Raw genomic sequence first — 54887 nt, 5'->3', positions numbered from 1 at the left:
TGATCTGGATTATGTCGTTGAAGGGCATCGTCACGCCACTATCCGCCGTACGCTCAACCTGAGCTTTGGGTTTGGTGGCGCAAACGCGGCGTTGATTCTGGAGAAACATTCATGATGACGCTGCGTTACAGCCAACAGGATGCGCGGCTATGGGCTGCATTTTCAGGGGATTACAACCCCGTGCATTTTGATAAAGCCTGGGTGAAATCGCAGGGTGGAAGCCGGCTCAGCGTGCACGGTATGCGCGCCCTGCTGGATGTCAAACGGTTCATCAGTCCGGAAGTTCGCCGCTCATCCTTTCTGAAGTGTACCGTGCGGTTGCGCAGGCCGCTGTGGCGGGATACCACTTATCTTCTGATGTGCGATCCCAACAAGCCTGTTTCAGCCTCCGTGTACGATCTTACCGCTCAAACGGTCTGCCTTTCATGTGCTATCGCGCCGGTTAACCTTTTTGCTGTGGCAGAAGCAGAAAGTCAGCGAGAACTCGGCGCATCAACCATTGCCGCGCTACATCAGACGTTTTTGCCCCTGCTTCCCCACGCACAGCAGTGGCATTTTCTTGATGCCCTGCTGTTTCGCCATCTTCTTCAGGATACCGCGCTGTTACATCAGAAAGACATCGCACCGCTGATACCGTCTGGCCATACGCTGGAGGCGTTGTTTACCCGCTATCCCGTTGTCCAGACCCATCAGGAGGTTGTTTTTGACAGCCATCTGCTCGCGCCCTGGCAGACGGTGCCTTTACCGGAACCGCTTGAGATAGAGACATTACCCGCCACGGTGGTTGGCGATCTTAGATATGGCGCAGTGGTGCGAATTGCTGCGCAAACCCGCTATCAACAACACTACATCAGCAGTGCCGTGACGCTGAAAGTTGGCCCGCTGACAAAAGGAAATGCAAATGAACTCGTATGAAATCATCTACAGCAAAATCAGCGAAATGATTGCTGATGCAAAAGATCTGCCGCTGGAGGCGCTGACACCAGACAGGACGCTGCCGCAGCTGGAACTTGACAGCCTCGACTATGTTGAACTGATGGTACTGGCGAAACGCGAGTTTAACGTGACGCTTACGGCCGAAATGTTTATGAAAAAGCCGCATATGACCCTTCGCGATTTGAGTCTGTACATCGACCAGGAAATGGCTGGCTGAGATGGCAAAGAGATGGATGTTGATCACCGGCGGCAGCAGAGGAATCGGACAGGCTTTGGTGAGCCACCTTCTGCCCGAGTGGAACATTGTGTTTACTGGCCGCAATGAGGCCGGAATTGGCCGTACGCTGGCGCAGGCGCAAGGTCTGCACACGGCAACCTGGGTAAAAGGTTACCGCTGCGATGGCCGCGATGAGGCGGATGTCCAACGGCTGGCGACGTCGCTACTTGACGAGTTTGGCGCACCAGCGGCCATTGTACACAACGCCGGAATGACCCGTGACGCACTGCATATTCATCAAACGGCACGCGACTGGCAGGATGTGCTGACGAACAACCTGGTTGCGCTCGTGAACTGGAACCGAACGCTTTTACCCGCCATGATGATGCAGGGGAGCGGAGCCGTAGTATTGATGTCGTCCGTAACGGCAATAAAGGGCAATAGCGGCCAAACGGCCTATGCAGCCAGTAAGGCCGCAATGATTGGCCTGACGCGTTCGCTGGCGCAGGAGATGGGACGCTTTGGCATTCGGGTTAACTGTCTGGCGCCGGGACTGATTGAAGGTGAAATGGTTGAGGCTATCCCTGAAGCCCGCCTGAAAGCCATACGGCAGAGCATTCCCTTACGCCGTCTGGGGCAAACGCAGGACGTTGCGCACGCTGTTGCCTTTCTGGCCGGAGAAGGAAGCCGCTATCTCACCGGGCAAACGCTGGTGCTGGACGGAGGGCTGTCAGCCTGAGTTAAGGCAGCCGCGAGAAGGGCGACTTCCCGCGGCTCATGACAGGGTCAGTTGATTAATTCGCTGTACCAGAGCGCGTCGTTCTTTGACCGACTCATGGAATATCTGTAATAAAATCGCACTGTGTTGCTGCACGATACCCGCCAGCGCGGGGGTGATTTCCGCCGTTTCACCTACCCGGGCCTTAAATTCGGATGATAGCGTGACCCCCTGAAGTAACGAGGCCAGCCAGATGCTGGCTTTGATAATCGTCACTTCCGGCGGATAAGCGGATTTTGCATCTACGGATTTCTGGAGCTGACACCACCCTGCTATGTCTCTTATTGCCTCAATAGGATAGAGCTCATCCCAAACTGCTTTTCCCTCATCGGCCTGTGCCGGTGTGGCGCACAGGGCCAGGTTCGGGAGATTATGCAATAGCCCTCCGATTTCAATCTTTAAACACTGCACGGGAGGAATACCCATTTCTCTGGCAAGGTATCCCGATATTCGCCCGACCACCAGAGAGTGTTGAACCCCATGTTGACTGAATCCATCTATAATAAACGCCAGCATACCGGCGATATCGCGAAAATTGTGTAATGAGAGGGTGTCGTTATGAATGCGGGGGATTTCTTTAATATAATCGTCAAACTCTGTTGATTGAATTCTTAGCCAAAAATGATCCCTGCTTGCGACCCTTTGGAAGGCATGGATATAGTCAGGTTGAAACAGGTCATTCTCACCGCTGACAATAATTTTTATAATTTCTTCTTGTGCGGTGATGACATCGCTGGCCCGGTAGTGAGAGATTAATACATCCAGACGATCGGCCAGATAGATGATATGGCTTTCTTTCGGGGTTTTAACGCCATTAACACACGCTCCCCAACCATTATTCCATTGGGTATGATGATATCGCACAATGGCATTCAACGGATTCAGTAAAGGTACACTGGCCAGCAATTCCGCCCCCACAGCAGCGTGGTTATTGAGTTCATTATCGTAATAGCTCATAGGCTGGAGGCGAGACTCTTCATTCAGTCCTCCAATATCATGAAGCAGGGCCGCCAGCAGGGTTTTCCGACATTGCGCTGGCGTAAACTGCGACTCTCGTGCCAGGAGCCAGGCAATATACGCCGTTCTGACATGATGCAAGTTAAGCCGAGGGTTGATCATGTCTATTATTTTTGAGATGCAAGCCAGTGATTCTATTAAGTTTATATTCATGATATTGAAAATTTAACTTACGCTGTGCTTCGTTAAAGAAAACCACACAAATTATTTTTGTTTGCAACCATACTGCGGAAATGTGTGGTTACCAAAGAGTAATGTATTATTATTGAATTGATTGAGGTAAATTATTTTGTCGTCTGGCCCTTTGCCAAATAATAAATTTATGGCGACAGTGTCATCAATATTATCTGTGTTGTCGCGCAGGGTACGAACGCTCGTGACTTGATATAAATGCGCGCTGGGGTTGAATTTTTTGTATTTTATCTTGAGCGTTCGCGAAATAATTTGGTTTTTATTGTCATGAGAGAGTAAACCATCGATATTCATGAGGATATGATCGTTCGCCATGTTGATAAAAATCAGCCCTTCAGCATGGACACTTTTTCCGTTAATGTTTTGTACGACAGAAAATTGCGATTCGCAGGAGAAAACAGTGGGGCTGGTAAATGAATACATCCCCCCCGCCAGGAAGAGAGCGAGGCAGAGCAACAGGAAAAAGACGCGCTTAGACATTGTTTTTTTCTCTGTAATAAAAACTTTCGCAGTTACCGTTATCACACTCAACGAGTAGCAATTGTATAATGTTACCTAAGGTTCCATTTATCTGCTTCTTGTAAAGGTACAGTTCTTTTGGCTGCGAACAGTCGAATGGTTGTGTTGTAAAATGAAAGCTATTTTTTACATCCCATAGTGACAGTGCGGGGGATGTAAAAATGATGCATTGGTCATCAACTATTTTATGTACGTTATTCCCTGAATCGACGGTGTGAGGCCTTATTACTAAAAGGATTGACACAATACCTAGCGCGATTATTCGGGCTATCCTTTCAAACACCGAAGGAGGAGGGGGGTTGCGCGTGGCTTCTGAGGCTTTTTCTTCCAGGAACGGGGTACGATACTCGCGGTCGTTATGGATGATGACATCATCTGCAATCTTAAAACCAATGCGGGGAACGGTAGTGATAATCTCTTTTTCCACACCCAGGTCGTTCAGATTTCTGCGTAACGTTGAGATATATTGATTGAGGTTACTATTTGATGCTCTGGCGCCGTACTGATCAAACACGGAATGAAAAATTTCACTTCTGGACAGGATATCGCCGCGGTGATTGAGTAATTCTGCTAATAGACGCGTCGATGTCTGAGATAATTCAACGCAATCCCCGGTAAGCACATTAAGGAGAGATGCATCCTCCGTATCAAAAGTGATAAATCCCTCAATATCGTACCTCATATCCCTCTCCTCCCTAAGCCCTACTTTTCTCTCACATACCGACTGTTTTTGATAAAACAGTATGAAAGCCAGATAAAAACCCTGTTTTTACTTTCATTTGAAGCTAATGTTGCTGGTTGAATCAAGGGATTTCATACTGCTAACTCCTTCAAAACTCAGGAGTCGACAATGAAACTCTCACTGTGTTCATACAACCCGGAGGCTGTACATCCAGGCTACAACGCACCTCACGACAATCTGCAGATGTTAGCGGCGGAAATGGGAATAAGTGGTCTGGCGATGATCAGAGGGCCGGAACAAATGTTGATTCTCAATTTACTTAAAGATCATAGCACGCAGGGACTGTCCACGAGGGAGCTTGCCAATCTTTGCGGTATTTCAATTTATAAAGTTAGACACTTACTTCTTCCGCTGGAAAAATATGGCCAGGTTATACGGGATAAAATGCAAAAGCATCATCAGTGGTTTTTGTCAAAGGATGCGACATAATTACATTTGCATTCTAACAAGGGGTATTTTTATTTGCAACAATGGCACGGAAGTCAAATAGATATATCTAAGACTTTTGAAAAATACTAATTATAATCTCGCGGGACCTTAAGAAAATTCCCAGTAAATGTATTAACGTTTCTGTATTAATACTTATGAATCCATGTTTTTTGATTCAAAATAATATTGTTGTATTGCAGCTGAATGCCCTGCTTTACGTTCGAGTGAATCATGCACCGAGGGGCCATGGAGAGTAGATGAGGAAGCGTGAATAGTTTGACGTTGAAAGTCATCTGAGGGGAATGCCCCCCGGTGTTTTGGCGCTGAAAAGCAAAAACCCAGCCATAGGCTGGGTTCTTTAAATAGTGGTGCCCGGACTCGGAATCGAACCAAGGACACGGGGATTTTCAATCCCTGAGTCAAAGTTAATAGTTTGTAAACAGGCGTATTTGCATACTGTAAAGAGTGTGCAAAATGAAAATACTTCCCGTTATTTCTCCCAAAGGTGGAGAAGGCAAATCCACGTTTGCTGCTTACCTTGCCGGTTTTCTTGCCGATGCCGGTCTGAACACCCTCCTTGTGGATGCAGACTATTCCCAGCCCACAGCCAGCAGTATCTTCGCGCTGGAGCATGAATCCCCTTTCGGTCTTTATGAATTGCTGATGCAGATGGTCAGTGACCATACGCAATGCATTTCGCAGACCGCCATAAAAAATCTCGATGTCATCTACTCTAACGACCCGGACGAACTGTTGCCGACCGCGATGCTCCACGCTGCAGATGGCCGTCTTCGCCTGCGTAACATACTTCAGCATCCTTTCTTTAACCGTTATGACGCCATTATTGTGGATTCTAAAGGCGCAACAGGCGTTATGACTGAGCTTTCCCTCCTGTCCTCTACCGGTAATGTGATGGGCGTTGTTAAACCCATCCTTCCGGATGTCCGTGAATTTATCCGCGGCTCCCTTCATATGCTTACCCGCCTGAAAACCTATGAAAATTACGGTATCCGCCTTCCTGATATTTCCATTCTCGTCAACTGTATCGAAAACACTCTGCTTGACCGTGAAGCAATGGACGGTCTTGCCGCCATCATTAACGAAAAACATTACGACGCCTCTGCACTGGGCAACCGTGACGTTTATCGTTTACTCAATACCCGTATTGAGGGGCTGGATATTTTCAAACTGGGGCACGTCAAGCAGCAGCCCGTGCATCGTCTGGAATACAAAACACGCCGCAAAGGTCCAGCCGCAGCCGTTACCATGCACGACCTTGCCTGTGAGCTGTTTCCTGAGTGGAAAGATCGATTTGACGATGTTCTCTCCAGGGAGGTTCGCGTATGAATCGGAATCAAATCTGGCGGGCTGTCGCTTATTCAATTAACACCTCTAAGTTTCAGGAAGAGGTTTTTGTTTTTGTCGATGCACCCGATCGGGAAAAAGCGAAAGAGCGGATTTACGAGCGGCTGGCAGAGGAATGGGGTATCAGTAAAGCAGGTCAGTGGGATGATAAGCCGGCACGTATCGAATTTCATAATCTCTGTGATGAGAAAGAATTACGCGATATAGCTCTTGGGACACAAGTACCGCCAGGTATGCCGTTGCTTGAGAGTGGCTGGGATGGAAGGAGGACAATTTATGATACAACACCCCTGATTCTGGTCGCTTCTCCGGGTCTCCGTGAAGTGCTGGACAGTGCCCTGCAGGAGGTGCGTCATGACTGAGATGATGATGCCCTGTTCCTATGAGGCTGAGCAGGCTGTATTAGGCGGCCTGATGCTTGATAACGACCGGTGGGATGAGGTGATACTGCAAATCTCCCCGGAAGATTTGTTTTCCCGGCCGCACCGTATGGTCTTCCGCGTCATGGCCGAGCTGGCCGGAGAAGGGCTACCGCTGGATCTCATCACTATTACGGAACGGCTGGAGAACAGAGGCGACCTTGAACAGTGTGGCGGCTTTGCTTATCTGGCTGAAATGAGTAAAAACACGCCGTCTGCAGCCAATATCCTGGCTTACGCCGGGGTGGTGGCGGAGAAAAGCCGCCTGCGGCAGCTGATGACTGTGGGTAACAGTCTTCTTTCCGATGTGCAGGCCCCGAAAGCCAGCTCGGCGGGCATTCTTGAGTCGGCCGAAGGTAAGTTGTTTAACATTGCCGAACAGGGAGCCATGCAGCTCAACAGTGAGACCGGTGTTAACGAGGTGCTGGATAAACTGCTGACGCAACTGGAAAGCATGTCCGCCAGTGACGGCCTCACCGGGACACCGACAGGGTTCAGTGAACTGGACGCGATGACCTGTGGTCTCCAGCCCGGCGATCTGGCCCTGCTGGCCGCCCGTCCTTCCATGGGGAAAACGTCGCTGGCCATGGCCGCCTGCACAGCGGCCGTGAGCGCAAAACCTGACGATCACGTCTTTGTGTTCAGTCTTGAAATGCCCTCAGAGCAGCTGATGATGCGCCTGCTGGCGATGGAAGGCCGGGTGGAACTGTCCCGGCTTCGCAGCGGCAACATGGATGATGAAGACTGGGCTCGCGTGTCCGAGGCAACCGGTCGCATTATTGAGTGGAAAAACCGTCTGATCATTGATGATACCAGTTACCAGACCCCGGCCACACTGCGCGCCCGCGCCCGACGCTATGTCCGCAAATACGGCAGACCCTCTCTCATCATGCTGGACTATCTGCAGCTTGTCCGCTCCCCCGAGCAGGAAAACCGCACGCAGGAAATAGCGGAAATTTCCCGCTCGCTTAAGGCGCTCGGTAAAGAGCTGGGCTGTCCGGTACTGGCGCTTTCCCAGCTCAACCGCCTGGTGGAGCAGCGGGCCGATAAACGCCCCAATAATGGTGACCTGCGTGACTCCGGTGCGCTGGAGCAGGATGCGGACCTCATCATGTTTATTTACCGGGATGAGGTTTATAACCCCGGCACCCCTGATGCCGGGGTGGCTGAGATCATTGTCGGCAAGCAGCGGCAGGGGCCAACCGGCACGGTAAAAGTCAAATTTGACGGGCGTTACACCCTCTTTTCGGAGTTTCAGGAAGGCAGCTATGACTTCGGTTACCGCAGCGGGAGGAAACAGGCATGAGCCGTAAAAGTTCTAATGTGGGGGCTGCCATGCTGCAGCCCGGACGCCAGTCGCAGGCGGCCGGCAATATCAGCGTCATGCCGGCGGCTGAAATGCCCATGGTCCTGACGCTCGACCAGTTAAGCCCGAATCCTGATAATCCGCGAACATCACGCAATCCGCGTTATGACGATATCAAGGCTTCCATCCGTTCGCGCGGGCTGGACACCGTGCCCAAAGTCACCCGTGACCCGGATGGTGAGCCCGATATGTACATCTTCAGCGACGGGGGTAATACACGTTATCAGATCCTGTCAGAACTGTGGCAGGAAACCGGAGAAGACCGGTTTTTCCGCGTCCATGTGTTGTTCAAGCCGTGGCCGGGACGGCTGCAGTGTGTTATTGGCCATCTGGCAGAGAATGAAGTGCGCGGGGAGCTAAGTTTTATTGAAAAAGCGCAGGGGATCCACAAAGCCCGCTCTATATATGAAGAGCAGATGGGAAAGACGGTTTCGTTGCGTCAGTTGTCAGAGCTACTGACCCATGAAGGTTTGCCAGTCCATTACTCAACAGTCAGCCGTATGGAAGATGCGCTGAAATATCTTTATCCGTGGATCCCAGACCTGCTTGAGTCCGGGCTTGGCAGGCCACAAATAACGTCACTGCTGGCGCTCCGGCATGATGCGGAACGCGTGTGGGATGAGTTTTGCCTGATTTCAGACACAGGCGACAAATCCTTCAGCGACGTTTTTGGCCAGTGTTGTGGCCGTTTCAACTCCCCGGAACTGTGGTCTCTGGAGATTTTTCGCGATGAATTTATTGGTGATTTACTGCAGGCGTTACCCCATCCGGAACTGGACTATGACCGCTGGATGATGGAACTCGATCCTAAAGAACGCAACCGCAGACATCACTTTGGCGAGCCGGAGACGGTTGCCTTTCCCGCCGCAAACAAGCCTGTTAATGCTGATCACGCCCTGCATACCACAGGCTCAGATGAGAGTGAAGGCGTCCCGCTACCTGTCTCCAGTTCACGTCCTGAGGTCTCAGGAGGGGCTGTAACGCCCGTTCCGGGTAATGCGTCTTCTCCTTCTGAAACACCGATTAATGAGCCCCCCCGGCATGAGGTTCAGCCAGATATGTACGGTGCCGCGCCGGTCATTTCAGGTGAGAGCGGGGATGTTAGCGGGCTGGTTACCCTCTCAGATGGGTACGGAGAAGAGAATGGTGGAGAAGAGGACAATGGGGTGGATGGCCTGCTTTCTCTTTTAACACCAGAACCTGAAGTTGTCCTGCAGGATGACGCGCCGGTGACTCATGACAGCATCTGGCATGTGCCGGACCATCAGGACGATATTGAACACCTGCAGAATACCGCTTTTCGTCTGGCCTGGGAGCTGGGTGAGGTCCTTGGCTGCGAAGATGAAATTCTTCCTCAACGCGACAACGACATGTCTGCCGGTTACGTCGGGGCAGGTGAGGTGTGTTCTGAAGCCGCCGCATTTCTGCTGGGCCTGACCGGCGAAGCGCCTGCGCTGCATCCTGCGGCAGGAGTGTGTGGTCTGCCGGAGCTTTTCACCGGCGGCCCGGGTGACGGGGAAGCACCTGCACTGACAGATGAAGATGCTCTGAAACTGCTGCGCCTGATGCGCGTTATGCGCCGTCTTCGGGAGCTGCAACGTGGTCTGACGTACGGGGAGGATAACAGTGATGAATAACTCACAGCGACAGTTGCGACTGCTGAATCTTGTCAGGAAACTGCTGAAGCTGGGCCGCAGCAACAGTAATGCCCATGAGGCAGGACTGGCCCTACAGCGTGCCCAGAAGCTGATGGCCAGATACGGTATCAGCGAGCTTGACGCCGGTCTTACATCTGTGCGCGAGGCGTCTTCCCGCACGGCCCCTTCGGATGCTGAAAAAGTTCCGGAATGGATGGTGACCCTTGTCCGGGGCGTCTGTCATGCCTTTGGCTGCCGCGCTTATTACTCATGGCGTCAGACCTCTGCCGGGTATCGCCGTTCGGTAACCTTTTACGGATTCAGTGAAAAACCTGAGATAGCAGCCTATGCCTTTGATGTGCTGACGCGCCAGCTGAAAGATGCCACAAATTCTTATCTCAAAACCCAGAGTAAGCGGCTGAAACTGGCCACACGCCGGGCGAGAGCGGAGCAGTTCCGTGACGGCTGGGTATGTGGGGTGCGTGAGGTGATATCGGCAACTGACATCAGCAGCGAGGAGCAGCAGGTGATGAGTCACTGGCTGGAAAGCCGCAGTATGAAAACAGTCACAACCCGTGAACTGAAAGCCTGCCGCGGGGCGGATACAGCACGTTATCAGGGGTATGAAGCCGGACAAAATGCCCGTCTTCATCAGGGTGTCAGCGGCCGGGGTCCGGCAGCCATTGGTTACCGTCAGGATTAAGGGGGAATGATGAACAGTTTATCTCAGGCTGCAAACGGATTATTGATGCAGCTGGTTATGGATCTCAGAAGTGGCTATCTCCGCCGCTGCGAATCGCTGGGACTGAACCGCGAGGAAATGCAGATGCTGCAGGGGCTCTCGCTCGAAGAGCTTCACTACCTTTCAGGCAGTGAGGTGTCGATCATCAGTGTGGGCATCAATCACGGCAATCTGGTGCGCATGCTGCAGCAGGCCCGGACGGAACAGAAACGACTCCAGCGTATCGATCGGGCGCTGGCGCTGGGCGGCTCCATTGAACTGATGGCCAATTACTTCGGGCTCTCCAGTACGGACGTGGCGGCCCGCCGTCGCATTGCCGGTATCGATGTCCGGCCGGGGCGCGGTAACGCACTGGGTGATGAGGAAAACGCCGCCCTGTGGCGTCAGTGGCAAAAGTCCGGCGTTGAAGACGCGGAAAGTGCTGACGGGCTGGACGTAATGATGCTGGCTGCAGAACAGATGAACGTCTCGCTGACGTCGGTCTGGCATGCCGTCCGTGGCTGGCACAAGACCCGGCAGCCTTCTCCGGCCCGAACGCCGGTAAGGAAGACGGCATGAAATACAGAATGGTTGCGCCGGGCCTGCGGGCTCCCCATGGTACGCCGCCGCAATGCTGTCAAAAGGCGTTACGTCAGGTTCGCCGTTTCCGGCAGGGGGCGCGTAATTACACCCGGCTCGATGAGAAAGGCTGCGGTTACTACAAAATCGATCTCGGCCCGTTCTGGCGTCTGCTGAGTCGCAACGAAGGCCGGACATGGCTTCTTCTCAGCCACGAACGCTATAACAGCGCCATACGGAAATAGCAGCATGACAGCCTGTTTACCCTGCACCCGTACGCGGGTGCAGTACTAAGCATACTGACAGTTCAGAACGGCCGTGATGGCGGCCGAAAAGGAAAAATAATGAGTCTGCCTGCAGAAAGCCTGATTGCTTATACGCTGGATAAAATGAATGCCCGCCTTGCGGCCAGTCCCCGGCGGGATGATGGCAGGATACGTAACGGCCTGCTGTATACCGGAAATGTGCATGATTCCATTCCCCGCCGGCTGTTGCTCGACACGCGGTTGTCACCACTGGACAAGATGGGCTGGATGATGATCCGGCTGTATGCACAAAATAATGAGGGGGCGGTTTTCCCCAGCTATGACGAACTGCAGCTGCAGCTTGCCTCACCCGGAAAGGGGAAAGCCTCAAGGGAAACGGTAAGCCGCGTCCTGCTTATGCTGCGAATAACCGGCTGGCTCAGCCTCTGTAAACGCGTGCGGGATGATAAAGGGCGGGTGCGGGGGAATATCTATGCTCAGCACGATGAGCCCCTGACGTTCAGCGATGCGGAAATGCTCGACCCCCGCTTCCTTGATACGGTGGCGGATGCCTGCCTGAGTAAAAACCGGACTATCAGCCAGACCGCCCGCGAAGTGCTCGACGATATAAAAAACGACCCCACCATGCGCCATTATCGCAGCCATCTTGCGCTGATCGAATCGCGTCTGGACCGCCCACAGACGCCCAGCCAGATGGCGAAACATCATCATCGAATACCCTGTCCCGCACCGGGTTCGGAAACCGAACTCAGTCATAAACGGCCAGGAATCGCCGCTAAAAAACAGGGTTCGAATACCGAACTCAGTCCAGAAAGGCATAACAACTCACTGAGTTCGGAATCCGTACTGCCAGTAAAAACAGGCAGTTATGGCCGGGTTCGGAAACCGAACCATTACGTACGTAGTATCACACACAGTGTGAATAAAAATACGTACGTACCGGGTAAACCTGTGCTTCCCGACAGTCTGCATGAACTTGTTCCGGCAGAAGATATTGCCATGCTGACCGCACAGCTGCAGGCGTTACCTGAGGAGCAGGCACAACTTGTGCTGCTCAGCCTGCAAAAGGTGATGGCACGCCAGCAGCTCAGCAACCCGGTTGGCTGGTTGCTGGCCGTGATGAAGAAGGCGCGTGAGGGCAGGTTATACGCGCCCCGTCAGGGTGGCGATATATCTGACAGTGTCGGGCAAAAAACAGTTCAGCGTCCCGAACAGCAACAATGGAAACCCGAACCACGCGCCTCTGCCCGCCCGGTATCGGAGGAAAATATCAGGGATCTGGTGAAGAAAATTCGGGAAAAAATCATAAATTCATGAGATTGCAGATTTTTACAGGAAGCGGCGCATGAAGTCTTGCACTTTTGTCAGCAAAAATGCTGGCTAGAAAATGAGCGCTGTTGCCAGTGGCAACAGTGGTTAAAAGCCAGGCAATATTTCTTCGCCATAAAAGAGATGAAGGTCCTGCAAATTTGTAATGGTGACGATCTGGTTTTAAGTTGTTCATATACCCCTCTCGCCCGGACTATCTCAAGCGTGTCAAAACTCATTACCCACTAAAGAGAGGCGTTAGACATGTCTGATGGTAAAACAAAGGGCGGAACAACCGCTTCACGAGCGGGGGCCCTACAGTCCTCTGTTAATATCCTGCTCCATACACATTATGCAATCCGGCTTTGGGAGGGCAGGAAACGTGATGCTCCGGACGAGACAGGGGTGAAAAAAAAGAGGCCTGAAATAATCAGCATGCCGCAAGCCATTGCGCGAGCTGGTAATGCTTCCCGAGACTCAGCGGCAGATAATCCCTATGCCGATATGGCTCTGGTACGGCTCGAAGAAGCCCTGCAACGAGCAACACTTAAAATTAATGAAAACGTCAGTTCACTGGATGCCATATTGTCAGCCGTACCCAAAGGGGTAACGCTCTCGGAAGTTGAATCAGCCGATCCGTTAAATGTCAGCGTTTTCAGCCGTTCACCGTTAGGATACCGGTGCGTATGGCTTCTGGTTGGATATGATCAGTTAGCAATGAAAGCTTTCCAGGCTTTTCATTACGGACTGATTTCGCGTTCGCAACGTGACACTATCCTGGACAATGGTGGCCATGCTGTTCGTCAGGTCTATGGCGTGATTCAGTCTTACCGAACACTTGCAGTGACTCGCCGTGATATTGCAGAAAAAACCACGCAAGGGCTTGTTGCCATTGAGCGAAATGGCGAACCTGATCCGGATGTGTTAAGCGGTAAAAAACGCTCTTCGTTCTCACCTCCGCTTAAAAACAACATAGCAGAGGAGGAATAATATGATTCGCCCTGTGTTCCTCCTCACCTCCTTCTTTTTACTGAGCGGATGCGCAACAACGGACTGGGCTGCGATTAATAAACAGGTCAGTGACACAGCCGCAAACCTGACAAAAACGTTGGGCGGCAACAGCAGCGGAGAAAGTGGCGGGATGCCGCTGATGAGTCCGGCGGGGCAACAGGCCATGAAGTCCGTCGATAAAACGTTCTCCGTGCCGGTCGATGTGGATACCGCGGCGGCCCGCCTGAAGCGCCATTACAAATTTATCTCCACGCAGGAGCTTGAGGCACTGCGGCAGGCCGCAAATGACGGGGACTGGAAAGCGGCGGCTGAAGATGATGCGCATCCCGTCTGGGACGCCATGCCGGGCAGTTACTACAAAATGGGCTCCGACTGGAACGAACGTGATCACCTGGATATCGAAATCGAGAAAAACGGGTCCGGCAGCAGGCTCTATGTTGTCTATCGCTCATCATCATCACAGCGTCTGGCCGGGTCCGGCGTCACGAAGCTGATGAATGATGTCCGCGCTGTTGCGGCGGGTGAAAAACGCTGATGCGGGAGGCAACACATGCAACTCTTTCTGTGTGAAAAACCATCACAGGCAAAGGATATTGCCCGCGTGCTGGGTATCAGCAAGCGTGAGCAGGGATTTATCAGCGGCGGTAACATCGTTGTGACCTGGGCGGTCGGCCATTTACTCGAAACTGCCAGCCCTGAAACCTATGGTGAGCAGTATGGCAGGCCATGGCGTGCCGATGTCCTGCCTGTGCTGCCTGAGACCTGGGAAATGGTCGTCAAGGAGCAGACAAAATCGCAGTTCACTGTTATCAGTAAGCTGCTCAAAAAGGCCTCTGAGGTGGTCATCGCCACCGATGCCGACCGCGAGGGCGAGGTGATCGCGCGTGAGCTGCTGGAATACTGCCGCTACAGTGGCGCGGTACGCCGGCTCTGGTTGTCAGCCCTGGATGAGGCCAGTGTGAAGGAAGCACTGGGCAATATTCTTCCCGGAGAAAAAACAGCCCTGCTGTACGATGCCGGCAAGGGCCGGAGCCAGGCTGACTGGCTCATCGGTATGAACCTGACCCGCCTTTATACTCTCAAAGCCCGTGACTCAGGGGTGTCAGAAGTGCTGTCCGTCGGGCGGGTACAGACGCCGACGCTTGCCATGGTGGTTAACCGGGATAATGAAATTACGTCCTTCGTGCCAAAGCCCTGGTGGCAGGTACATGCGCTTATTGAAAAAGAGGGCGTCCGGTTCCGGGCTGGCTGGGTGCCCGTTGAGCAGTACTGTGATGAGGAAAAGCGTTGCATCAATCCTCAGGCTGCCCGGGCGGTGGGACAGCTGTGTCAGCAGCAGGGCAGGGCTGCGGTACTGGAGGTGACACAGAAGCGGGAGAAAACGGCGGCACCCCTCTGTTTTGACCTGGGCACCCTTCAGCAGGTCTGTTCCCGAAAATTCGGCATGAGCGCAAATGATGTGCTCGCCATTGCTCAGTCACTTTACGAAACCCACAAAGCGACCACCTACCCCCGTACAGACTGCGGTTTTCTGCCAACTTCCATGCAGCAGGAAATATCCGACGTGCTGGCTGCAGTGGCGAAATCCGATCCGGCTGTGGCCCCGGTACTGAATCAGCTGGACAGGCAGTTTGTCTCGCGTGTCTGGAATGACAAAAAAATCACCGCGCACCATGCCATCATTCCCACCCGACAGGCATTTGATTTGTCACGCCTCAGTGCCGATGAGCTGAAGGTCTACCAGCTAATTCGCCAGCATTATTTCGCCCAGTTCCTTCCGCTGCAGGAATCTGACGTGACGGAGGCCTCTTTCAATATCGGTGGACAGCTGTTCCGTACACGCGGGAAAGTCGGTGTGGTGACGGGCTGGAAGTCATTGTTCCTGGCTGAAAAAGATGACGATGAAGAGGACGTCGACGGTGACAGTATGGCGCTGCCGGCGCTGGCAAAAGGGGATATTTGCGCTGTCACCGGTTCTGAGGTTAAGGATATGAAAACCAGTCCGCCCAAACCGTTCACGGAGGGGACGCTGATTGCTGCCATGAAGAACGCGGCCAGTTTCGTCAGTGACCCGAAGCTGAAGAAAGTGCTGCGTGATAACGCCGGTCTGGGCACAGAGGCGACGCGTGCGGCTGTGCTTGAAACCCTCTTCAAACGACACTATCTGGAGAAAAAAGGGAAGCACATCCACTCAACGCAGATGGCCCGGGAGCTGATTGCGGCCCTGCCGGAAACGCTGACGAGCCCGGGCATGACCGCATTATGGGAGCAGGCACTGGATGATATTTCGCAGGGGAAAATGTCGCTTGCGGTCTTTATGCAAAAGCAGCTGCAGTGGACCCGTCACCTTGTCGAAAAAGGCCGCCAGGACAGTGTGAAAATTACTGCTCCCGTCACGCCTCCCTGCCCGTTATGCAAAGGACCCACGCGTAAACGTAAAGGTAAAAATGGTGATTTTTGGGGGTGCATACGCTATCCGGACTGTGAGGGAATTATCAGTACAGGTAAGAAGAAAGCAGCGAAGCGTAAAAAAACATCGGTTAAGGCTAAAACAGAATAATCCGCGCAGTATTGAACTATTTCACTGTACAACCCCGGGCCGGGTTCTGCTATTGTTGCCAGGCTTTGATGCATAGGTGCCCCGCTGGCCACGGTGCTGTAAGGTAAACTTTAACGGGATTTACCCCTAGCAGGCTTGGCAGGAAGTTATTGCACACTAACTGACCTGTAAGACGCATGCACTCTGTGAAAACCGCGTCGGGATTATTCCCCGGAGACAGATGAGACGACCGCAGGTTAAGGCACTGACCCCAGGGCACCGGAAACGGTGCCCTTTTATTTTTACGGATCACGTTTTCCATTTTGACCGTTGACATTCCGGGAGAACGGTTTAATTATAAAAGTGCTAAACCGTCGTTCATACGACCACCAATGATTCAGTAGCCTGTGAGAATCGCCTTCGGGTGGCTACAGCGAAAGCTCCTGTAACCTGAAAGGGAGCAAACTTTGGTACATCTGCGCACCTTTGAAAGCAGATATCGCCTGTACAAGCGCATTACGACGCGGCGATGAAGGTTCCTTCAACATACCAGACTCTCAGGATTCAACCGATCCTGACCCCCGACGGGAAACCACTCCCGTCAGGGCAGATGGTTTCTCCGTCGTACCTATTTTTACCTCCATGGAGAAAACATCATGTCTGCAAACAATACTTCTGCATCTGCAAAATCTGAGTACTTCAACCTGACTATTAAAGGCATCGGGTATCTCAGCAACATCCGCCAGGTTAACCATCAGAATGGCTCGTTCCTCAGCTGCGTAATCAATGCACTGAGCGGTCCGACTGACAATCCGGCCTACGTCCGTTTTGACATTTCTGTCGCAGGTAAAGAGGCTACCAGCCTTATCGCCCGCTGCCAGAAAGCCGTCGATGAAGACAAAAAAGTCCTGCTGGGCTTTAACCTGAGTAATCCGTCCACGGACATATTTACGCTGAACAAGGGCGAGCATGCCGGCGAACAGCGTGTCAGTCTGAAAGCCCGCCTGATAAAGGTGGACTGGATCAAAATAGGCCAGGACATGGTTTACAAGACTGAAAAATCTGACTCCGTGCCGCCGCAGAATGGCTCTGCCGCACAACAAAACTACGCAGAAAACTCATTCTGATGCGCACCTGACACACCCCGTTCGCGGGGTGTTTCTTTATTCTTTACAGGAGAAATGATTATGTCCTCACGCGGCGTTAACAAGGTGATTCTTGTCGGTAATCTCGGCCAGGATCCTGAAGTGCGTTATATTCCCAATGGCAGTGCAGTTGCCACCCTTTCTCTGGCCACGTCTGAGAGCTGGCGTGATAAGCAGTCCGGTGAACAGAAAGAAGTGACCGAATGGCACCGGGTGGTTATTTTCGGCAAGCTGGCAGAAATTGCGGGTGAATATCTGCGCAAAGGCTCCCAGGTTTACATCGAGGGCCAGCTGCGCACACGCAAATGGACCGATCAGTCCGGCCAGGAGAAATACATCACAGAGGTGGTGGTAAACATTGGTGGCACCATGCAGATGCTTGGCGGTCGCCAGTCCGGCAGCGGTCAGAATACGTCTTCCCGGAATGACTGGGGCCAGCCTCAGCAACCTTCCGGACCGACTCACAGTGGCCAGGCTTCCGGCAGCAGTGCCGGTGCGCCACCGATGGACTTCGATGACGATATACCGTTCATTGGATTCGGGTATGGAGTACCAAAATCGGCAATCCATGCACTCTGAACAGCCTTTATGGCAGTTGCTCTGAACTTACACATAATCCGGTCAGCATTTAAGGATAACTGACATGCCTGTTATACTGAGGATCAACGGTTTCCGGTTCTTTTTTTATTCTAATGAAGGTAACCCGCTCGAACCTGCACACATTCACGTAATGAAAGCAGGTAGTGAAGCCAAATTCTGGTTAACGCCATCAGTGGCTCTGGCCAGTAACGATGGGTTTAATTCACGGGGATTAAAAGAACTGACGGGGATCGTTGAAGATAACCAAGCATTGTTTCTGGAGGCCTGGAATGACTATTTCAGCTAAACGGGTCAGCTTCGATGAGGCCACGATGTGGGTTGAACTCAACGACGCTCGTACCATCGGTGTGCCGCTGGCATGGTTTCCACGCCTGTTGCATGCTTCAACTGAACAGCTTAACAGCTATGAACTGAGTCCCCGTGGTATCCACTGGGACGCGCTGGACGAAGACATTTCTATTGCGGGTTTGCTTGAAGGCCGCGGCGATGTGACCCATCGTCCCCATAAAGTAGCCTGACAGCGCGCTATTAGTGAAAAACGCTGGCTTTTGCCGGCGTTTTTTTTCATCAACGGAAAATCAGTTGTTAATTGAGTGAAACCGGACCGATTCCGCACAGTGAGGGCTGTTTTATCACTGTACAGGAAAATTCCGGATGAAACGTAACACCTCTCACAACATATTTTCACCAGGCAGGCTTGCCACTTTTCTTCCCCTGCTGCTCCTTGCGGGCTGTGTTTCCCAGCCGCAAAAGTTGCAGCAACGCGCGCCTGCCGACCCGACACCCGGCACCACCGTCACCCGCAACGTTCAGCCGGTCTCTCCGGACGAGTATGCGCGGACGCCGGAAGTGGTGCGCTACGATCGTTATCTGCTGGTCAGTACCGATCCGCAGGCGGCCCAGCGTGACCCTCTCTCGCAGATTATTGATATCCGTATCCCGTCATCCCTGCATCCTACCGTGGCGGATGCACTGCGTTACGCCCTGCGCCAGTCCGGTTATTCCCTGTGCGCGACAGGCTCTGCCAACGGCGTGCTTTACCGCCAGGCATTGCCGGCGGTTCAGTACCAGTTGGGCCCGATGCGCCTGCGTACTGCCCTGCAGGTTATGGCCGGTCCGGCCTGGCAGCTGGAAGTGGACGATGTGCAGCGGGTGGTCTGCCACAGCCTGCGCGACGGCTACCAGCTGCCGGTCTCCCAGCTTCCGCCGCCGGTCAGCACCTGGTCCACGCCTGCGCCGTCCGCCGTGTCACAACCGGCCATCAGCGCCCCTCAGTCCGTACCGGTTAAACCTGTCAGCGGAGGGTTTCTGAGAAAATGAGCGAACAGCAACCATTCCATACGGACCCCGCGCCGGCCCGTAAAAGATTCAGCTGGCGTCCCCGCCGCCGTCTCATCTGGGGCGCTGCCGGCGATGTGGCGCTCGCCGGCATTCTGGCGCTGGGCTACACCGCCTTCAGCCTGGGCATATCGAACCTTGATGAACGCCTTGCACGCCTTGAATCTCAGGGCAGTACAGCGGCCACTGTTGAGACAGTCGCGGCCCTGCAGTCAGATGTGACCATGCTCAGAGCCGGTCTGCAGGATACCCGAAAAAAACTTGGTGAGATGCAGCAGGAGCTGAGCGCTGCTGCGAAACAGGCCGGCAGCGACGACGCCGTGCGTCAGTCATTGCGAACCCTTCAGGACGCCCAGCAGGGGCTGGAAACCCGCCTGAGTGCGCTGACTGAGCAGCTGACAGCGCTGAAATCACAGCCGGCACCCGCACCCGCCGCACCTGTCGCCGCACCGGTCAAAAAAAACGCGCCTGCTGCAAAAAAGCCCCATCCCGCTGACACACGTCGTGCTGCTCCGTCCCTTCGCGTGGCCCGCAATGCGCCTTTTGTGCTGACAGGCGTGGAGAAGCGGGGGGCAGAGTCCTGGGCTGCCATCGCGCCCCGGGGCTACAGCAGCCTGTCGCAGGTGGCCCTGGTCGGAGAGGGCGAAACCGTTGCCGGCTGGACGCTGGTCAGTGCCGGTTATGGTGAGGCGACGTTTCGGGTTAACGGCCGCCTGACCGTGCTCAGAGCAGAATAACGGAGCGAATGATGAAACTGAAACATACCTTTTTAGCCGCCATGCTGCTGAGTCCCCTGACCCTGGCCGCGACCTCATCAGGACAGACGGATGTCAGCCGACAGGAATCAACACAACGGGCGGACTCCGCACAGCAAAACCTGCAGCAGCAGGCCGGTCAGTGGGGACTCAGTGCCGACGATTATCAGCGTTATCAGCAGCTGATGAAGGGACCCCGGGGTACCCAGTCGCCGGGTCTCGATCCGCTTTCCACCCTCGGTATCGAGGCGCAGACGCCGGCAGAGCGCCGTAAGTTTGCTGAAAAGTGGGTGAAGGAAGAGTTTGCCCGCACCCAGAAAGAGCTTGATTTCCAGCGTGAGGTGAACGCGGCCTGGCAGCGCCTGTATCCGGGCACACTGCCGGTCAATATGGGGAACGCCTCCGGCGTGGCGCATGACAGTGGTGGCCGGCTGGCGCTATTCGTCAGGTCAAAAGACTGCGCCACCTGCGACGCCAAACTGTCTGCCGTTCTGGCTGACAACCGGCCGGTGGACATCTATCTGGTCGACAGCCAGGGCAGTGATGATGCGCTTCGCAGCTGGGCACGGGACCATCACATTCCCGAGGAAAAGGTCCGCAAGCGCCAGATCACGCTTAACCACGACGGCGGCCGGTGGATGCGCTTTGGTAACGGCCTGATGCCGGTTTTACTGCAGCAGGCGGGAGACGGTAAATGGGCAATCGCAGCATTCTGACCGGCGCACTGGCGCTGGGCTTACTGATGGCGGCCGTCCCTGACGGCCATGCTGACCAGACGGTGCCGGAGGGTTACGTCCGCGTGGCCATGGCGTACGGCGTGCCCCCCGAAGCGCTTTACTCGGTATCACTGAGCGAGTCTTCGCGCAAACTTCCCCGCGGAATACGGCCATGGCCCTGGACCATCAATGTGGCAGGCAAAGGGTATCGCTATGAGACGCGCCTGCAGGCCTGGCAGGCGCTGCAGGTCTTTATGAAGCGTCACCCGCTTAAGCGCATCGATGTCGGTATTGCCCAGGTCAATCTGGGCTGGAACGGTCATCATTTTGCCTCGACGTGGGATGCGTTTGACCCTTACACCAACCTGAACGCCGCCGCCACCATTCTGCGTGAGTGCTGGGCGCGTAAGCCAGGCAGCTGGCTGGATGCGGCCGGCTGCTACCACCATCCCGCAGGTGGTCAGCCTGCTGCACGTTACCGCGCCATTGTGAGAGGGCATCTGGCAAAAATCAGCCCTGCACCCCGCATTTCTGCGCCGGCAGCTGAAGCGCCCCGCTCGGTTGCTGCGCTCACCCCCGATCCAGGCTTCGTCTGGACTGAACCCGGGAGATAACCCTGATGAAAACGCTGTCCTTACTGCTGTTTACCCTCCTTCCCCTGACCGGCCATGCTGAACTGAATGTGATTGCTGATCTGGGCGGTGAAGATGCTGCGCCGTATTTTGAGGCCGTTAATAAACAGCCCGGCATGCCCGGCGTCAGTGACGTACAGCCTTCACGCCAGCCGGACCATGGTGTTCCGCTGGCTGACGGGATGGCGGGTATGTTACCCGTTAACACACCTGAACTGAGCCCGGGGAATACAGCAGACCGGCCGCTGCAGTTGCCCGGCATTGGGGCGTTGTTTCTGATCGGGGATGATGCTCTGTCCCGTGAATGGCTGAAAGCCAATGCTGGCGCGCTGGCTGAACAGCATGCGGCCGGGATGATAGTCAACGTCACAGACATGGATACCGTGCGCGAGCTGCGCGAACTGGCACCCGGTGTCAGCCTGGCCCCGGCTTCTGGCAGCGAGCTGGCCCGTCGCCTGCAGATTGAGCATTATCCGGTACTCATCACCGATACCGGCCTGACGCAGCAGGTTAAGCCGTAATGAGCGCGCCAGATATCAACGGTCTGCTGATGGCACACCCTTATGGGGCGGTCATACTGATCGTCCTTTTCCTGGTGGTGATGGCCTTTCTGAACCTGCGCCGGTTGGAGAAAGCCAGCACCCGCCGTCACCGGCGATACCGGGCAACGGCGGGGCGGGTACTGAATAAACTGATCCTCCTGCCGGGAGACGGGCAGCGTCTGACCTATCTGCGCAAAATCAGCCCCTATGTCTTTGAAGAGCTGTTGCTGTCTGCCTTTGAACGTCAGGGGCTGACCGTGGTGCGCAATGCCTCCTACAGCGGTGACGGCGGCCTTGATGGCCAGGTCATCATCGACGGCGAGCACTGGCTTATCCAGGCCAAACGGTACAGTCGTGCTGTTTCCCCCGCACATGTTGAGGACTTCGACCGACTTCTCCTGCACTCCGGCCGCCGGGGGCTCTTTGTCCACACGGGCCGTACCGGAAAAATGAGCCGCACCCTTCGCACGGCGTCACAGCGCCTGCGCATCATTAGCGGGCAACGCCTGCTGGCCATTCTCGCCGGGCAGGACGTCCGGCAGTATCTCTGAGGAATCCCTTATGCATATCATCGTGAACAGCCTGCGCTACGCTTTGTGGCTTGTGTTCTGTTTATTCCGTCATGCCGTTTTCGTGCCTGCCGCTTTCGGCGGTGTCTGCCTGCTCGCCTGGCTTGTTTTCGGCCATCCGGTCAGTGACCTGAACGACCAGTTGCAGAAGGAGGCAACGGCATGGCGCACCGCGCCGCCCGGACATTACATGTGGGAGGAATGCCCGGTGCCTGATAATGCGGCTCCGCCTGAGGCAAAGCCGGCAGCCTGTACCGTCACTGCCGTCTCCACAGAAACCGCGGCGAACAATTACCTGCTGTCATTGCGGGCCGTATGGATCATTTTTTTCATCCTGTCGAATGTTCTGTATGTGCTCTGGCGCTTACTGGCGGATGCCCTGCGTTACCACTCCCTTTCCTGCAGGGAAGCCGGTGCCGGGAGGGGAACGTATATCCGTATGGCCGACGGTAAAATTATAAAGGAGGCAGACGATGAGTAACCGTTACGTCATTGAGGCCCTGCTGCGTCCGGCCGTTGAGCTGAATACCGCCGTGGTATCGGGCATGGCGGCGTATGTCTGTGTGCAGGCACCCTGGGCTGTCGCTCTGGCTCCGTCTGTCAGCTATGTCACCGCAGCCGGGTTTGCGGCGCTGGCCGTCACCCGCACGCATCAGGGGATGAAGATTATTCGCTACCGCCGGAATCTCCGCCGCCTGCCGCGCTATGTCATGAGTACTAAACAGATCCCCGTCAGTCATCGTCGCCTGTTTCTAGGCCGGGGGTTCCGCTGGACGCAGAAACACACCCAGCGGCTGCAGGATACGCTGCGCCCTGAAGTGGCCCGTTACCTGCAGCCAAACCGCTTTTACCTGGGGGCGCGTCAGCTCGAAATGATGACAGAGCACCGTCTGCCCTGGCTGGGTAAGCTGCTGAGTGCCGATACGCCGCTGAACCCGGTGCGGCCATTACCACCGGTAGGCGGGAATCCGGCGCTGCACGGCATCGAGCCCGACGAAAAAGACGTCACCCTGGCTCTGGGGGAGCGCGTTGGCCATACGGTGGTGTACGGCACCACGCGCGTCGGGAAGACCCGGCTGGCAGAGCTGCTGGTCACCCAGGATATCCGGCGGGGTGAAGTCACCATCGTGTTTGATCCGAAAGGCGACGCAGACCTGATGAAACGCGTCTGGGCAGAGGCCCACCGGGCCGGACGCGGGGACGAGCTGTATATTTTTCATCTTGGCTGGCCTGAAATTTCAGCCCGTTATAATGCCGTCGGGCGTTTTGGTCGCGTGTCAGAGGTGGCGTCCCGCGTGGCCGGTCAGCTGTCGGGTGAGGGGAACAGCGCGGCATTCCGCGAATTTGCCTGGCGGTTCGTCAACATCATCGCCCGTGCGCTGGTCGCCCTGGGTGAGCGCCCTGACTACACGCTGATCATGCGCTACGTGAACAATATCGCCGATCTCTATATCCGCTATGCGGAAAAAATCATCCAGGCGCAGCTGCCGGCTCTGCAGACGCAGATTGAGAATAATCAGCAGGTGCTGGGAGAGGACGACGTGCCCCGTAACATGCAGGGTCAGCCGGATGCCTTACGTATCTGGGCCATTGAGGTTGCCCTGAGTTCAGAAGAGGGTAAAAAACTCTATGATCCCATCCTTGACGGGCTGCGGTCAGCGGTACGTTATGACCGTACTTACTTTGACAAAATCGTGGCGTCGCTGCTGCCGCTGCTGGAAAAACTGACCACCGGCAAGACCGCCGAGCTGCTGTCGCCGGATTATCAGGACATTGACGACACGCGGCCGATTTTTGACTGGGAACAGATCATCCGTAAAAAAGCCGTGGTGTATGTGGGGCTCGATGCGCTCAGTGACAGTGAAGTGGCGAGCGCGGTCGGTAACTCCATGTTCGCCGATCTGGTGAGTGTGGCCGGGCACATTTATAAACACGGTATCAATGCTGGCCTGCCGGGCGGGAAAGAAGGGAAGTCCCTGATTAACCTGCACTGCGATGAGTTTAACGAGCTGATGGGAGATGAGTTTATTCCTCTCATCAACAAAGGGGGCGGTGCCGGCATGCAGGTGACGGCCTATACCCAGACGTCTTCTGATATTGAGGCACGCATCGGGAATGCGGCCAAGACGGCCCAGGTACAGGGTAACTTTAACAACCTGATTATGCTGCGCGTCAGGGAGAACCGCACCGCCGAGCTGCTGACCACGCAGCTGCCGCAGGTGGAGATTTACACCAAAACGCTGGTCTCCGGGCACCAGGACACGGCGGATGTCAATGCAGACCAGGACTTCACCTCAAGCACCCAGGACCGCGTCGGGACGGTAAAAGTCCCGCTACTGGAGCCGGCCGATATCGTGACGCTGCCAAAAGGGCAGGCGTTTGCCCTGCTGGAAGGCGGGCAACTGTGGAAAATTCGCATGCCGCTGCCTGCCGGGGATGCTGATGATGTGCTGATGCCGGAAAGTATTGAGAAAATAGCGGAGGAGATGCGGCGCAGCTATCACAGCGGCGAATCCTGGTGGCGGGATGGTCCGGCCCTGAACGTGCCGGTCACAGGAGGGGCGAATGGCTGAGGTAAAACGTCCCCCACAGCAGCAGACGCTGCCGGAACGCAAACACGGCATTCTGTATAACCTGCTCTGGGGCTGGCCATGGGCCCTTGTGGGCGTGGTGCTGTCCTCGCTGCTGCTGAGCCTGCTGATTGAATATATCGGCATCGCCTTCTTCTGGCCGGAAGCCGGGGCGGCGCACAGTGAAGCGGTCATGAACACCGAGCTGGGGTGGCTGTCCACAGAGTTCACCCGCAGCCTGCTACTGTCTGAGCCATCGGTGACGGTTGAGCGCTGGGTGAGCACCGCCTATCAGTGGGCCTTTGTGGACAGTGGCTTCCTGGACTGGGTCCGGCAGCAGTATGCACACCAGATGCACAGTGACAATGCCGTCACTCGGGAAATCAACAGCTGGAGCGGCTGGCTTGCCGGCTACCTGCGTGAATACCTGCTGGCCACGGTATGGATCAGCATTATCACCCTGGTACGCGTCACCATCCTGGTGCTGTCCGTGCCGTTGTTTGTGCTGGTCGTGGTGGTGGCGCTGGTTGAGGGGCTGGGGCGGCGTGATCTGCGGCGGTACGGCGCGGGGTATGAAAGTTCGTTTGTCTATCATCATGCCAAGAAGCTGGTCAAACCGGCCGCTGTGGTGCCCGCCATGCTGTACCTTTCCTGGCCCACGGCAGTCTACCCCAATCTGCTGTTGTTGCCGGCGGCTGTTCTGCTGGGGATCGCCGTAACGGTGACCACTGCGTCGTTCAAGAAGTATCTTTAAATCAGGGCTGGACGGAGGCGTGCAAAACTTGTTTTGCGCGCCTGCCGTCAGCAGACAAGCCATGTCCTGGCTCTCACTGGCGCGTCAGCTTACTATTTTCATCCAGGGTAACATTTCACCAGCGGTTGACACCCCTGAGTCGCCAAAATGAATATGAATATGGTCATGTGAGATGCCGCCACATGCAGCAGTAAAGGCGGTTTTTATCGTATGTAGTTCAATATCCTGACCATGGCGAATTTCCAACGGTACAAAAAAGCCATTTGGTTCGCAATGCAGAGGGAAATCACCTTGTTTTGCATGGCAGTGCTGGCAGTGATTCATCCAGTAACGGCTGTCTGTGGTTTTACTGTAATCCCTTGACAGATAATGCCTGACCCGGCCGAGCTGCGACAACACTTCCCGGGGCATATCATCTATATAAAATATGAATGCAGGTTTATCCTGTGCCAGCCAGTATGTCTGCATGGTGTCCGAATTCGTTGTATTGTCGTCAACTTCATCTTCTTCCGCTTCAAGAGTTTCATGCCCATCAGGCAACAGTATTGCTGTTAACAACGTACCCTCATGACATTTCCAGCACGTACCCATTGTTTGTGCAATATACCAGTACGGGGCGCGAACATTTCTGAACGGTATCCATTTCTCAAAGGGGGCCTGCGCTATTCCATCAGGAATAAACCATGTCTTATTTTCGGGATCCCAGCGTCCACCCAGCCGCTTGACTTCATCTTTTTCATCAAACGGAACATTCAGGTCTGTTTTTGGCATTAATCCTCCTTGTTCAGGCTTCAATGACTATTGCGTTATGTCATTCTTTTTATAACAGATGCAGGTAAAAAAGGGATCTCGTGAGGGAAGTAATCGGGTTAATTTTCATTCTCGCATATAGAGTTTATCGCTGACCCGGCTTCTTCCCTTCCGCATCCTGTCCGCACCCCTTAATCCTTCTGGAGGTGCGTATGAACTCAAATCGTCCGGCCATGCGGCGCAACAGCCGTGTCCCGGGCATCACCGGCCTGGTATTGCTGACCTTTCTGGCGTCAGGTGCTGCACAGGCATCCGAGAAAGACGAGCTTGCGTCTGTTCAGCGTCAGCTGGACCAGGCTCAGGCGTCGCTTGAACGGGCCCGCGTGGCGGCAGCACAGGCCGACCCGGCTGACCGTGGCCGCTTTTTCTTTGATTACCGTCAGGCCACATCCGATCTCAACACCATCCGCAGCGGCATTGACCGCTATCTGGAGCCCTCCCGCGCGCAACCGCGTGACCCGTCTTATGTGGCCGGTAATTACCGGCGGGAGCGGCCCTGATGCCCATGACATCCGAACAAACGAACGCGTTTAAAGCCGGCTCCGGCAGTCTTGATGTGAACATCCTTCATCTGCTCTGCATCGGGGCACTGCTGGCATTTCTTTTTTTATGGGCCGCGTGGGCGCTGTCGGATGTCTGGACCGGCTGGAGTAACACCAAAGTGCGGGACGCGGCCCTGGGGCGTTTTGCCGTCCGCACCGTGTTGCTGTTGCTTGTGTGTATCTGGATGTTTGCCAGTTAACCCGATTATGAACATTAAGTCAGGAGATGAATTCCATGCACCATTCTGAGTCTGTTGTTGCCCGCCTGCGCCGTCTCGCCAGTCGTACGCTGACCCGCGCCGGTACGCTTGCCCTCCTGGGCTGGCTCACCTGCAAACCGGCCTTTGCGGACTTGCCAAGCGTTGAAGCGCCTGAGTCCGGAGGCGGAAGCGGGCTGTCCGGACAAATCAAGGGCTATCTGCAGGACGGCATTGTTATCGGGGGGCTGGTCGTGGCGGCCGTTGCCTTTATCAACGTTGCCATTGCCGCCCTGCACACCTTCGCCGAAGTCCGCAATGAGAAAGCCACCTGGACCAAATTCGGGGCCATTGTGGTGGTGGGTGTGGTGCTGCTGGTTGCCGTTATCTGGCTGCTCGGCAAGTCTGCCGACATTCTGTTGTAGGAGCCTGCGACGATGCAGACCATTCGTTTTTTACCTGACCGTCTCAACAGTGAGCCCGTGGTGTTTCGCGGGTTTACCACCCATGAGATGGGGCTGGCAGCCCTTGCCGGCGCGGGTGCGGGTCTGCTCCTGTCACTGCCGTTTATCCCGCTTGCCGGCTGGGTTGTCGTTCCCACCGGCCTGCTGGTCATGCCGCTGCTGCTCGTCTGGTTCGGCGGCCGCTGGATGGCCAGGCTCAAGCGCGGTAAGCCCGAGAACTGGCTCTGGCAGCGACTGGAGACGAAAAAACGCCGGCTGGGGATGGGCAATCCGAAACTGATAGTGGATGCCCGGGGCTGGTCAGTGAAACGTAACAGGAGAGCCTCATGAGCCGTTTTCGCCATGCGGTAAAAGACCGCGACCAGCATATTCAGACGCTGCGCATCGCCTGCGCCGTGCTCGCCTTTTTCCTTTTATTCACCTGTGCCGGCTGGATGCTGGCGCCCAGCAAGCTGACCGTGCATAACCCGCCGGATTTACGTACCGGCAGCACGCGGCCCTGGTGGGAAGTGCCACCCCCGACGGTCTACTCCTTTGCGTTCTACATTTTTCAGCAGCTCAATGCCTGGCCGAAAAACGGCGAGGTGGATTATTCCGCCAAAATCAATGCGCTGTCGCCGTATCTGACGCCGTCCTGTCAGGATTTCCTGAAAGCGGATGCAAAGAAACGCGGTGACGCCGGGGAGCTCACCGACCGCGTGCGCGTGGTGTATGAAGTGCCCGGTCGCGGTTACCAGTCACAGAGCGTGACCGTACAGGATCGCGATCACTGGATTGCCCGCCTGGACGTGGTGGCCGACGAATATTTCCATGCCGAGCCGGTCAAACGCGCCCTGGTACGTTACCCGCTTAAAGTGGTGCGCTGGGAAGGTGATGCGGAGCGCAACCCGTTCGGTCTGGCGCTGGACTGTTATGCCGGTGTGCCCCAGCGTCTGGAGGCGGCACCGCCTGCACCTAAACCGGAGAAGTCAGGAGTGTTTCAGTGATGAGTAAAAACCCCCACTACCGCGCCGGGCTGATGGCGCTGTCCTTCGCCCTGCTGCCCCTGGCGATGCTGGTATCACGTCCTGCCGGCGCAGATGAGCTGATGAAATGGGAGCGTATTCCGCTGCAGATCCCCCTGAAGGTGGGGCAGGAGCGGGTGGTCTTTGTGGACAAAAACGTCCGCGTTGGTTTTCCGCCGGCGCTTAACGGCAAACTTCGGGTGCAGAGCACCGGGGGGGCCGTCTACCTGAAAGCCGACAGCGCCTTTCCGCAGACGCGGGTGCAGCTGCAGGATGTGGAAAGCGGCGAGGTTCTGCTGTTTGATATCGCCGCCGGTGAAAAAGGGCCGACTGAGCCGGTCCGTCTGGTCTACAGCGGTGATGTCAGCACGCTGAGTCACGCCGGCGATGCGGCCGGTCAGCCAGATGGTGCAGACCGGGCTGCTTCCGGATCAGGCTCATCTGCTCCCACCGGCAGCGATGATGGTACTCAGGCAAAGCGTAAAAAAATCCGCTACAGCGCCCCCATCCCGGTGCTGCTGACTCGCTATGCCGCTCAGAGCCTTTATGCTCCGGCACGTACGGTCGAGGCGGTCCCGGGTATTCATCCGGTCAATCCTCATCTGCCCCGACGTGTCAGCACGCTGTATCCCTCTGAACCATTAACGGTCACGCCGCTGGCTGGCTGGGGTGTGGCAAACCGCAGCGTGGTGGCACTCAGGCTCACGAACACCGGCAGCCGTAAGGTCGTTCTGGATCCACGCTCGCTGCAGGGACAATTTGTGTCCGCCACCTTCCAGCACCGCTGGGTCGGTCCGGCCGGCACGCCGGAAGACACCACCACGGTGTATGTGGTGACCGCCGGTCGTCCGGAGAGCGCATTTATTGCTGAGCCGTCTGCACTGCGTAAAGCGGCCCGCACGGTAAAACAGGAGGCCCGCCATGCAAATTAAATCTAATGCCCTGGTGAAGTTTATCGTGCCGGCCGTGGTGATTGCCGGGCTGGCCGTGGGGCTCAAAAGCTGCAAAAACGAACCGGCAGAACAATCTCAGGCAAAACAAAGCGGCGGTGCCCTGAAAAACCTCTCGCCGGATGAACTGAAGGCGCTGGGGGTGGAAGGCGACACGCCGGAGGACACCCTGCGCACGCTCATTGGCCGGCTGAATGATGTGCGTGACCGCCAGAAAACGCTGGATAAGCAGAACGCGGATTTGGTGAAAGAAAACGAGCGGTTACGCCGGCGCAATCAGGACGTTTCAGGGCAGGTGAATGAGGCCGTTAATGGTCTGCGCGAGCAGTACGACAAACGGCAGGCTCAGCTTCAGAACGAACAACTGAGCCTGACGGCGAAAATCCAGGAGCTGACCGACAAACTCAAAAAGCCTGACAGCGATAAAAAAACGGCGGACAGCGATATCCCGCTGGGGCTGGGCCTGGACGGCATGGGCAGCAGCACCGGGGGGAGCGCTTCTCAGGGCAGCGACGGCATGATGTGGGTCGCGCCGACGGACCAGAAAGAGACGGATCCGCGGGATGCGGCCAGCGGCAAAGCCTCACCTCAGTTCCCGACCTCTTTTCTGGGGGAAAATGAGCTGACCCGCCAGAAAGCCGCTTATGAGGAGAAAGTGAAGGGACGGACGAATGAAAAAGGGGCGGAAGAGAGCGCCGAGCCGGTTTACACGCTGCCGGAAAATTCCACGCTGGTCGGCAGCCGCGCCATGACGGCACTGCTTGGCCGTGTGCCCATCAACGGCACTGTGACTGATCCTTATCCGTTCAAGGTGCTTATCGGTAAGGATAACCTGACGGCGAACGGCATCGAGCTGCCGGACGTCGAAGGGGCGATTGTTTCCGGGACGGCCAGCGGTGACTGGACGCTGTCCTGCGTACGCGGGCAGGTTAACAGCGTCACCTTTGTCTTTTCCGACGGTACGGTGCGCACCCTCCCCAGACCGGACACCAGTAACAACGCCGGCGGGCAGAATAATAACGCTCAGGCTAAACAGGATACCGGCACCAGTGGCGGTATCGGCTGGATTTCGGATGAAAACGGGATCCCGTGTATTGGCGGCGAACGTAAGTCCAATGCCTCCACCTACCTGCCCACCATCTTTGGCCTGTCGGCTGCCGGTGCGGCGGGTGAAGCGATGAGTCAGGGGCAGTACACGACGCAGAACAACGTGAATGGCATTTCCGCCACCATGACCGGCGACGCCGGACAGGCGGCGCTGGGGAAAGCCATTTCCGGCGGTATGTCTGAAACCACCGACTGGATCAAACAGCGTTACGGGATGACGTTTGATGCCATTTATGTGCCGCCCGGAGCCCGTCTTGCCGTGCATATCACCCGTCAGCTGGCCATTGATTATGAAGATAAGGGCCGTAAGGTGCGCTACGACTTCACCCTGCCGGGTGGCGTCAGTGACAACGGCGGACTGGACTGAGTACACGGCCATGGCGGGACAGATAACGTTTTTCCCTCTTTCATCCGTGTGCTGGACGTTCAGCGACGGGGCAGGCTGGCATATTGACGTGATCCCTGCGTCTTCTGCGGTTCTGTTGCTGCGACCCGTAGCGCTGTTGCCTGCCGGCGCACCTTTACTGCGCTGGCGCGATGGCCAGCTTTTACTGGATATCGGCAGGTTCTCCCTGCCGCTCAGTGCCCGGGAGTGTGCCGTTTCGTGGTGCAGCCCGAAAATCCCGCGCCGGCTTTACTGCCCGCGTATGACATTACGGGAGCTGGGGCACCTGCTGAATGTCAGTGCGTTCGTTTTTATCTGCGGCGGTTACGATCCGGCCGCCTCACAAAGGAGATACCGGTAATGTACAGAACGGTTTTCATTCTGGCCCTGAGCTGTGTGATGCTCAGCGGCTGCTCAACCTCCAAAGAGGAAATGCTGCCGGCGGGCGATAACACCATGCTTGAACTGTGGAACGGGGCGGACGGTGGCGGCAGTACTTCCCACCAGTCTGCGGCGGCCCGCGACACGCTGCGACGCCCGCTGACGGGCAGCGAAACGCAGGCGGACGCGCAGGCCGACCGCAGCTACAGTCGTACTCAGGAAAGCGAAATCACCCAGCAGTTTCCCCGGCTGCCCAACCCCGACATGGTGATGTACCTGTATCCTCACCTGGCAGACGGTAACACGCCGGTGCCGGGTTACAGCACCGTGTTCCCGTTCTACAGCCAGACGCAGTATGCCATGCCTGGCGAGCGCACGGAGGCCCTGTAATGCTTTCACTGTTTACGCGTAATAAATCCACCGACCAGCAGACGCCGGTTGATGACGGCCAGTCCGTTCAGGCAGATGAAACCCTGACCGCGGCCGTGAAGGGCCGGCAACCACTGAAGCGCCCCGGGAAAATGAAGCGCCAGGATGAGGAGAAGGTTTATCACGCCAGTCCGTCCATCATTGACTTTTTGCCCTGGGCAGAATTTCTTGATGAAGAGCAGTGTCTCCTGCTTGATGACGGCGTGTCGGTGGGGGCCGTTTATGATGTGACACCGGTGGCGACCGAAGGGCGAACCGAAGAGCGCCTGGAGCAAATCCGGGACTCGGTTGAGGATGCACTTCAGGACAGCTTTGATGAACATGACGTGAATCCCTGGGTCGTGCAGTTCTTCTGCCAGGACGAGGACGACACTGACGCGTACCTGGACAGGCTGCGCGGGTATGTCAAACCACATGCACAGCGCACGGCGTTTACCGACGCCTGGCTGGATGAAATGGAGCGCCATATTCGCAGTATCTCCCGGCCTGAGGGACTTTTTACTGACTCGCTGATTACCGGCCAGCCGTGGCGCGGGCAGCAGCGCCGCACCCGGATGGTTGTTTATCGCTGGCTTGGGAAAAGCCGGGATCCGATGCCGCCGGTGGCGATGCTCAATCAGGTGTGCGACCGGGTCGTTAATGCCCTGGGCGGGGCGGGGATCCGCTGCACCCGACAGAACGGCCTGCAGGTGCATGGCTGGCTGCTGCGGCTGTTCAATCCGTCACCGGACTGGGTGGAGAAAACCACGCTCTATCGGCAGGCTGCTTACGCAGACCCGCGCGAGACGCCTGAAGGCACCGTGCCGGTCAGCAATGATTTTGCCGAAACCCTGTGGTTCACGCCGCCGGTTTCAGACCCGGAAAACGGCGTGTGGTGGATTGACAACAAGCCGCACTGCGCGGTGGCGGTGGAAAAACTGCGTACACCGCCGGAGCCGGGCACCCTGACCGGCGAGAAAAGCCGGGGGGAAAAGAAAATTAATGCCCTGATGGATATGTTTCCGGAAGGGACCATGGTGTGCATGACCGTGGTGGTGCAGCCCCAGGACCGGCTTGAAGAGCAGTTTAACCGGCTGTCGAAAAATGCGGTCGGTGAGAATACCGAGTCGGGCCGCGTCCGCCAGGATGTGAAGACGGTAAAAGAGTATCTGGGCAACCGGCACAAGCTGTACCGGGCGGGGATCACCTTCCTGCTGCGCGGCGACGACATGACCAGCCTGAAGCGCAAGCGGCTGGAGCTGTCCACCGTCTTGCTCGGGGCCGGTCTGCAGCCGGTACGGCCGGAGTTTGAAGAAGGTCCGCTGAACAGCTGGCTGCGGGCGCTGCCTATGTGCTTTAACCCGGACAGCGACAAAAAACACTGGTATACCCGTCTGACATGGGTTCAGCACCTGGCAGGACTTTTGCCGGTAACCGGGCGGGAAACCGGCACGGGGCACCCCGGCTTCAGCTTTTTCAACCGCGGCGGGGATACCCTTACATTCGATCCGCTCAACAAGCTCGACCGCACCCAGAACGCGCATCTGCTGTTGTTCGGCCCGACCGGGGCGGGCAAGTCGGCCACGCTGTGTGCCGCGCTCTCCCAGCTGATGGCCGTCCACCGTCCGCGGCTGTTTATTGCGGAGGCCGGGAACTCGTTCGGCCTGCTGGCCGACTTCTTTGACAGTCTCGGGCTGACGGTGAATAAAATCAGCGTCAAACCCGGGAGCGGCGTCAGCCTGCCGCCGTTTGCAGACGCCCATAAACTGGTGGAAGAGGGCCTTGCCGCCCAGGCCGTGGATGAGAGCGACCTGCCGGATATCGACACGGACGACGATGGCGAGGATGACAAGCGTGACGTTCTCGGTGAAATGGAAATCTCCGCGCGCATGATGATCACCGGCGGTGACCCGAAAGAAGAGGCTGACCTTAAGCGTGCCGACAGGGCGATGATACGTGAGGCGCTGCTGATGGCGGCACATGCCACGTATAAGGAAGGGCGGCAGATGCTGCCGTCTGACCTGCAGAAGGCGCTGTACGACATTGCCTCTGACAACGATGAGGGCGTCATCAATGTCCGCAATGCCCAGCGCAAGGCGAAAGCGGCGGAAATGGCGGAATCCCTGGGCATGTTCACTCAGGCCGGGAGCTTTGAAGCGGAGCTGTTCAACCGCGAAGGGGAGCTGTGGCCGGAAGCGGACGTGACGCTGGTTGACCTGGGGCATCTGGCCCGTGAGGGCTACGAGGCGCAGATGGCCCTGACCATGGTCTCGATGACCAACATGATTAACAACATCGCGGAGCGTGACCAGTTTCTGGGCCGGGATATTGTCTTCACGGTGGACGAGGCGCATATCGTCACGGTCAACCCGTTGCTGTCGCCGTATATGACCAAGGTGGTCAAGATGTGGCGTAAGCTCGGGGCCTGGCTGTGGCTGGCCACCCAGAACCTTAAGGACTACCCGGATATTGCCGAAAAAATGCTGAACATGGCGGAATGGTGGATTTGTCTGACCATGCCTCCGGAAGAGGTGAAAGATATCAGCCGTTTCCGCTCGCTCACGCCGGAGCAGGAATCGGTGCTGCTTTCCGCCAGTAAACTGTCGGGCTGTTATACGGAAGGCGTGGTGCTGGCGAAACGGATTGAAGCGCTGTTTCGTGCCGTGCCGCCCAGTCTCTTCCTGGCACTGGGCATGACGGAAAAAGAAGAGAAAGCCGAACGCCGGGCGCTGATGAATGAATTTAACTGCAGCGAACTCGAGGCGGCAAAACGCGTCGCGCAGAATCTGGACCGTCTGCGCGGTCTGACGGAGAAACAACAGGAGCCTGCCACGGTATGATGACACTGAAGTACCCTGAACCCGCCATTCATGAGCACAGTGGCGGTGCGCTTTTCACCCTGTCGCCTCAGGGGGAGCCCGGCGTGCTCCCGGCGACACATCAGCATCTGGTGAGGCTGCGGGCAATGCTCAGACAGCGCCTGACCGGGCCGGTCAAAATGACGTGTCACCCGCACCGGGTGGGACTCAGCAGCAGCGTGGCCATCTATCTTGAGGGAAAGCTGAAGCAGGCGGTAAACATCCTCATCACCGTGACGGGGCAGACGAGCTGGCCACAGGAAGAGGAGTATGCGCATCCGCGCTGGTATATCACGGTGCCGGATTCGGCTGACCTGGTGTACCTGCTGCTGTGGATTAACGGGCTTGACGTATAACTACAGACTTGCCTTCACCAGGGGCATGATTATAAAATGAAAATAACAAAATTTCATACCGGCCGCTGGGGCCGGTTTTTTTATGGTGCTCAGTCTTTCTGGATAATCAGTTGCGCATAAGTTTTGGTGGGGTCAGGAGAATCAGCCTGATCAGTTTGCTGCACAATTTTCCAGCCCTCTTTTGCCAGTTGCGGAATGGTGCCTGACACGCCGCCTCCGCATGTAAAGACGGTATCATCATTCAGAGCGGGATTCGCCGCAGTTCCCGACACTGCCGGCGATTTGCAAACGTGAGCTTCCCCTGCACTGGCAACACCGACGAAAGACAGTGAAATCAGCGCAGTCAGATAAGTAAAGTATTTCATAATCATTTCTCTTGTTTGACTGAAAATGAGTAGTTTTGTTGTATCAAAAAATGGACCAACCAGCTTTAACTTACTGTAGAATCTTATCAAATTCAGCTGGCAAATTTAGGGTTCATGATGGCCACTGCCTCTCTTCGTTACTATACTTATGATGCTAATAATCAAGCCCAGGAGCGCTTGCTTGGTATAGAGAACGTTGAAAATATTGACGAAATTCTCATACCTATCAATGAGAAGAATACACCCATATTCATCACGAAGGCTTTTACTGGCATCGCCAGCAGGCGATGGCGCGTAGAGTTTGTTCTGGGTATAGAAAAGAATATATGGGGAGTATGGTTAAGTGAGAAAGATATAAGTAAAGACGTTTATTTATCCCAGACTATGAAAAAACGAAGCATCACACATGCTGGCGGTATCGTTAAAAGGGGGTGCATCGTTATAGTTGAATTTGGGCATATATATCTTACGCTCAATTTTAGCAACGGGCTCTCCGATAGCTCCCGCTATCCCTGTTATCACCAGTCTGGAGAAATGCACAAAAGGCGCCCTGCTATCGTTGTAAGCGCAGATAAAAGAGGGGTTAAAGTTGTTCCCATCACCTCCCAGGAACCTGATGGACACCTTTATAACAGAGCGATTTTTGAGCTCGAAAGCGCATCGACTACCTATATTTCTGAATTCAAAAGAGATAAACCTTGTTTTGCATTATGTGAGATGATTCAGACAGTTTCCCCCACCCGTATACTTCCTCCTGAAGCAAAAGACATGAAAAGCAGCGATCGCAAGTTTCGTCGTGATGAGTCCTATTACCGAAAGCTCAGCACCAACGACCTTCATGCCCTTGAGGAGGGGTTACTTACTGCAGTTGGGATGGCTTCTCTCCGTAAAAAGAATGATACTTTGTTGGGGGAAAGAGACAGGTTAAAAAACTCGCTGGATGAACAAGATCAGATGCTAGTTAGCACATCTCATGCGCTGGAACAGACCTGCATATTGCATGATGATTTTAAGAAAAGATATGAGGTCCTTGTGCAGCTTTACCTTGCTTCTTCCGGGCATACTTCCCTACAAAGCATAGAAGCTGAAATCTCAGAGTATTTGTAACTTGACGATATCACGGTTTAGTGATGTAATTGGTGTGGGTAGGGATAAAGAGACGGCACTCGCCCTGCGACGCTGAAAAATGCAGGCCGACGAACACAAAATTTGTAAGAACAAAAAAGCCACTCATAGAGTGGCTTTTTTGTTTTCTCTCCCTGGTCCTCCCCCTTCTGTGACCGAACTAAAAACCATTACGCTAATTCTCACATTCTAATTTTCAATTTATTGCGGCTTTTCTGAGCGGCCACGGGCACGCTGTCAGGCGATTCAGTCTGACGGAGCCCGATTCATGAAACTGACCTCTCTTGTTTTCCTGCCGGCTCTGCTGCCGGCATCCGTACTGGCCGGCACGGTCGTCTTCACCGACAGTCAACATCTGCCGACAAATCTGCCGCCGGACGTGCCGGTGGTCCTTCTTGATGGTCCTGACCGGCTGCAGGCCTACATGTTCGGGGAACTGCCTGCAGACCCGCAGCAGGCCGAAGCACAGGTCAGGCAGGTTATGGCATCGCCTGCCTGGCAACAAAAACAGCTGCAGCTGAATGATTCCTATCGCCAGGTGGTCCGGGCCTGGGAACTGGGCATTAAAAAAGTGCCGGCTGTGGTATTTGATGACCGCGATGTGGTGTACGGCACCACGGATGTGGCCGTGGCCACTTCCCTGCGTAACCGGGGAGGTGGTCAGTGAATACAAAACCTTCCCGCATCAGAACCACGGTGCGCTCGCTGGCGGTTGCCACGGTACTGGGTACGGCAACCGCGCCGGCTGCTGTTGCAGCACTTAACACGGCGCAGATTATTGCCAGCGCCGTGTCGCAAAACTGTATCAGCTGGCGTGTCAGTGGCATCTGTTACTGGCTGTTCTGCACCCCCTTTGGCTGCAAGGTGCGCACGTCGGTCAAGGTCACCCACTTCATACCCCAGACAGTCGTTTCAACCTATGTCTCGCCGGGCGGCAACCCGTGGCAGGAAATGGCGTTTGTCAGCCAGACCGCCGGCGGGCTGGAAAGTGCCGTGACCAGCGGGCTTTCCGGTGTTTCTGCCGGAGGAGCCAATCCGGCCGACATGAAAAATCCCGGCCAGCGCAAGTCCGCGGTGCGTTTCAAGTATGCCGATGCGATTGGCCACCCGGCCACCTCCCTGATTGGCGGCAGTATTCCGGGCTATTCCTGTGATACCGCAGCCACCCCGTTAATGCCTTACTTCCTGAGTACGCTGGATTCGGCGGCCTGGCGCACGGGCGTACCGGAGTCCCTGTATCCGGAGGCGCTTGTTCCCGGCCAGCGGGAAATCGGCAGTCAGGCAGCAGCCAATATGTGGGGCAACATCTATCCCCGTTCGGGGTTTATCAGCCAGACCGATGATGACAAAGCCTCTGCCGTGGTGGCGCAGCGTGTGGCAGACATTATCACCCGCGCCGGCCAGCCGCATGTGTATCAGGTGCTTAAGGGCAACCGCCATGACGGGTACTGGCCACCGGGCGAGGTCACGGAAAACACCGGCACGCAAAATCACAAATGGCAGCGGCTGGCTCCCCACATGACTCAGTCATGTGCCGTATTCCCGGACGGGAGCTATACCGCCGCGAGCGATAACAATGAAGCCTTTGCGCTCTGGCAGCCCTACAGCTGCTGCAAAAAGCGCGGGCAGAAATTTCTGGGCAGCACTGATATCTGATGAGGAAAACCGTGAAAAAAACACCTTCATTTTCAGCCGTTCGCGTAAGCCTGCTGCTGACCGGCTCACTGCTGACTGTCCTCCCGGGCGCGCACGCGGCCGATGATGACAATACCATCCTGGGCATGTCCCTGCCGCAGGTGAACAACAGCGCCATCGGTTACGGCAAGTCCGTCGATGGTGCGGTGTCGGACAAGCTCTTCTACACCCTCGGCGGCGGCTCGGTCATTTCCCAGCCGGCCACGCGCGGCAATATGCAGAAGCTGGGGCTGAATACCGGCTGGAGCAGTGACCTGATGTGCGGCAATTTTGACCTGAAAACCACCGTCGGCAACCAGCTCAACGGCGTCACATCCGGCTTTAAAAACCTGATGGGCGACGTGATTCAGGGGGCCACCGGCGCGGTGGCCAGTCTGCCGGCGATGGTCATTCAGCGGGCCAACCCCGGTCTGTATGACATGCTCACCAACGGCGTGCTTCAGGCCAATGTGTCATTCGACAAGGCGCAGCTCAACTGCCAGAACATGGCGAAAAAGATGATGGACTTCAGCGACAGCAGTAACTGGACGCAGCAGGCCATGATGGATGAATACAAGTCTGTTGTGAACAGCGGAGATACTGATGCGGTTCGTGCAGATGAGGCGGGGCGGAAAGTCACCGGCACGTCGGGCAACAACTGGATTGGTGGTCAGAAACGTGGGGGGGCGGGGCAGCCCGCCATCCGTGTCACCCATGACCTTGTTGCTGCCGGCTACAACATGATGAACGGTCTGCCCGTCACGTCTGATTCGACTGTCGGAGAAAGCAGCTGTAACGGTGGCGCATGTTCTAAATTCGGCAGCGCGGAAGAGGCGGCGGCCATGACCGTGAAGGTGCTGGGCGATCGTTCGATGCGCACCTGTGCCAACGCGAGCGAATGTACCAGCGGTGATGCGGATGACCAGCCCGGTACGACCGTTGCCGGCACCGGCTTTGCCCCACTGCTGGAGGAGGCAACCAAAGCCAACGCTGAGCAGCTGGTCAGGCTCGTCAACGGTACGGAAAAGCCCACGGCCGCGAATCTGGCGAAGCTGAAAACAGGCGGACTGCCGGTGACGGCCGGCGTGATAAAAGCCCTGCAGCGTGATCCGGATAATGCTGCCCTGACCGCCCGCCTTGCAGGCGAACTGGCCATGTCTGACACGGTGGAAACGGCGCTGCTGATGCGTCGCATGATGATTACCGGTATGTCGGAGCCGAATGCCGCTGCCCAGCCAAAGGCCATTGATACCGCCGGCCAGCGTATTGAGGCGCTGGATCGGGAAATTGCGGCGCTGAAAAACGAGATGGAGATGAAGCGTGAACTGTCACGTAATTCGGTACTGACCATTATCGACAGGGAGAACCAGCGCGTCGAAACCAACCCGCAGACCCAGTCTGATGACAATACCGACAGTCGCTTCAACCAGATGGCAGCGCCGCAGTCGGCTGAATGAGGGAATAAGGATGCGTAATAAAACGACTGTCAGGAAAGCCCTGACCCGTGCCGGCATCTTCCTCGCCTGCATGGCGCTGTTCATGGTGGTCTCACTGATGATGGCTGACACCGCTATGAAACATCCGACTGAAGCTGCTGCATTCCGGAGCTGGATGCAGTCGACGCGTTACGGCTGGCTGATGTGGCGACTGGCGCTGTATGCGCTGGTCGCCTGGGGTCTCTGGAAAATCCGGCATGCGCCGGGTTTTCGGGAGGCATACCGGCGGCCGCTGCTGCGCATCAGTGTGGTCAGTGTGCTTTTTATCGCGTTGTGTGAGTACGCGATGTTTACCGGTCCGGGAGCCTGACGATGACGACAAACAGCTATCTTGAGTATTTTCTCACGCTGCTCGGCTGGGTGATCAATAACGGCCTGTGGAATGTCCTGCTGGGCACCGGGCTTTTTGTCCTGCCGCTGGCGTTTAAGGTGGTGGGGATCTGGCTGAAGGTCCGTGAAGAAGGGGAGGATGAAGGCAACAAGGGGATGCTGTCGCTGCCCCGTATCGAGAACGCGCTTTATGCTGGCTTCCTGGTGATGATTGCCTGCTGCGTACCGCTGATTAATGTCAGCCTGAGTACGATGCAGTACGATACAACCCGGGCAAAGAGCTGTGGTGTGTGGACGCCAAAAGCGCCGGATGAAAGCGGCTATGCCGGCGTGGTCACCAGTCTCAACGACCAGACGGCCGCAGCACCGGTATGGTGGGTGCTGATTCATAAACTCTCGAAAGGGGTAACCCAGGCGGCGGTGGTGACCATTCCCTGCCGCCCTGACATGCGGCAGATCCGCTTTGAAGTGCAGCATACGCGTATCGACAACAAAGCGCTGGCGCAGGAGCTGCAGGACTTCACCAACGACTGCTATTCGGTTGCGCTGTATCTGTGGAAGCAACAGGACCAGGGACAGACAAAAGATAAAACCACGCTGCGTGATATCGAATGGATTGGCAGCAGTACATTCCTGAGCCGGTATTATCCTTCGTTGCAGTCCAAACTGCCCCGGGCCGCGTTCCCGTGGACCGACAGCCGGGACAGCGGCCGGCCCAATACCGGAAGAGGCGGTTATCCCACCTGCAGCGAGTGGTGGAGCAGTACGGACACCGGTCTGAAAGCTCGCGTGAAGGACCAGGCCGACCCCGATATGTGGCTGCGTATCTCGGCCGCCATGAAAATGTCAGGCTTTAACGACAGTGACTATCAGGAAGCTGTCATACGGCGTCTGGTCAGCCCGGAAAGCCTGACGGTCTCACAGAGTGGCCATGTGTATGCCGGCTATGGCGGCAACGCCGATTTTACCCTGGATAATGCAGCGGCACGCGTGGCGGCTATTGGCGGGACATCTCTCGGCAGTCTGGCGGCATTCCCGGCGTTCGATGCGATGCGACAGGCGCTGCCTATGGTACAGGCCATCGTGTTGATGGCAATGTATGTCATGCTGCCGCTGATCCTGGCCTTTGCGGCCTATGAATTCAAAACGGTAATCACGATTACGTTTGTCATTTTCGCCCTGAACTTCCTGACATTCTGGTGGGAGCTGGCGCGCTGGCTCGACAGCTGGCTGCTGACCGCATTATACAGTTCTGACACACATAGCCGCTTTAATATGGCGGGACTGCAGAACAGCTCAGATGACCTCATTATGAATCTGGTAATGGGGGCGATGTTTATTGTACTGCCTGCAGTATGGTTAGGAGCATTATCTTGGGCGGGAGTAAGAATAGGCGATGTAATCTCTGGGGCACTTAAAACTGGGGTTTCTAAACCTCAAGAAACCGGGGGAGCAGCTGTAGATTCAGTTAAAAAAAGTGTTCGTTTATAATGGCATATTAAGCGAGGCGTGAATGCCTCGCTTAATCTAGTTTCTCAGACGTAATGTCATCAGAACCCGTATAATAACCATATCCATCTTTACCATATCTGTAACCGGGGCCTGTGCTTGAATCATCATCGTCAGGAGCTGACGAGCTGACATTTTTTGCAATGAGGGTAATACATAAAAGAAAGATCAGGCATGCGGAGATAACAAAACCCACTGTCAAAAGCCCTGCTAGTGTGCCGGCAAAAACCAGAACCAAGGGTATATGGCCAATCCATGTAGGTATTCTATTTTTACTTGCCAATGTTACGCAAAATTTATTAAAATTCAGGAGCTTAGCTTTCATTTGCTTATAAAGGATTGCAAGTCTTGCTCCACGATTCCACGCTCGATTTTTTTGAGATTGAGGCATTACATTCCTCCATACCTGGTAAGTCTCAAGACCACTATAGCCATAGCCGGTTTTTTGTGCAATTACCAAGGGCTGTTAGTATCCCCTAGGAAACTAATTAATTCATTAAAACTCATCAGGTTGCTTCATACTATCCAGCCAGGGCTTGTAATCGCTGGATTTCAATCACTATACTGTATGTATAAACAGTATTTTTGGGTTGGGACTAAGATGGCAGACTCTTTAGAGCAACTGGTGGAGAGATATAACCCTCCCGTTAAAAATGATGCGAGTGTACCGGCTTTGCTGATGGTGGCGTACGCCAAACTTCCTGGTGGTGACCGTTCACTGGCATGCGTTCCATTGTTTGGCGATGGAGTCTCCTGCGGTTTCCCTTCTCCAGCACAGGATTATGTCGAAAAACGTCTTTCCCTTGATGACCTTTGCATCCGCTATCCGGAAAGTACCTATCTGGTGCGAGCAGAGGGGGATTCGATGCTTAATGCCGGGATTAAAGACGGTGATTTACTAATAGTGGAGTGTATTCGTGAGGCAAGGCACGGTGACATTGTCATTGCAGCCGTAGATGGGGAGTTTACCTGTAAGAGGCTTCAGCTATTGCCATCGCCAGCTCTGGTCCCGGCTAATCCAGCTTATTCTTCAATCCCCCTTACTGAGGATATAGAAACAGTGGTATTTGGTGTGGTTCGTCATCTCGTACACTCCTTCAAATTCCGGGATGCCTGAGCATGTTTGCGCTGGTCGATGTGAATTCTTTTTATGCTTCATGCGAAACCGTTTTCAGGCCAGACCTCCGTGGCAAACCTGTGGTTGTACTATCCAATAATGATCTGAGTGGTGAGAAGTGTTAGTTAGTTTCGAGCGTTAAATTCTTCAGTTTTGAAGAAATAAATGCTCCGCTATGAGCGAACAGCGGAAGTTCGCATTTGTCATAACAGCCGGGATCCATGACTAAAATTGGCATCTGATAATCAACCGGAAGCAGGTCAGAGCACGCCGCGCATACCTGAAAATGAAAGGCAAAATTGACCTAGTGTCATCAGCCGTACCTGGACTTCCGGGGAGCCGGCCCAACGTGACATCCTTTGGCCGTTAATCATTGTCAGCCCTGTCTACTGCTAAAACCGACAGGGCAATCCTGCAAAGCAATACGAGGGCAGCGATCAGGCATCCAGACTCTCCCGTAAGGACTGAATAAACAGCTCCATTGCTGGCGTAATGACCTTACCTGAGTGATGAGCACACACTGCAGAAAGGGTTTCAGGGCGTGGTGACAGAGGAAGTTCTTGCAACAGTCCGGCACGCAGCTCTTTCTCCACCGTGAATCGCGGTAAGTACGTCACGCCTGTATTAGCCATCACGCACTGCTTAATGCTTTCAATGCTGATGAGTTCAATGGTGGAGTCAATCGTTATTTTTCTTTGTCTGAGGACAGATTCAAACATCAGACGGAATACACATTGTTTTTCATTAATAATGAAACTAACGGGGATATGCTGATTTCCCCGAGTGAAATCAACCAGTGCTAATTCGGGAGAGGCAACGAGCACGAGAGGATGTTCGCCATAGTTTTCCATAATGAGAGAAGCATCATTGCCCACACGATAGAAAATCCCCAAATCAATTTCATTGGCCAGCAAGCTGTCACGGATTGTATAACAGTTCTGGGATTGCAGAGACAGCAACACATTCGGCGCTCTTTTCTTAAAACTCTTCAGCACCTGCGGGATCTTGTAGGAGAGCAGCGTCTCGCCCACGGCAAGGCGCAATTCACCTTCCGGTTCATCGTTTCGCTGGACAGCCTGCTTAATGCTATTTATAACGACCATCATTTCATGAATATGGGGCATCATATTCCTGGCGGCATCCGTTGGCACCATGCGGCGACCAATTTTTTCAAACAGCTGAACGCCGTATTCGGCCTCAAGTTGTCTGATCTGAAATGTAACCGTTGACTGCGTACAGCAAAGTTTACTGGCTGCTTTGGCAAACGATCCTTCTTCCAGAATGGTCCTGAGGGTTAACAAACGACGTAAGTCCAAGATTGTCTCCTGTGAAGTATTCATAATGTTGAATCATGAATGCGAAAACATTCAATATTTTTTCTTATTGGCATCCTCTAAATTAAAAAAAAAGAGGAGTTATTATGTCACTTTCAATTGCTGGCGCTTTTTTGGCTTATACTTTCATCACTGCACTTACCCCAGGTCCTAATAACATTCTGGCTCTGAGCTGCGTGCATACTCACGGGTTTCATAAAAGCCTACGTCCACTGGCTGGCATGGGGGCTGGATTTCTCATTATTATGCTCCTGTGCGCATTATTTACCGTGGCGATAACCCGGACACTGCCTTCCGTAACCCACTGGCTGACTTGGTTAGGCGTGATTTATATTCTCTGGCTGGCACTGAAAATAGCCCGAAGCCAGCCTGCAAATAACACCCGTTCTGACGTCCCACTGAGCTTCAGAACCAGTTTTTTACTGCAGTTTGCGAATGTAAAAATCATCCTTTATGGAGTAACGGCGCTCTCTACTTTCGTCATTCCCTATACCAGCAGTCAGGTCTGGATTATTCTGATCAGCGTTCTGCTGGCTTTGATCGGTGTTTTTGGCAACCTCTGCTGGGCGGCAGCAGGACACCTTTTTCAGGCGCTTCTTCGCCAGCACGGTCGCATGGTCAATAGGATCCTTGCAGGGGCACTGGTACTGGTCGCAGTGGATATGTTGTTGTGAAACACATACAGTTCGCTTGATCCTGTTCCCGTCATTTCAGTCGGATAAACTGACAACAGTTCTGATGTCAGTTTATCCCCCAGGGCTATAGCCCTAATGTTATGCCACGGGTTTACCCGGTATAACATGCCCCAGTAATGCCTGCACGGGGGCAGTTTTAATGTCATTGTCAAACTGGCTGACGCTGTTCAGCCTGTCGATTTGTGCCTCTGTGAGATTCGCCCCTGAAAACCCCACATTACTGACGTACTGCGCCTGGGTCCGGGGGCCAATAATAGGGATACATTCCTGTGCAGCAACCCAGGCAATAGCTACCTGGTCCGGGCTTGCCCCGTTTTCAGTGGCTATAGCCAGAACCTCGTCAAGAATGGCGCTCCGCTGTTCGTTGTTTTCCGCCTGGAATACCTTTCCGCCCATCCCTTCTGCCCTGCCTTTTTCACCGGCGCGGTATTTGCCTGTGAGCATTCCACCGCCCAGCGGGGACCAGGTTATGGGTGTTATCTGCAGCGCCTGACAGGCTTTCAGCATGTCACGTTCGGGCTGACGTGAAACCAGACTGTACTGGAACTGAGAGGCGACAATCGGCACCGCGCGAGACAGCTCGGCAAGCGTTGCTGCGCGTGCCAGCCGCCAGGCCGAAAAATTGGACAAACCGGCGTAAAGAATTTTTCCGGCTCTGGACAGATCTTCAAGCCCCCGTACCAGTTCTTCTGACGGCGTAATATCGTCAGGATGATGAACCCAGTATAAATCGATACGATCGGTTTTAAGCCGCTTCAGACTCGACTCCACCGAAGACACCATCGCCCGGCGACTGTTGCCTGTAACCAGCCCGCCAGCTGCTTTAGATGCGCCGCTCGAATATTTTGTCGCAAGAAAGAAATTCTCTCTGCGTCCCTGAAGGAGGGCCCCCAGAAACTCTTCTGATTCACCGAACTGATACACATCAGCCGTATCTATAAAGTTACCGCCATCCTCTGCAAAAGCATCTAAAATCGCCCGACTTTCGTCTAACGATGCGCCGTATCCCCACCGCATGCCAAAATTTGCCGTTCCCAGGGCTACTGAAGAGACTCGAACGCCTGTATTGCCAAGGATCTGATATTTCACATTGTCACCTCTTGCTTATGTTTATGATTTACCATGTCTTTGAAGGAGACCCGGATTAGCGGGTATATGCCCATATATCATCTTATTCTTTTACGCTGACAACCTGCAATTCAGATTTGGTGAAAAATGTTCTGCAGCGCCATGACGTTGTCCGCGCCAAGACGTTCTTCAATGATGTGCTGGCAGCGCTGCCAGGACGGAAACGCGTCTCTGATAAGCGCTTCACCTTCAGGGGTGATAGAGACCTGCTGCTGCCTTTTGTCCATACCATCACGGTCAACCTGCAACCACCCCTGACGCGCCAGAACGGTGACGTTTCGTCCTACCGTAGAACGATCCAGCCCGGCGATATCACCGAGCCGGGTAAGGCTTACGGGATTATTGTTTATCACCAGCCTCATCAACGAATACTGAGCAATATTGATGCCATAGGCATCCAGCTCGGCATCGTAAATCGCGGTCATCTTACGTGTGAAATCACGCAGATTTTTACAGTAGCAGGGAGAACTCATATCCAGTGCCCATATCAAGATCAGATAACAAAAGGGATTTAAGAGCATATACCCGCATTAGATCTGAGTCCAGAATGCGACACCGGAAAATAAACATTTGATGCAGTGACTCCCTGGCTGAACCCGAAGGTTTATTGACCTGCTGGAAAGTGTTGACGCTGATCGCAATATGTGGGTATATACACGTATATTGTTATACCCGTAGTCAGCGGACAGCGCTTTGTTCAGAGAGGAAACATGGCCATTAATTCATCAACCATAGCATCGAGTTCACCGTCACGTATTCACCCGGCTGGCCTGCTTTCAATCGGGCTGGGCAGCATCCTGAGCTCACTGGACTTATTTGTCGTCAATCTTGCCTTCCCGTCGATCAGCCGAAGTTTTCCCGAACACCCCGAGGCCACACTGTCATTGATTCTGACGATCTTCTCAGTCTGTTTTGCCTCCACTCTGGTGCTGAGCGGCCGTTTTGCTGACCGGTACGGCCGACGGACTATTTTCTCGGTAGGTCTGGCCCTGTTTGGTCTGTCGAGCCTGCTCTGCGGGCTGGCGCCCACGCTCTGGATACTCATCGCCGCGCGGGCAATACAGGGGGTTGCTGCGGCCATGCTCATCCCGACAAGCCTTGGGCTACTACTGGGTGCATATCCTCAGGAGAAGCATAAGCAGATGATCGGGTTCTGGGCAGCCACCGGCTCGGTTGCGGCCGCGGCGGGCCCTGTCCTGGGTGGCTTTCTGGTTCAGGCGGACTGGCATCTGATTTTCTTCATCAACGTGCCCATCGTGATTGGGGCTCTCATCTGTACCCGATACCTGAAAGAAAGTGCACCGCATACCGGGCCTGCCCCCGATATTGCTGGAAGCGTACTCCTGACGTCAGGAATAGCTCTCCTCACCGCCACCATAGCTCATACTTCGGAATGGGCCACCCACAAAGCCGCTATTTTCGCGGGAAGTATGGGAGCCATCGTCGTTCTGACGGTATTTGTGTACCACTGCCTGAAATCCTCCCGTCCTCTTCTCGACCTGAGTCTGTTCCATTCCCGGGCTTTCACAACGGCAACAATAGGCATGGGATGTTTTTATATGAGTTTTGCCGTTATGTTACTTGGCGGCACGATGTTTCTGACCCAGGCATGGCACCTGACCGCCGCACAGGCAGGTCTTGCTTTTGCTGCGGGACCCGGCACCGCCGTTGTCGCCTCGCTGCTTATCGGGAGGGTAAAGGCCACTCCACAGAACCTTGCTGTCGCAGGCTCCGTACTGTACTTCCTGAGTGGACTCTGGTGGTTTTTAACGCTCAGCGACCATACCGATAATGCCTGGTTACTGAACTATTTGCCCGGACTGATTATGACCGGACTCGGTGCGGGTATCGCGCAGACGGGCTTTATTGCAGGTGCGGTTTCCGGGCTTCCGGCCCATATGTATTCGACAGGAACAGGGCTGATCAACACCTCACGCCAGATTGGTGCGGCGATCGGCGTTGCGCTTTTTGTTGCTCTAAGCGGTAAAGCTGCTGCACCCGAATCCTTCCATGCAGCCTGGCTGCTGATGAGCCTGTGTGGCCTTATTGCGGCGCTGTCGGCGAATTACCTGCGCCGCAAAATTTCCCCGAAAAAGTAAATGCCTCAGCAACACGGGAGCAAGTCAATGTCCGCTCCTGGCACAAAGCTGACAGTTCGTCAGCAGAGCGTTCTGGCTACATCAGTGACGAAATCCCCCAGGTCAGCATAAGAATCATCGTCAGTCGGCGGGGATTGTTTTTATCCCGGGTTTCTTGGATAGCATTCTGCCCCAGTGGTTGTTCACTGTGGAGTATTCGGCATTGTTCAGTTGTGTGGTGGCAGGGTTGGTTTGGCTATTGTGCAAAGTTCACAATCCTGGCTGAGTTCCCTTAAGGTGATTTGCTATTCCGAACAGCTATTCAGAGCTCAAATCCTGCCGCGTTGAGTTCCTCAGTTATCCAGGTAATGAAGGCTTTAACTTTGGTTTTCTGTTCGCTGGTGTGTGGCATTACCAGATGGTGGGCATTTACAGCCATACTGAGATCGTCTTTAAACACAGGCTGTAAATATTGCTTGCGTAAGCTCTCACCTGCCAACAGGTTGCTTTCTAGAATAACACCCAATCCCATTTTTGCCGCTTCGATACTCATATACGACCGATCAAAATTGAATATGAAATTTTTATTGTAGTTATGCAGCCTGTGCCATGAGAACCAGTTGTTCCAGTTAATCAGTGTACTATCCGAATGGATGAGATCGCATGATAACAGGTCTTCAACCGTTTCGATGGGGTGCTTCTCCCTCCAGGCGTTTGAGGCGTATGGATGCATTCTTTCGTTTCGGATAGTTTTTACCACGAGTGTCGGCCATTGTGGAAGACCATGACGAATGTCTATATCAATGTTGTCGCGTGAAAACTGAATGCTTTCATAAGAGCAGGTTAAACTAATTTTCAGTTCAGGCCACGCCTTGCGAAATTTATCGAGCCTGGGCATTAGCCAGAGCAAACCAAAGCTGGGAGCCGAATGGATACGCAAATAATCCTGGTGAATGTCATTAATCACCTGACTGGTCGCCTGCCCGATGATATTCAGTGCGCCTGACACCTCCTTAAGATAACGCTGACCAATAGCTGTCAGCGTCACGCCTTTACTACTTCGGGATAATAATTTTTTACCTAAATAATGCTCAAGACCTGCAATCTGATGGCTGACGGCAGAAGCCGTAATGTTAAGATTCTCAGCAGCAATATTCAGATTTCCGGTATCAGCGACTTCTATAAATGTCCGGATGTTACGTAACGAAGGAACTGGCAACATCTTATTGGATAAGGAGGAGCTCATCATTCAATTCCTTCATTACGTATTAAGGGAAGGTCAGATAAACAGTAACGGAACGATTAATCAATTGTTTCGTCAGATTTTGTAGTAGAACACTGAGCTACAAGAACATAATGTGAGATATGTCACATTATAATTATGCTGGAAATAGTGGGAACTTGAAGGTAGTCATAAATCAAATTTTTCTCAATCGGAATTGAGGTATTTTAAATGCCATATTTAGAGCGCGTTGTTATATTCCCTCCGAAGGTCTGAAAAAGCGTGTTACGGCGACGTACACAAAAGTTAAAAAAATAAAGAGGATACCCTATGTCACGTATAGATACCGTTGTCTGTACCGACACCAGGAAGACAAAGTATCGTTTTGTCGTATTAACGATGATTTTCTTGGTGTATGCAATAAATTACGCCGACAGAACGAACATCGGCGCGGTACTGCCGTTTATTATTGATGAGTTCCATATCAACAACTTTGAAGCCGGGGCCATCGCCAGTATGTTTTTCCTCGGCTATGCGGTAAGCCAGATCCCGGCCGGTTTTTTTATTGCCAGACGTGGTACCCGGGGCTTGGTATCGCTGTCAATTTTTGGCTTTTCCGCTTTTACCTGGCTGATGGGTACCGTGAACTCCGTTTTTAGCCTGAAGATGGTGCGTCTGGGGCTGGGACTTAGCGAAGGGCCATGTCCGGTTGGTCTGGCTTCAACAATTAATAACTGGTTCCCGCCGAAAGAGAAAGCCACGGCAACGGGCGTTTACATTGCTGCCACTATGTTTGCGCCGATTATCGTCCCCCCTCTGGCGGTATGGATTGCAGTTACCTGGGGCTGGCGGTGGGTCTTTTTTTCCTTTGCGATACCGGGAATTGTAGCAGCAGTAGCCTGGTACCTGCTGGTTAAGTCGAAACCTTCAGAGAGCGGATTTGTTTCGCAAAGCGAGCTGGAAGAGATCAATGCCGGGCGCGAAACCGATAATAACTCCGTACGCGAAAATATATTAATTGCCGACCGCTTCATCTGGCTTGATAAAATCATTCGGGTAAAAAAAATAGCACCTATCGATACGGTGAAAGGATTATTCACCTCCAAAAATATTCTTGGTGACTGCCTGGCCTATTTTATGATGGTCAGCGTATTGTACGGATTATTAACGTGGATCCCGCTGTATTTAGTTAAAGAGCGTGGTTTTGATGTGATGAGCATGGGTTTTGTGGCAACTATGCCGTGCATCGGCGGATTTATTGGCGCTATTGGCGGAGGCTGGATCTCGGATAAAGTGTTAGGCCGCCGGCGTAAACCCACCATGATGTTCACCGCGATTTCAACCGTGGTCATGATGCTAATTATGCTGAATATCCCGGCCAGTACACTGGCGGTATGTACTGGATTATTTTTTGTCGGTTTATGTCTGAATATTGGCTGGCCAGCGTTTACTGCCTACGGCATGGCCGTTTCGGACAGTAAAACCTATCCGATTGCCTCTTCTGTTATTAATACCGGCGGTAACCTTGGCGGCTTCGTAGCCCCAATGGTCGCGGGTTTCTTACTTGACCAGACTGGCAACTTTAATTCTGTATTTACCTATTTTGGTATTTGCGCAGCAATTTGCCTGGTGGTTATTCTCTTCCTCGATGAGCCACAATAACTGAAATTTCCCTGTCAATTAATATGACGTCATGTCATGGAGCGAAAATATGTTATTAAAAAATAAAGTAGCCATTATTACCGGTGCGGCCTCCGCACGAGGTTTAGGTTTTGCCACCGCAAAATTATTTGCCGAGAACGGCGCGAAAGTGGTCATTATCGACCTCAATGGCGAAGCCAGCAAAGCCGCTGCGGCGGCCCTGGGCGAAGGCCATCTCGGTCTTGCGGCGAACGTCGCCGATGAAGTTCAGGTGCAGGCGGCAACAGAACAGATTCTGGCGAAATATGGCCGGGTCGATGTGCTGGTGAATAACGCGGGCATTACCCAGCCGCTGAAGCTGATGGATATCAAGCGCGAGAACTATGACGCGGTACTGGATGTCAGCCTGCGAGGCACGTTGCTCATGTCGCAGGCGGTTATCCCGGCGATGCGGGCGCAAAAATCTGGCAGCATCGTCTGTATCTCTTCGGTTTCCGCCCAGCGCGGTGGCGGTATCTTCGGTGGTCCGCACTACAGTGCCGCAAAAGCCGGAGTGCTCGGCCTGGCGCGGGCGATGGCGCGCGAGCTTGGTCCGGATAACGTCCGCGTTAACTGCATCACCCCGGGGCTGATTCAGACCGATATCACCGCCGGCAAGCTGACCGACGACATGACGACCAACATCCTCGCCGGGATCCCGATGAACCGTCTGGGTGATGCGGTGGATATCGCGCGCGCCGCCCTTTTCCTCGGCAGCGATCTCTCTTCCTACTCGACCGGTATCACCCTGGACGTGAACGGCGGCATGTTAATCCACTAAGCGAGGCAATCAGATGAAGATGACAGAAACACAACAAGTTGCCGCGGCGGCGTGGCGTATCCGTCGCTATGCCCTGCAAATGGGCGAGGTTCAGGGACAGGGCTACATCGGCCAGGCGTTAGGCTATGCCGATGTGCTGGCCACCGCGTTCAGCCACGCGATGCGCTTCCGTCCGGAAGAGCCGGAGTGGGAAGGTCGCGACCGCTTCCTGCTCTCGCACGGTCATTACGCCATCGCCTATTATGCGGCGCTGCTGGAAGCGGGGATTATCCCTGAAGAGGAGCTGGAAACCTACGGCTCTGACGACAGCCGCCTGCCGATGTCGGGAATGGCAACCTATACGGCGGGGATGGAGATGTCCGGCGGCTCGCTGGGACAGGGGCTCTCCATTGCCGTCGGGATGGCGCTCGGCCTGAAGCATAAAGGCAGCCCATCCAGGGTTTATAACTCCATGTCGGATGGGGAACTGGACGAAGGTTCAACCTGGGAAGCGGCGATGTCGGCAGCCCACTACGGTCTGACTAACCTGATAAATATCGTTGATGTGAACAAACAGCAGGCGGACGGCGATTCTCGCAAAATCCTTGGCTTTGAGCCACTGCATGAAAAATGGGCTGCCTTTGGCTGGTACGTGCAGCGCGTGGACGGCAACGATCTGGCGGCAGTGATGACCGCCTTCGACAATGCAAAAAATCATGCGGGCAACCAGCCGCGGGTCATTTTATGCGACACGCTGATGGGCAAAGGGGTGCCGTTCCTTGAAACCCGCGATAAAAACCATTTTATCCGCGTCGATGCCGACGAATGGCAAAAAGCGATTGCGGTGCTGGATGCCAACAAACCGGAAGGAGTGCTGTAATGAGCCAGAGTAAACCACGCTTAAAAACGTCGGCGATGATTGCCTCTATTGCTGATGAAGGCCAGGCGACCGTTTCTGCACCGTTTGGCGTCGCACTTTCGAAGCTGGCGGCGCAGCGACCGGATATCGTCGGGATGACCGCGGACCTGTCAAAGTATACCGATCTGCATATTTTCGCCCAGGCCTTTCCGGATCGCTTCTTCCAGATGGGAATGGCAGAGCAACTGCTGATGGGGGCCGCCGGGGGAATGGCGAAGGAGGGATTTATTCCCTTCGCCACCACATATGCCGCTTTTGCCACCCGTCGCGCCTATGATTTTATCCATCAGGTCATCGCCGAAGAGCATCTGAACGTGAAGATCTGCGCGGCGCTGCCAGGCCTGACCACCGGCTACGGGCCGAGCCATCAGGCAACGGAAGATCTGGCGATTATGCGCGGTATCCCCGGCATGGTCATCGTCGATCCCTGCGATGCGCTGGAGATAGAGCAGGCGGTACCGGCAATTGCCGACCACGACGGACCGGTGTATATGCGCCTGCTGCGCGGTAAGGTGCCACTGGTGCTCGATAAATATGATTATCAGTTTGAGCTGGGCAAGGCGAAGCTGCTGGAGGACGGTAACGATGTACTGATTATCTCTTCCGGATTGATGACCATGCGCGCCCTCGAGGCGGTTGAAAAACTGCGGGCCGATAATATTAGCGCTGCGGTGCTTCATGTCCCCACCATCAAACCGCTTGATGAAAAAACGATCGTTGCGCAGGCGTCGAAGCCCGGTCGTCTGGTGGTGACCGCGGAAAACCACACTTCGGTCGGCGGGCTGGGGGAGGCAGTTGCTGCGCTGCTGATGCGTAAAGGCGTACGCTGCGAGCTGGATACCGTCGGTCTGCCTGACGAATTCCTGCTGGCCGGCGCGCTTCCGACACTGCACGACCGCTACGGCATCTCCACCACGAAGATGGTCGAAAAAATTAAGCACCGCCTGCGTTAATCGCTTTCGCCGCCGCGTTCAGCGGCGGCACTTCCCTGTTCCGGTCGAGGTTACCATGTCGATTAATTCCCTTGAAGAATTAAACGCGCTGGTTGCGCGCGTCAAAAAAGCTCAGCGTCAGTACGCGGGTTTTACGCAACAACAGGTAGACAAAATCTTCCGCGCGGCCGCTCTGGCTGCTGCAGATGCCCGAATCCCTCTCGCTAAAATGGCCGTTGCCGAATCCGGCATGGGTATCGTTGAAGATAAAGTGATCAAAAACCACTTTGCTTCTGAGTATATCTACAACGCCTATAAAGATGAGAAAACCTGCGGCGTGCTGTCTGAAGACGATACATTCGGTACTATCACCATTGCAGAACCGATCGGCATCATTTGCGGTATCGTTCCAACCACTAACCCAACGTCTACCGCTATCTTCAAATCGCTTATCAGCCTGAAGACCCGTAACGCAATTATCTTCTCTCCACATCCACGTGCTAAAGATGCGACAAACAAAGCAGCAGATATCGTTCTGCAGGCCGCAATCGCAGCTGGCGCACCAAAAGATCTGATTGGCTGGATTGATCAGCCGTCCGTTGAACTGTCTAACGCACTGATGCATCACCCTGACATTAACCTGATCCTGGCGACCGGTGGTCCTGGTATGGTTAAAGCAGCGTACAGCTCCGGTAAACCAGCTATCGGCGTAGGCGCGGGTAACACTCCTGTTGTTATCGACGAAACGGCTGATATCAAACGTGCTGTTGCTTCTGTTCTGATGTCCAAAACCTTCGACAACGGTGTTATCTGTGCTTCTGAACAGTCTGTTGTTGTGGTTGATTCCGTTTACGATGCCGTTCGTGAACGTTTCGCCAGCCACGGTGGCTATCTGCTGCAAGGTAAAGAGCTGAAAGCTGTTCAGGACATCATCCTGAAAAATGGCGCACTGAACGCCGCTATCGTTGGTCAGCCAGCGTACAAAATTGCAGAGCTTGCAGGCTTTACCGTTCCGGCTACCACTAAGATCCTGATCGGTGAAGTAACCGTTGTTGACGAAAGCGAGCCATTTGCTCACGAAAAACTCTCCCCGACGCTGGCAATGTACCGTGCAAAAGATTTCGACGACGCGGTAGAGAAAGCAGAGGAACTGGTCGCCATGGGCGGTATTGGTCACACCTCCTGCCTGTACACCGACCAGGACAACCAGTCAGAACGTGTTGCTCACTTCGGTCAGAAGATGAAAACCGCACGTATCCTGATTAACACCCCGGCTTCTCAGGGTGGTATCGGTGACCTGTACAACTTTAAACTCGCACCTTCCCTGACTCTGGGTTGTGGTTCCTGGGGTGGTAACTCCATCTCTGAAAACGTTGGTCCAAAACACCTGATCAACAAA

General features: G+C 54.6%; 65 protein-coding genes and 1 pseudogene (1 of these 66 running past the window's edge). 55 read left to right on the top strand and 11 right to left on the bottom strand.

The genetic code is table 11. The features are described from left to right. The 4 genes in view from EKN38_RS23215 to EKN38_RS23200 are tightly spaced (at most 1 nt apart) and all read left to right on the top strand, a layout consistent with a single transcriptional unit that may run on beyond the window. Window positions 1-115: the 3' portion of a beta-ketoacyl-[acyl-carrier-protein] synthase family protein gene (locus EKN38_RS23215; RefSeq protein WP_014830345.1), read on the top strand. The gene continues 1139 nt to the left of window position 1, outside the view; only the last 115 of its 1254 coding nucleotides appear in the window; the start codon falls outside the window, past its left edge; the stop codon is at window positions 113-115. Next, window positions 112-915, top strand: a complete 804-nt coding sequence (locus tag EKN38_RS23210; RefSeq protein ID WP_013095135.1) for a MaoC/PaaZ C-terminal domain-containing protein — start codon at window positions 112-114, stop codon at window positions 913-915. Before EKN38_RS23215 ends, EKN38_RS23210 begins: the two co-directional genes overlap by 4 nt. Further along, window positions 902-1153: an acyl carrier protein gene (locus EKN38_RS23205; protein ID WP_014830346.1), complete on the top strand. Its 252-nt coding sequence runs from the start codon at window positions 902-904 to the stop codon at window positions 1151-1153. The genes EKN38_RS23210 and EKN38_RS23205 overlap by 14 nt, the downstream gene beginning before the upstream one ends. Before the next feature lies 1 nt (window position 1154). Beyond that, the gene (locus tag EKN38_RS23200) at window positions 1155-1892 is read left to right on the top strand and encodes an SDR family oxidoreductase (protein ID WP_043951552.1); all 738 of its coding nucleotides are present in this window, start codon (window positions 1155-1157) and stop codon (window positions 1890-1892) included. A gap of 36 nt (window positions 1893-1928) precedes the next feature. Here EKN38_RS23200 and EKN38_RS23195 read toward each other — a convergent pair whose 3' ends face one another. From EKN38_RS23195 to EKN38_RS23185, 3 genes are read right to left on the bottom strand one after another with little or no spacing between them, the layout of a single operon-like run. Next, complete coding sequence (locus EKN38_RS23195) at window positions 1929-3101, bottom strand: HD domain-containing protein (protein ID WP_043951553.1); 1173 nt, start codon at window positions 3099-3101, stop codon at window positions 1929-1931. Between the two features lie 51 nt (window positions 3102-3152). Further along, the gene (locus EKN38_RS23190) at window positions 3153-3620 is read right to left on the bottom strand and encodes a FidL-like protein (protein WP_014830349.1); all 468 of its coding nucleotides are present in this window, start codon (window positions 3618-3620) and stop codon (window positions 3153-3155) included. Continuing rightward, on the bottom strand, window positions 3613-4341 hold the full coding sequence (locus EKN38_RS23185; protein ID WP_014830350.1) for a transcriptional regulator: 729 nt from the start codon (window positions 4339-4341) through the stop codon (window positions 3613-3615). Before EKN38_RS23185 ends, EKN38_RS23190 begins: the two co-directional genes overlap by 8 nt. Window positions 4342-4509: 168 nt before the next feature. Here EKN38_RS23185 and EKN38_RS23180 point away from each other — a divergent pair, with 168 nt between their 5' ends. The 9 genes from EKN38_RS23180 to EKN38_RS23140 all read left to right on the top strand — a co-directional run bounded on the left by EKN38_RS23180 (window position 4510) and on the right by EKN38_RS23140 (window position 12500). Next, on the top strand, window positions 4510-4830 hold the full coding sequence (locus EKN38_RS23180) for a FaeA/PapI family transcriptional regulator (RefSeq protein ID WP_014830351.1): 321 nt from the start codon (window positions 4510-4512) through the stop codon (window positions 4828-4830). Between the two features lie 474 nt (window positions 4831-5304). Continuing rightward, window positions 5305-6177, top strand: a complete 873-nt coding sequence (locus tag EKN38_RS23175; protein ID WP_117108925.1) for a ParA family protein — start codon at window positions 5305-5307, stop codon at window positions 6175-6177. Then, window positions 6174-6557: a hypothetical protein gene (locus tag EKN38_RS23170; protein ID WP_117108924.1), complete on the top strand. Its 384-nt coding sequence runs from the start codon at window positions 6174-6176 to the stop codon at window positions 6555-6557. The genes EKN38_RS23175 and EKN38_RS23170 overlap by 4 nt, the downstream gene beginning before the upstream one ends. Then, entirely contained in the window at window positions 6550-7920 is a 1371-nt protein-coding gene (gene dnaB-PI / locus EKN38_RS23165; protein ID WP_117108923.1) for an SPI-7-type island replicative DNA helicase, read from the top strand. Before EKN38_RS23170 ends, dnaB-PI begins: the two co-directional genes overlap by 8 nt. Beyond that, window positions 7917-9617, top strand: a complete 1701-nt coding sequence (locus EKN38_RS23160; RefSeq protein ID WP_126522892.1) for a ParB family protein — start codon at window positions 7917-7919, stop codon at window positions 9615-9617. The genes dnaB-PI and EKN38_RS23160 overlap by 4 nt, the downstream gene beginning before the upstream one ends. After that, window positions 9610-10320: a DUF2786 domain-containing protein gene (locus tag EKN38_RS23155; RefSeq protein WP_004115576.1), complete on the top strand. Its 711-nt coding sequence runs from the start codon at window positions 9610-9612 to the stop codon at window positions 10318-10320. The genes EKN38_RS23160 and EKN38_RS23155 overlap by 8 nt, the downstream gene beginning before the upstream one ends. A 6-nt stretch (window positions 10321-10326) precedes the next feature. Next, window positions 10327-10917, top strand: a complete 591-nt coding sequence (locus tag EKN38_RS23150) for a DUF2857 domain-containing protein (RefSeq protein WP_006777722.1) — start codon at window positions 10327-10329, stop codon at window positions 10915-10917. After that, a complete protein-coding gene (locus tag EKN38_RS23145) occupies window positions 10914-11162 on the top strand; it encodes a hypothetical protein (protein WP_004115572.1) in 249 nt (82 codons plus the stop codon). The genes EKN38_RS23150 and EKN38_RS23145 overlap by 4 nt, the downstream gene beginning before the upstream one ends. Window positions 11163-11261: 99 nt before the next feature. Continuing rightward, complete coding sequence (locus EKN38_RS23140) at window positions 11262-12500, top strand: STY4528 family pathogenicity island replication protein (RefSeq protein WP_048330708.1); 1239 nt, start codon at window positions 11262-11264, stop codon at window positions 12498-12500. Here the strand turns inward: EKN38_RS23140 and EKN38_RS23135 are convergent. Then, window positions 12487-12687, bottom strand: coding sequence for a hypothetical protein (locus EKN38_RS23135; protein WP_126522889.1), 201 nt, complete (start codon window positions 12685-12687; stop codon window positions 12487-12489). The two genes, EKN38_RS23140 and EKN38_RS23135, sit on opposite strands and share 14 nt — an antisense overlap. A gap of 68 nt (window positions 12688-12755) precedes the next feature. On the opposite strand from EKN38_RS23135, the gene EKN38_RS23130 reads away from it, so the two are divergent. The 16 genes from EKN38_RS23130 (at window position 12756) to EKN38_RS23055 (ending at window position 25662) form a co-directional block, all read left to right on the top strand. After that, entirely contained in the window at window positions 12756-13481 is a 726-nt protein-coding gene (locus EKN38_RS23130) for a PFL_4669 family integrating conjugative element protein (RefSeq protein ID WP_126522886.1), read from the top strand. A gap of 1 nt (window position 13482) precedes the next feature. Then, complete coding sequence (locus EKN38_RS23125; protein ID WP_032608279.1) at window positions 13483-14037, top strand: hypothetical protein; 555 nt, start codon at window positions 13483-13485, stop codon at window positions 14035-14037. Between the two features lie 15 nt (window positions 14038-14052). Next, complete coding sequence (locus tag EKN38_RS23120; RefSeq protein WP_048330707.1) at window positions 14053-16062, top strand: DNA topoisomerase III; 2010 nt, start codon at window positions 14053-14055, stop codon at window positions 16060-16062. 635 nt (window positions 16063-16697) lie between these two features. Continuing rightward, window positions 16698-17168, top strand: a complete 471-nt coding sequence (locus EKN38_RS23115; protein ID WP_016807974.1) for an STY4534 family ICE replication protein — start codon at window positions 16698-16700, stop codon at window positions 17166-17168. A 60-nt stretch (window positions 17169-17228) separates the two neighbouring features. Beyond that, window positions 17229-17765, top strand: a complete 537-nt coding sequence (locus EKN38_RS23110) for a single-stranded DNA-binding protein (protein ID WP_016807973.1) — start codon at window positions 17229-17231, stop codon at window positions 17763-17765. Between the two features lie 64 nt (window positions 17766-17829). Beyond that, complete coding sequence (locus EKN38_RS23105; RefSeq protein WP_048330706.1) at window positions 17830-18072, top strand: DUF4160 domain-containing protein; 243 nt, start codon at window positions 17830-17832, stop codon at window positions 18070-18072. Next, window positions 18056-18304 carry a DUF2442 domain-containing protein gene (locus EKN38_RS23100; protein WP_004115558.1) on the top strand — a complete coding sequence of 83 codons (249 nt, stop codon included), beginning with the start codon at window positions 18056-18058 and terminating at the stop codon, window positions 18302-18304. Before EKN38_RS23105 ends, EKN38_RS23100 begins: the two co-directional genes overlap by 17 nt. Window positions 18305-18440: 136 nt before the next feature. After that, on the top strand, window positions 18441-19106 hold the full coding sequence (locus tag EKN38_RS23095; RefSeq protein ID WP_048330705.1) for a PilL N-terminal domain-containing protein: 666 nt from the start codon (window positions 18441-18443) through the stop codon (window positions 19104-19106). Further along, a complete protein-coding gene (locus EKN38_RS23090) occupies window positions 19103-19861 on the top strand; it encodes a hypothetical protein (RefSeq protein ID WP_126522883.1) in 759 nt (252 codons plus the stop codon). Before EKN38_RS23095 ends, EKN38_RS23090 begins: the two co-directional genes overlap by 4 nt. Before the next feature lie 11 nt (window positions 19862-19872). After that, window positions 19873-20595, top strand: a complete 723-nt coding sequence (locus EKN38_RS23085; RefSeq protein ID WP_126522903.1) for a TIGR03759 family integrating conjugative element protein — start codon at window positions 19873-19875, stop codon at window positions 20593-20595. Beyond that, window positions 20574-21209 (top strand): transglycosylase SLT domain-containing protein, encoded by a 636-nt coding sequence (locus EKN38_RS23080; RefSeq protein ID WP_126522881.1) that lies wholly within the window; start codon window positions 20574-20576, stop codon window positions 21207-21209. The genes EKN38_RS23085 and EKN38_RS23080 overlap by 22 nt, the downstream gene beginning before the upstream one ends. Window positions 21210-21214: 5 nt before the next feature. After that, complete coding sequence (locus EKN38_RS23075; protein ID WP_038991135.1) at window positions 21215-21748, top strand: integrating conjugative element protein; 534 nt, start codon at window positions 21215-21217, stop codon at window positions 21746-21748. Next, on the top strand, window positions 21748-22320 hold the full coding sequence (locus EKN38_RS23070) for a restriction endonuclease (protein ID WP_126522878.1): 573 nt from the start codon (window positions 21748-21750) through the stop codon (window positions 22318-22320). The genes EKN38_RS23075 and EKN38_RS23070 overlap by 1 nt, the downstream gene beginning before the upstream one ends. A 10-nt stretch (window positions 22321-22330) precedes the next feature. Beyond that, window positions 22331-22819, top strand: coding sequence for a hypothetical protein (locus EKN38_RS23065; RefSeq protein ID WP_048330701.1), 489 nt, complete (start codon window positions 22331-22333; stop codon window positions 22817-22819). Then, entirely contained in the window at window positions 22812-24911 is a 2100-nt protein-coding gene (gene traD, locus EKN38_RS23060) for a type IV conjugative transfer system coupling protein TraD (protein WP_032608291.1), read from the top strand. Before EKN38_RS23065 ends, traD begins: the two co-directional genes overlap by 8 nt. Beyond that, window positions 24904-25662 (top strand): TIGR03747 family integrating conjugative element membrane protein, encoded by a 759-nt coding sequence (locus EKN38_RS23055; RefSeq protein ID WP_126522875.1) that lies wholly within the window; start codon window positions 24904-24906, stop codon window positions 25660-25662. The genes traD and EKN38_RS23055 overlap by 8 nt, the downstream gene beginning before the upstream one ends. An 84-nt stretch (window positions 25663-25746) precedes the next feature. On the opposite strand, the gene EKN38_RS23050 is transcribed toward EKN38_RS23055, so the two are convergent. Further along, window positions 25747-26433 carry a DUF5710 domain-containing protein gene (locus EKN38_RS23050; protein WP_048330700.1) on the bottom strand — a complete coding sequence of 229 codons (687 nt, stop codon included), beginning with the start codon at window positions 26431-26433 and terminating at the stop codon, window positions 25747-25749. A 191-nt stretch (window positions 26434-26624) separates the two neighbouring features. Here EKN38_RS23050 and EKN38_RS23045 point away from each other — a divergent pair, with 191 nt between their 5' ends. From EKN38_RS23045 to EKN38_RS22995, 11 genes are read left to right on the top strand one after another with little or no spacing between them, the layout of a single operon-like run. Beyond that, a complete protein-coding gene (locus EKN38_RS23045) occupies window positions 26625-26972 on the top strand; it encodes an RAQPRD family integrative conjugative element protein (RefSeq protein ID WP_048330699.1) in 348 nt (115 codons plus the stop codon). Continuing rightward, window positions 26972-27214 (top strand): TIGR03758 family integrating conjugative element protein, encoded by a 243-nt coding sequence (locus EKN38_RS23040; protein WP_003029734.1) that lies wholly within the window; start codon window positions 26972-26974, stop codon window positions 27212-27214. The genes EKN38_RS23045 and EKN38_RS23040 overlap by 1 nt, the downstream gene beginning before the upstream one ends. Before the next feature lie 35 nt (window positions 27215-27249). Continuing rightward, the gene (locus tag EKN38_RS23035; protein WP_126522872.1) at window positions 27250-27636 is read left to right on the top strand and encodes a TIGR03745 family integrating conjugative element membrane protein; all 387 of its coding nucleotides are present in this window, start codon (window positions 27250-27252) and stop codon (window positions 27634-27636) included. Between the two features lie 12 nt (window positions 27637-27648). After that, on the top strand, window positions 27649-28005 hold the full coding sequence (locus EKN38_RS23030) for a TIGR03750 family conjugal transfer protein (RefSeq protein ID WP_004115534.1): 357 nt from the start codon (window positions 27649-27651) through the stop codon (window positions 28003-28005). Then, on the top strand, window positions 28002-28661 hold the full coding sequence (locus EKN38_RS23025; RefSeq protein WP_004115533.1) for a PFL_4703 family integrating conjugative element protein: 660 nt from the start codon (window positions 28002-28004) through the stop codon (window positions 28659-28661). Before EKN38_RS23030 ends, EKN38_RS23025 begins: the two co-directional genes overlap by 4 nt. After that, window positions 28661-29611 carry a TIGR03749 family integrating conjugative element protein gene (locus EKN38_RS23020; RefSeq protein WP_117108918.1) on the top strand — a complete coding sequence of 317 codons (951 nt, stop codon included), beginning with the start codon at window positions 28661-28663 and terminating at the stop codon, window positions 29609-29611. The genes EKN38_RS23025 and EKN38_RS23020 overlap by 1 nt, the downstream gene beginning before the upstream one ends. Continuing rightward, the gene (locus EKN38_RS23015; protein WP_117108917.1) at window positions 29601-31103 is read left to right on the top strand and encodes a TIGR03752 family integrating conjugative element protein; all 1503 of its coding nucleotides are present in this window, start codon (window positions 29601-29603) and stop codon (window positions 31101-31103) included. The genes EKN38_RS23020 and EKN38_RS23015 overlap by 11 nt, the downstream gene beginning before the upstream one ends. Then, window positions 31081-31482, top strand: a complete 402-nt coding sequence (locus EKN38_RS23010) for a hypothetical protein (RefSeq protein ID WP_260480577.1) — start codon at window positions 31081-31083, stop codon at window positions 31480-31482. The genes EKN38_RS23015 and EKN38_RS23010 overlap by 23 nt, the downstream gene beginning before the upstream one ends. Next, window positions 31482-31892, top strand: coding sequence for a TIGR03751 family conjugal transfer lipoprotein (locus EKN38_RS23005; RefSeq protein WP_117108916.1), 411 nt, complete (start codon window positions 31482-31484; stop codon window positions 31890-31892). The genes EKN38_RS23010 and EKN38_RS23005 overlap by 1 nt, the downstream gene beginning before the upstream one ends. After that, complete coding sequence (locus EKN38_RS23000) at window positions 31892-34750, top strand: conjugative transfer ATPase (protein ID WP_126522870.1); 2859 nt, start codon at window positions 31892-31894, stop codon at window positions 34748-34750. The genes EKN38_RS23005 and EKN38_RS23000 overlap by 1 nt, the downstream gene beginning before the upstream one ends. Continuing rightward, on the top strand, window positions 34747-35124 hold the full coding sequence (locus EKN38_RS22995) for an acetyltransferase (RefSeq protein WP_117108914.1): 378 nt from the start codon (window positions 34747-34749) through the stop codon (window positions 35122-35124). The genes EKN38_RS23000 and EKN38_RS22995 overlap by 4 nt, the downstream gene beginning before the upstream one ends. 89 nt (window positions 35125-35213) lie before the next feature. On the opposite strand, the gene EKN38_RS22990 is transcribed toward EKN38_RS22995, so the two are convergent. Next, the gene (locus EKN38_RS22990) at window positions 35214-35489 is read right to left on the bottom strand and encodes a hypothetical protein (protein WP_029593079.1); all 276 of its coding nucleotides are present in this window, start codon (window positions 35487-35489) and stop codon (window positions 35214-35216) included. 114 nt (window positions 35490-35603) lie between these two features. On the opposite strand from EKN38_RS22990, the gene EKN38_RS22985 reads away from it, so the two are divergent. The 6 genes from EKN38_RS22985 to EKN38_RS22960 all read left to right on the top strand — a co-directional run bounded on the left by EKN38_RS22985 (window position 35604) and on the right by EKN38_RS22960 (window position 41605). Further along, window positions 35604-36596 (top strand): type II toxin-antitoxin system PemK/MazF family toxin, encoded by a 993-nt coding sequence (locus EKN38_RS22985; RefSeq protein WP_260480576.1) that lies wholly within the window; start codon window positions 35604-35606, stop codon window positions 36594-36596. 286 nt (window positions 36597-36882) lie between these two features. After that, a complete protein-coding gene (locus tag EKN38_RS22980) occupies window positions 36883-37281 on the top strand; it encodes a TIGR03757 family integrating conjugative element protein (RefSeq protein WP_117108912.1) in 399 nt (132 codons plus the stop codon). After that, window positions 37278-38270, top strand: coding sequence for a TIGR03756 family integrating conjugative element protein (locus EKN38_RS22975; protein ID WP_126522868.1), 993 nt, complete (start codon window positions 37278-37280; stop codon window positions 38268-38270). The genes EKN38_RS22980 and EKN38_RS22975 overlap by 4 nt, the downstream gene beginning before the upstream one ends. Beyond that, window positions 38270-39745 (top strand): integrating conjugative element protein, encoded by a 1476-nt coding sequence (locus EKN38_RS22970; RefSeq protein ID WP_126522865.1) that lies wholly within the window; start codon window positions 38270-38272, stop codon window positions 39743-39745. The genes EKN38_RS22975 and EKN38_RS22970 overlap by 1 nt, the downstream gene beginning before the upstream one ends. Before the next feature lie 10 nt (window positions 39746-39755). After that, complete coding sequence (locus EKN38_RS22965) at window positions 39756-40094, top strand: hypothetical protein (protein WP_117108909.1); 339 nt, start codon at window positions 39756-39758, stop codon at window positions 40092-40094. 2 nt (window positions 40095-40096) lie between these two features. Further along, complete coding sequence (locus EKN38_RS22960; protein WP_126522863.1) at window positions 40097-41605, top strand: conjugal transfer protein TraG N-terminal domain-containing protein; 1509 nt, start codon at window positions 40097-40099, stop codon at window positions 41603-41605. Between the two features lie 31 nt (window positions 41606-41636). On the opposite strand, the gene EKN38_RS22955 is transcribed toward EKN38_RS22960, so the two are convergent. Then, window positions 41637-42014, bottom strand: a complete 378-nt coding sequence (locus tag EKN38_RS22955) for a hypothetical protein (RefSeq protein ID WP_126522860.1) — start codon at window positions 42012-42014, stop codon at window positions 41637-41639. Window positions 42015-42224: 210 nt separating this feature from the next. On the opposite strand from EKN38_RS22955, the gene umuD reads away from it, so the two are divergent. Next, window positions 42225-42740, top strand: coding sequence for a translesion error-prone DNA polymerase V autoproteolytic subunit (gene umuD / locus EKN38_RS22950; protein ID WP_114262951.1), 516 nt, complete (start codon window positions 42225-42227; stop codon window positions 42738-42740). A gap of 2 nt (window positions 42741-42742) precedes the next feature. Further along, window positions 42743-42844 (top strand): annotated as a pseudogene (locus EKN38_RS22945) (hypothetical protein); the annotation flags it as partial. Window positions 42845-43177: 333 nt separating this feature from the next. On the opposite strand, the gene EKN38_RS22940 reads toward EKN38_RS22945, so the two are convergent. After that, window positions 43178-44056 carry a LysR family transcriptional regulator gene (locus tag EKN38_RS22940; protein WP_024906930.1) on the bottom strand — a complete coding sequence of 293 codons (879 nt, stop codon included), beginning with the start codon at window positions 44054-44056 and terminating at the stop codon, window positions 43178-43180. Between the two features lie 104 nt (window positions 44057-44160). Here EKN38_RS22940 and eamB point away from each other — a divergent pair, with 104 nt between their 5' ends. Further along, window positions 44161-44748: a cysteine/O-acetylserine transporter gene (eamB, locus tag EKN38_RS22935; RefSeq protein WP_126522857.1), complete on the top strand. Its 588-nt coding sequence runs from the start codon at window positions 44161-44163 to the stop codon at window positions 44746-44748. Between the two features lie 99 nt (window positions 44749-44847). On the opposite strand, the gene EKN38_RS22930 is transcribed toward eamB, so the two are convergent. Then, window positions 44848-45858, bottom strand: coding sequence for an aldo/keto reductase (locus EKN38_RS22930; protein ID WP_024906928.1), 1011 nt, complete (start codon window positions 45856-45858; stop codon window positions 44848-44850). A 110-nt stretch (window positions 45859-45968) separates the two neighbouring features. Then, entirely contained in the window at window positions 45969-46370 is a 402-nt protein-coding gene (locus EKN38_RS22925; RefSeq protein ID WP_024906927.1) for a MarR family winged helix-turn-helix transcriptional regulator, read from the bottom strand. Between the two features lie 237 nt (window positions 46371-46607). On the opposite strand from EKN38_RS22925, the gene EKN38_RS22920 reads away from it, so the two are divergent. Beyond that, window positions 46608-47996, top strand: a complete 1389-nt coding sequence (locus tag EKN38_RS22920; RefSeq protein ID WP_079451260.1) for an MFS transporter — start codon at window positions 46608-46610, stop codon at window positions 47994-47996. A 301-nt stretch (window positions 47997-48297) separates the two neighbouring features. Here EKN38_RS22920 and EKN38_RS22915 read toward each other — a convergent pair whose 3' ends face one another. Beyond that, on the bottom strand, window positions 48298-49221 hold the full coding sequence (locus EKN38_RS22915) for a LysR substrate-binding domain-containing protein (protein WP_126522897.1): 924 nt from the start codon (window positions 49219-49221) through the stop codon (window positions 48298-48300). Window positions 49222-49527: 306 nt separating this feature from the next. Here EKN38_RS22915 and EKN38_RS22910 point away from each other — a divergent pair, with 306 nt between their 5' ends. The 5 genes from EKN38_RS22910 to EKN38_RS22890 all read left to right on the top strand — a co-directional run. Then, the gene (locus EKN38_RS22910) at window positions 49528-50859 is read left to right on the top strand and encodes an MFS transporter (RefSeq protein WP_126522854.1); all 1332 of its coding nucleotides are present in this window, start codon (window positions 49528-49530) and stop codon (window positions 50857-50859) included. Between the two features lie 49 nt (window positions 50860-50908). Then, entirely contained in the window at window positions 50909-51658 is a 750-nt protein-coding gene (locus EKN38_RS22905) for an SDR family NAD(P)-dependent oxidoreductase (RefSeq protein WP_126522851.1), read from the top strand. A 13-nt stretch (window positions 51659-51671) separates the two neighbouring features. Further along, window positions 51672-52517, top strand: coding sequence for a transketolase (locus tag EKN38_RS22900; RefSeq protein WP_126522848.1), 846 nt, complete (start codon window positions 51672-51674; stop codon window positions 52515-52517). Continuing rightward, window positions 52517-53509 carry a transketolase family protein gene (locus EKN38_RS22895; protein WP_126522845.1) on the top strand — a complete coding sequence of 331 codons (993 nt, stop codon included), beginning with the start codon at window positions 52517-52519 and terminating at the stop codon, window positions 53507-53509. The genes EKN38_RS22900 and EKN38_RS22895 overlap by 1 nt, the downstream gene beginning before the upstream one ends. A gap of 55 nt (window positions 53510-53564) precedes the next feature. Beyond that, window positions 53565-54887: aldehyde dehydrogenase family protein (locus tag EKN38_RS22890; RefSeq protein WP_126522843.1), on the top strand; the 1323-nt coding region annotated here is incomplete at its 3' end.

The sequence above is a fragment of the Enterobacter sp. WCHEn045836 genome (assembly GCF_003965585.1).
Classification (GTDB): Bacteria; Pseudomonadota; Gammaproteobacteria; order Enterobacterales; family Enterobacteriaceae; genus Enterobacter; species Enterobacter dissolvens.
Note: the sequence above shows the minus strand (reverse complement) of the source record. Positions and strands in the feature narration are given on the sequence as shown.

Coding starts and splice junctions, on each gene's coding strand:
- EKN38_RS23210 (WP_013095135.1), top strand. CDS start 112: ATGATGACGCTGCGTTACAGCCAACAGGATGCGCGGCTATGGGCTGCA.
- EKN38_RS23205 (WP_014830346.1), top strand. CDS start 902: ATGAACTCGTATGAAATCATCTACAGCAAAATCAGCGAAATGATTGCT.
- EKN38_RS23200 (WP_043951552.1), top strand. CDS start 1,155: ATGGCAAAGAGATGGATGTTGATCACCGGCGGCAGCAGAGGAATCGGA.
- EKN38_RS23195 (WP_043951553.1), bottom strand. CDS start 3,101: ATGAATATAAACTTAATAGAATCACTGGCTTGCATCTCAAAAATAATA.
- EKN38_RS23190 (WP_014830349.1), bottom strand. CDS start 3,620: ATGTCTAAGCGCGTCTTTTTCCTGTTGCTCTGCCTCGCTCTCTTCCTG.
- EKN38_RS23185 (WP_014830350.1), bottom strand. CDS start 4,341: ATGAGGTACGATATTGAGGGATTTATCACTTTTGATACGGAGGATGCA.
- EKN38_RS23180 (WP_014830351.1), top strand. CDS start 4,510: ATGAAACTCTCACTGTGTTCATACAACCCGGAGGCTGTACATCCAGGC.
- EKN38_RS23175 (WP_117108925.1), top strand. CDS start 5,305: ATGAAAATACTTCCCGTTATTTCTCCCAAAGGTGGAGAAGGCAAATCC.
- EKN38_RS23170 (WP_117108924.1), top strand. CDS start 6,174: ATGAATCGGAATCAAATCTGGCGGGCTGTCGCTTATTCAATTAACACC.
- dnaB-PI (WP_117108923.1), top strand. CDS start 6,550: ATGACTGAGATGATGATGCCCTGTTCCTATGAGGCTGAGCAGGCTGTA.
- EKN38_RS23160 (WP_126522892.1), top strand. CDS start 7,917: ATGAGCCGTAAAAGTTCTAATGTGGGGGCTGCCATGCTGCAGCCCGGA.
- EKN38_RS23155 (WP_004115576.1), top strand. CDS start 9,610: ATGAATAACTCACAGCGACAGTTGCGACTGCTGAATCTTGTCAGGAAA.
- EKN38_RS23150 (WP_006777722.1), top strand. CDS start 10,327: ATGATGAACAGTTTATCTCAGGCTGCAAACGGATTATTGATGCAGCTG.
- EKN38_RS23145 (WP_004115572.1), top strand. CDS start 10,914: ATGAAATACAGAATGGTTGCGCCGGGCCTGCGGGCTCCCCATGGTACG.
- EKN38_RS23140 (WP_048330708.1), top strand. CDS start 11,262: ATGAGTCTGCCTGCAGAAAGCCTGATTGCTTATACGCTGGATAAAATG.
- EKN38_RS23135 (WP_126522889.1), bottom strand. CDS start 12,687: ATGAACAACTTAAAACCAGATCGTCACCATTACAAATTTGCAGGACCT.
- EKN38_RS23130 (WP_126522886.1), top strand. CDS start 12,756: ATGTCTGATGGTAAAACAAAGGGCGGAACAACCGCTTCACGAGCGGGG.
- EKN38_RS23125 (WP_032608279.1), top strand. CDS start 13,483: ATGATTCGCCCTGTGTTCCTCCTCACCTCCTTCTTTTTACTGAGCGGA.
- EKN38_RS23120 (WP_048330707.1), top strand. CDS start 14,053: ATGCAACTCTTTCTGTGTGAAAAACCATCACAGGCAAAGGATATTGCC.
- EKN38_RS23115 (WP_016807974.1), top strand. CDS start 16,698: ATGTCTGCAAACAATACTTCTGCATCTGCAAAATCTGAGTACTTCAAC.
- EKN38_RS23110 (WP_016807973.1), top strand. CDS start 17,229: ATGTCCTCACGCGGCGTTAACAAGGTGATTCTTGTCGGTAATCTCGGC.
- EKN38_RS23105 (WP_048330706.1), top strand. CDS start 17,830: ATGCCTGTTATACTGAGGATCAACGGTTTCCGGTTCTTTTTTTATTCT.
- EKN38_RS23100 (WP_004115558.1), top strand. CDS start 18,056: ATGACTATTTCAGCTAAACGGGTCAGCTTCGATGAGGCCACGATGTGG.
- EKN38_RS23095 (WP_048330705.1), top strand. CDS start 18,441: ATGAAACGTAACACCTCTCACAACATATTTTCACCAGGCAGGCTTGCC.
- EKN38_RS23090 (WP_126522883.1), top strand. CDS start 19,103: ATGAGCGAACAGCAACCATTCCATACGGACCCCGCGCCGGCCCGTAAA.
- EKN38_RS23085 (WP_126522903.1), top strand. CDS start 19,873: ATGAAACTGAAACATACCTTTTTAGCCGCCATGCTGCTGAGTCCCCTG.
- EKN38_RS23080 (WP_126522881.1), top strand. CDS start 20,574: ATGGGCAATCGCAGCATTCTGACCGGCGCACTGGCGCTGGGCTTACTG.
- EKN38_RS23075 (WP_038991135.1), top strand. CDS start 21,215: ATGAAAACGCTGTCCTTACTGCTGTTTACCCTCCTTCCCCTGACCGGC.
- EKN38_RS23070 (WP_126522878.1), top strand. CDS start 21,748: ATGAGCGCGCCAGATATCAACGGTCTGCTGATGGCACACCCTTATGGG.
- EKN38_RS23065 (WP_048330701.1), top strand. CDS start 22,331: ATGCATATCATCGTGAACAGCCTGCGCTACGCTTTGTGGCTTGTGTTC.
- traD (WP_032608291.1), top strand. CDS start 22,812: ATGAGTAACCGTTACGTCATTGAGGCCCTGCTGCGTCCGGCCGTTGAG.
- EKN38_RS23055 (WP_126522875.1), top strand. CDS start 24,904: ATGGCTGAGGTAAAACGTCCCCCACAGCAGCAGACGCTGCCGGAACGC.
- EKN38_RS23050 (WP_048330700.1), bottom strand. CDS start 26,433: ATGCCAAAAACAGACCTGAATGTTCCGTTTGATGAAAAAGATGAAGTC.
- EKN38_RS23045 (WP_048330699.1), top strand. CDS start 26,625: ATGAACTCAAATCGTCCGGCCATGCGGCGCAACAGCCGTGTCCCGGGC.
- EKN38_RS23040 (WP_003029734.1), top strand. CDS start 26,972: ATGCCCATGACATCCGAACAAACGAACGCGTTTAAAGCCGGCTCCGGC.
- EKN38_RS23035 (WP_126522872.1), top strand. CDS start 27,250: ATGCACCATTCTGAGTCTGTTGTTGCCCGCCTGCGCCGTCTCGCCAGT.
- EKN38_RS23030 (WP_004115534.1), top strand. CDS start 27,649: ATGCAGACCATTCGTTTTTTACCTGACCGTCTCAACAGTGAGCCCGTG.
- EKN38_RS23025 (WP_004115533.1), top strand. CDS start 28,002: ATGAGCCGTTTTCGCCATGCGGTAAAAGACCGCGACCAGCATATTCAG.
- EKN38_RS23020 (WP_117108918.1), top strand. CDS start 28,661: ATGAGTAAAAACCCCCACTACCGCGCCGGGCTGATGGCGCTGTCCTTC.
- EKN38_RS23015 (WP_117108917.1), top strand. CDS start 29,601: ATGCAAATTAAATCTAATGCCCTGGTGAAGTTTATCGTGCCGGCCGTG.
- EKN38_RS23005 (WP_117108916.1), top strand. CDS start 31,482: ATGTACAGAACGGTTTTCATTCTGGCCCTGAGCTGTGTGATGCTCAGC.
- EKN38_RS23000 (WP_126522870.1), top strand. CDS start 31,892: ATGCTTTCACTGTTTACGCGTAATAAATCCACCGACCAGCAGACGCCG.
- EKN38_RS22995 (WP_117108914.1), top strand. CDS start 34,747: ATGATGACACTGAAGTACCCTGAACCCGCCATTCATGAGCACAGTGGC.
- EKN38_RS22990 (WP_029593079.1), bottom strand. CDS start 35,489: ATGAAATACTTTACTTATCTGACTGCGCTGATTTCACTGTCTTTCGTC.
- EKN38_RS22985 (WP_260480576.1), top strand. CDS start 35,604: ATGATGGCCACTGCCTCTCTTCGTTACTATACTTATGATGCTAATAAT.
- EKN38_RS22980 (WP_117108912.1), top strand. CDS start 36,883: ATGAAACTGACCTCTCTTGTTTTCCTGCCGGCTCTGCTGCCGGCATCC.
- EKN38_RS22970 (WP_126522865.1), top strand. CDS start 38,270: ATGAGGAAAACCGTGAAAAAAACACCTTCATTTTCAGCCGTTCGCGTA.
- EKN38_RS22965 (WP_117108909.1), top strand. CDS start 39,756: ATGCGTAATAAAACGACTGTCAGGAAAGCCCTGACCCGTGCCGGCATC.
- EKN38_RS22960 (WP_126522863.1), top strand. CDS start 40,097: ATGACGACAAACAGCTATCTTGAGTATTTTCTCACGCTGCTCGGCTGG.
- EKN38_RS22955 (WP_126522860.1), bottom strand. CDS start 42,014: ATGCCTCAATCTCAAAAAAATCGAGCGTGGAATCGTGGAGCAAGACTT.
- umuD (WP_114262951.1), top strand. CDS start 42,225: ATGGCAGACTCTTTAGAGCAACTGGTGGAGAGATATAACCCTCCCGTT.
- eamB (WP_126522857.1), top strand. CDS start 44,161: ATGTCACTTTCAATTGCTGGCGCTTTTTTGGCTTATACTTTCATCACT.
- EKN38_RS22925 (WP_024906927.1), bottom strand. CDS start 46,370: ATGAGTTCTCCCTGCTACTGTAAAAATCTGCGTGATTTCACACGTAAG.
- EKN38_RS22920 (WP_079451260.1), top strand. CDS start 46,608: ATGGCCATTAATTCATCAACCATAGCATCGAGTTCACCGTCACGTATT.
- EKN38_RS22915 (WP_126522897.1), bottom strand. CDS start 49,221: ATGAGCTCCTCCTTATCCAATAAGATGTTGCCAGTTCCTTCGTTACGT.
- EKN38_RS22910 (WP_126522854.1), top strand. CDS start 49,528: ATGTCACGTATAGATACCGTTGTCTGTACCGACACCAGGAAGACAAAG.
- EKN38_RS22905 (WP_126522851.1), top strand. CDS start 50,909: ATGTTATTAAAAAATAAAGTAGCCATTATTACCGGTGCGGCCTCCGCA.
- EKN38_RS22900 (WP_126522848.1), top strand. CDS start 51,672: ATGAAGATGACAGAAACACAACAAGTTGCCGCGGCGGCGTGGCGTATC.
- EKN38_RS22895 (WP_126522845.1), top strand. CDS start 52,517: ATGAGCCAGAGTAAACCACGCTTAAAAACGTCGGCGATGATTGCCTCT.